We start from the raw sequence: 57,671 nt of genomic DNA, 5'->3' as shown, positions 1-57,671 counted from the left end.
TTTGAAGTGGTGAACAGTCCTCTAATATATAAGGCGATTACAAATAGAGCGGGGATGTAATAAACTGGTAAACAAGTTTCGTTACATCCCCTTCCTTGTTATTCCTTCAAACGGAATATATTCAAAATCAATGCCTATACTACATCCATTTTCAACGCTTGAAGTACTGAAACTACAATAGAATTAAGCTTATTTTCCGCTGTATCAGTTCTGGAGGTAAATATCAGTGGCACGTTGGCACCAGACACTACCCCCGCTGCTGTATATCCAGAAAAATATCTCAGTGATTTATCTAATATATTGCCTGCTGCCAAATCGGGCATGACTAATACATCCGCACGTCCGGCAACTTCGCTTTTTATCCCTTTATGCTGTACTGCTTCAAGAGAAACAGCATTGTCAAAACCTAACGGTCCGTCCACAAAACAGCCTTTAATCTGCCCGCGCATATTGGCAATTGTCAACATAGCTGCATCAACAGTGGACTGTATATTCGGATTAACTTGTTCAAGCGGCGCCACAATTGCAACTTTCGGTTTTTCAATTTCCAACTGATGACACAACTTTACGGCATTTTGAACAATCTGTACTTTCATACTGTAATCAGGAGCTACATTAATGGCACAGTCAGTGATCAACATCAGTCGATTTTCTTGTCTATAATGGAAGATAGTTGATTGACTAATGATTGCCTTATCACTAATCATCCCCATATTTTTATTTAGAACCGCTTTCATAAAGGTAGCTGTCTGCAATAAACCTTTCATTGGCATATCTGCTTTTTTATCGGCAACAAGGTGAGTGACTATCCGGGCAGCCTTGGCATCATCCTTTTCTTCAATGATTTCCCAAGCAGTTGCGTCTTCCCCAAGTTCGGCTAAAAAATTTCGTATCCTTTCTCCATCCCCAACCAGGATGGACTCAAGAATTCCTTCACGCTTGGCAGCAACAACAGAGGACAGTGCATCTAAGTCATGAGCTGCCGCTACCGCAGCTTTTTTGGAAATATTGTTAGCTTTAAGCCATTTTAAAATCTCACTAAAATCAGTAAACCCCATCTTTCCTCCTCCTATACTGATACAGTTTTAAGTGGCTCATTACCTTTAAGAACTTCCAGTGCCCCAAGAGCTAAGGCATCCATTTCATTCTCACCGGGGTAAAAGATAACTGGTGCTACAAACCCAATTCTCTCTTTCATCCTCGCCGTAATTTTTTTCGAATTGGCAATCCCCCCAGTAATAATAACGGCATCGACATTACCTTCCAGTACAGCCCCCATGGCCGCTATTTCCTTGCAGGTCTGATAGATCATTCCTTCCAAGCACAGAGCGAAATAACTGTCTTCAGCCGCTTTCTCTTCAACCGTCCGCACATCATTCTCCCTAAGGTAAGCGGTTAAACCACCTTCTCCATTGAGCATTTTTTTAATTTCTTTATGGCTGTATTCTCCCGAAAAACACAAATTGACCAAAGAGCCTACCGGCAGACCGCCTGTCCGATTAGTAGAAAATGGACCATCACCATCAATGCCATTTGTGGCATCAATCATTTTACCCTTGCGATGTGCTGCAACTGTAATGCCACCGCCCATATGAGCAACAATGAGATTTAAATCCTCATATTTTTTACCGGTATCATGGGCAAAACGCTTGCCTGTCGCCCGATGGTTCAAGGCATGAAACCGACTCTCACGCGGTAGCTCCGGATGTCCGGACAAACGTGCTTCTTCAATAAATTCATCCGTTACAGGCGGATCAACTACCACCGGAAGAACATTAGTTCCTTCCGCCATCTTGTAAGCAATTTTGCTGCCGACATCGCAAGCATGTCTCCCATACAAACCTGAGGCCTGTTGTTCCAACATGTTTTCGTCGATTTTATATACTCCCCCTTCCAGAGGCTTGGTGTGCCCGCCACGAGCAGCAACTACATTGAGCTCAGTAAAATTCAAACCATTGTCCTTGAGAAATTTTTCAATTGCAGCGCGGCGGTAACCATCTTGTTCCAATACATCACCAAACACCGACAGTTCTTGTACCGAATGGTCAAGCGACGTTTTCAATTTGCATTCTTCGTTGACATAGTAGGCCAGTTTACTTGAGGTCGATCCGAAATTGATAGTCAGTATTTTATATTGTTTCATATTAAACCAACCCCTTAATACTTTTTAAGTATTAGAATCAAGTAATCGAGGGCATTCCTGATTCTGTGGCGATATCTGGATACCATTTAGCCAAACCTCTTAAACACTCTTGGCAGCCTACAAATCCAACAGCTACCGATTCTACCTAATAAACCTTAAGATTTTCGCAATTCTTAGCAGACTATTTGCTTCTTCTGAAATGACTTCACCATCCTTTCCTAAAACTCTCGTAATGCATTCATGACTGCCAGGGAACAATGTTGATTTTCTTAAATCAACTGTGTGAAATTCACGTGTGAAAAAAAGTCCATTTCTGGCAGTATACATTCATTATCATCTGTGGCATTCTCTCTTAGGCAATACTTAAGTAAAAACGTAAAGGCGGCAACCATCTGAAAGATATTCGACGCTTTAATCCTAAATCCTTTAAATTTTCTAAATATTTAAACAAATAAAGAACCGTTAAAATTCAACCCTTCCCTTTCTAATACGGTTGAGCCATGTCCATTTTTCCATGTGCTTTTCTTATTATTTTTTAAGCAATTACCTTTCTTCATTAAATAGTAAATAACTTCAGCCTACATTGGTGATATTAACAAGAAGACTATTGGAAAGGAAAGGGATGGGGTAGTGCTTCATTATCTAATTAAAAAATCAAAGTTTCTAATGTTACTAAGCCAAAATGCCCTTGAACGTAATAAACAAGAACCTTCACAAGATGATCAAAATACCCCCGCTAACCTTTCTCAAAGCCTTAAAACGAACCTGGACCTTATCAAAGGCGTTATAGGAAACAATTATGATGTTGTAATACGAGAATTCTCTTTTGACAGGCAACGGCAAGTCAGTGCGTCCTTAATATATCTAAGTGGAATGACAGATCCGACGATTATTAATGAGAGTATCCTAAAGCCTTTAATGTTTGAATCACGTCTTTCAAGTGATTCAGCACCAAAACTTGACGATATCGAGATGATTAGAACAACTATGCTTTCGGTGGGAGAAGTCAGTAAATCTGCTAATATCGATGAAATAGTCGATAGCTGCCTATCAGGTTCGACTATTCTGTTGGTCAATAATTGTCACGAGGCTTTAATGATCATGACCGCGGACTGGAAGTCCCGCAGTGTCGATGAACCTAAAACCGAATCTGTTGTCCGGGGACCGCGCGAAGGCTTTACAGAAAACTTACTGACAAATACTACCTTATTAAGGCGTAAAATTAAGAATTCGGATTTGACAATAGAATCCATAAAAATCGGTCAGCGTACTAAAACAAGTGTTAATATTGCCTATATAAAAGGCCTCGCTAATCCCTTGCTCATTGAGGAAATTAAACGAAGGTTAAATGATATCAAAACCGACTCAATTTTGGAGTCCGGTTACATAGAACAATTTATTGAAGATGCCCCTTTTTCCATATTTTCTACCGTGGCAAATACAGAAAAGCCCGATTCAGCAGCTGCCAAAATCCTGGAGGGGCGCGCAGCCATTCTAACAGATGGCAGTCCATTTACCCTCACAATTCCAATGCTTCTGATTGAAAGCTTTCAGTGCTCTGATGATTATTATTCCAGGCCTTATTTTGTAAGCTTTATACGAATGATTAGATATTTAGCTTACGCAATTAGTATCTTGGCCCCTGCAACTTATGTAGCCTTAACAACTTTTCATCAAGAATTGATTCCTACCGCACTGTTGTTTAGTATGGCGGCAGCGCAGGAAGGAGTACCTTTCCCAGCATTGGTAGAAGCCATGGGTATGGGCGTCGTTTTTGAGATCTTAAGAGAGGCTGGTGTAAGATTACCAAGGCCTGTTGGCCAAGCAGTAAGCATTGTAGGGGCTTTGGTTATTGGACAATCCGCTGTGACCGCAGGACTAATTGGAGCACCTATGGTAATTGTAGTTGCCCTGACTGCCGTAGCAAGTTTTGTGGTTCCAGCCCAAACGGATTCCGGAGGAATATTGCGTATATTCTTTGTTGTCTTAGCTGGTTTTTTAGGAGGCTTCGGAATTATGATTGGTCTTATAGGTCTCTTGATTCATTTAGCTTCCTTAAGATCCTTTGGTACTCCTTATTTGTCCCCTCTCGCTCCCCTTAGTGTGAGTGATTTAAAAGATTCCTTTATAAGAGCACCACTATGGGCAATGATAACCCGTCCTAGAACGATCGGTTGGCATGATCTTAAACGTCAGGAATTCCGTTTGAAACCCAGTCCTCCCTTAGAAGAAGATACTCAGTCAAAATAATTCTTTTAGATAGAGGTTATTTATGAAAGGGCTTATCAAGATTATCGTCACACCGCTAATAATTATAATTCTCACTCTAGGCACAACAGGTTGTTGGAATCGTCGTGAATTGCCTGTTTTAGGAATTGTCATGGGAGTGGGCATAGACAAAGCCATGGACAGTGATAAATTAGAAATTACAGCGCAAATAATAAAAACCTCCGAGCTCAAATCGAGCTCTCCTGAGGAAGGCGGCGCTGGAGGCGGCAGCAGCAGTAGTGCCGGTGCTTATTGGAATGTCAAGAACTCAGGAGAGAGCATGTTTTCAACAATTAGAGGCTTTACGCATAGAACAAGCCGTAAATTGTATTTTCCACATAATCAAATCATCATCTTTGGTCAATCTCTTGCCAAACAGGGAATTCAAGAATGCCTTGATTTCCTTCTTAGAGACCAGGAAACCCGTTTAGAGGTATTAATGTTGGTCGCAGAAGATAAGTCAAGTGATATCTTAAGTGTAAAGTCACACCTAGAAAAAATTCCTTCGGTGGGTATTTCAGAATTAATGGACTCACAAGCTGCAAACTCACAGACAATTGTTATTCGTCTAAATCAGTTTGTTACTCGCTTAATGAGTCCGACGACTGCGTCGATTGCTCCAATCATTAGTGTTCAAGGAAAAGCAGATAATACGGAATTGGCTGTTTCGGGCACAGCAGTTTTTAAACGAGATAAATTAATTGGTCAAATGAACAAAGAGGAGACTCGAGGCCTGTTATGGGTCATTAATGAAATAAAGAGTGGCATTATTGATATTGAATCTCCAGACCAAGAAGGTAGAGTTAGTTTAGAAATCATAAATGCCAAAAGTAAAATCACCTCAGAAATAATCGATCACAAGCCCTACATAAAAATCGATGTTAAAGAAGAGGGGAATATTGGCGATCAATCCTGTACAGCAAGTTTAGTATCCCCTGACGCGGTTGCAGCATTAGAAGAGAAAAAAAATGAGGCTATAAAAGATGAAATAGAATCTGCACTAAGCAAGGCCAAAAAACTTAATGCAGATGTCTTCGGCTTTGGAGATATTCTACATAAGAAACACCCCAAAGAGTGGCAGGAGATAAAAGACGACTGGGATAAAATTTTTCCCAATCTTGAAGTAGAAATCCTTGTTGAGGCTAAATTACGCAGATCCGGTAACTTGGGATCACCTGCCGCACCACCAGAAAAGGAGTAAGAACTTTAGATGAGACTTGAAAGAGGAGAAATATCTAGTTCCCAATTGATGTTTTTGATAAGCTGTTTTATACAGGGCGGGCTCTACCCATCATCGCTTGCCTATTCAATTTCCAAACATGATACCTGGCTAGCTTTGATAGCAGCCTTTATCATTGGAGTATTTATAGTACTGATTTACATTGCACTTGCAAACAAATTTCCGGGCAAAAACATCATTGAAATCAATGATCTTATTTACGGACCCTACTTTGGTAAGTTGGTTTCCTTGCAATATATCTATTTCTTTATAATTTCATTATCCGGATATTTTTGGTTTATCGGTGATTTTGTGCTGACGTTTATTATGCCTGAAACTCCGATCATCGTAATTATGACCATGTTTGCTTTCATCTGCGCTTGGGCGGTACGCAAAGGGATCGAGGTTATCGCCAGATTGTGTGTAATTTTCGTCTTTCTTCCGGGGATAATTATCCTCTTAACCTTTGCCCTCTTGCTGAAAAACATGGAGTTTACTAATTTCTTACCCGTTTTTGAAGTTCCGCTAGAGGATTTTATTCAAAGCACTAATATAATAATGCATATTTCGGTATGCGAAGTACTAGCCTTTTTAATGGTGATTCCTTATATGAACAAGCCCAAACAAGCAAGAAGGTCCGTTCTATTAGGAATTATTGGTGGCGGATTGATACTGCTAACTGGTACGATACGCAACATAGCTGCACTGGGACCCCTTAGTGAAATAGTAACATCCCCTTCTTTACTAGCAGTAAGCTTAATCAATATTGGAAAAATTATTTCTCGGTTAGAAGTTTTAGTCTCAATGGCCCAAATACTTTTACTGTTTATTATTACCAGTGTTTTTTATTATGCTGCTGTTTTGAGCGTAGCTCAAATCACAAAGTTGCAATCATACCTGCCGGTAGTTATCCCTATTGGCATCATAGGTATATTTTTATCTCTCATATCCTATGATTCCAGAATGCAATTTAGCTATTCAACGATGTATATTACTCCCCTCTTAAGTATGCATATTTATATAGCCATACCTTTGATATCCTTAATTGTAGCTAAGCTGCGAAAATTACCCCAAAGAAACGAAAGGAACTAATCCAGATGATATTTTTGTTAGTATGTGTTTTCATAGGAGTTATCCTCTTTGAGGTCCCAAGTCTGATTAGGAAGAAACATTGGCGAGAATTAATAGTATTTTTGATTCTCTTATCAATCGCCTTTGTAATGGCTTTCTCGGAAACTATCGGCGTGAAGATCCCTAGTCCTGCCAAAGGAATGGATCATCTTATGGAGGACATCTTGCATTTAAATTATCATTAATCATCCGACTGCAAGCACAAAAATCTTTTCGGATATTCATAAATCCGCAACTGATTCCAAGTATCTTAATATCGTTCATAGAATACTAAAAATAGGGATAGAATTAAAAAGCATTAAGGAAATATATGCTTGTGCACAACGGTATAAATGTACAATGTAGCCTTTTTCGGTTAAACTATATATCATACATAATGTTTTAATTAAGTACGGAAAGGGTGACCATGCTGATAAATTTCGTCCTTACTTTCTCAATTTACGCTTTTGCAGGCTGGGTTATGGAAACCCTTTACCGCTCCATTACCCAACGCAGACTGGTGAACCCGGGATTTCTTGCCGGTCCTTTTCTTCCGATTTATGGATTTTTTTCAATAATGGTAATATGGACTTCCGGTCTCTTAGGTAACGTCAATTGGCTATGGCAATTTGCTTGGTTTGTCTTTTTGAGTACCTTGCTAGAGTATTTCGCCGGTTGGTATTTCGAACGTTTCTTTCATCTGCAACTTTGGGACTATCACTCTGTTTCCTTTAATCTCCACGGACGGATAGCGCTTCCCTTCAGCTTGCTCTGGGGCGTCTTAGGTCTTTTATTTTATCAAATCATCAACCCTGCGGTTCAAGTCCAAATGCAGTTAATACCCTCTCCCCTCCGTGCTGTTTTTGCTGTCATCCTGACAGCCTATGTCATCTGGGATCTTATTCACTCTACTCTATTGCTTCGTCGCTTGGAACACTTTGTGTCTGTATTCCAAGAACGATATGAGCGTTTGGAACTTCCAACGTTCTATATAGCTTGTTCCCCATTTTACCGACTCCTGCATACCTATCCTAAAATGCGTCATACTGTCCATGAAAAAATGACTTTACTGTATGCCAAGCAAGAGGCCCTGGAGCACTTTTTGAAACAACAGCGTAAGAAATTCTATAATCCCGATGGGGAAAACGACTCTCACTCACTTGACTAGGAAGGTGAAATCATTGAATTTATCCGAGCATGTCGAGGACATTTTAAACCACGAAGAGTATCTGCAGTTGGCCTTATTTACCCATCATCGGCCCTTTACTACTCTTGAACACTCGCTCCGAGTTGCCCAGATAGCCTATAACTGGTCCATACGCCTTGAAAAGAAAGTTAATTTGGATACCTATGCAATTACTCGCGGTGCCCTCCTTCACGACTTTTTCCTGTATGATTGGCATAAGCTCAGGCCGGACGGGTCCCGTTGGCATGGCTTTCGTCATCCCCGCATTGCTTGTCAGAATGCAGAACGTTGTTTCGAACTCAGCGAAAAGGAAAGAGACATTATTTTAAGTCATATGTGGCCGCTCACTCTCCGCTTGCCACGCAGCAAGGAAGCCTTTCTAGTCATGTTTGCTGATAAGATGGCCTCAATTCAAGAATTCCGTTTTAAATTTAAGCGACATCTCCCTCCCTCTGAACGGTATACGTCTCTTCACCTTGTAAAACACGGTAAACTCGTGAAGCTAAAGACTTCGGTTGCTAAACCCCATAACATTAATCCCCAGTGACCTAATGTCTTGAGGACATCATAGAAGGTGAATAATCCATAATCTAACCGCCTGAGGATTACTACGAAGGACGAAGGATTTAGTGCCACAGAGGTGAAACTCGTCGGCTAAAGCTGAATCGTGACTTTCGTGACGCAGGTGGAGACTATCATCAGCGAAGTAGAATAAGAAACACCCACTTGAAGTGGGCGTCTTAGAATTAATAAAAGAACGGCATGCGTTGTTATAGCATGTCGTTTCTTAAGGAAGGTGACCCCTTGACCAAAAAACATTTTTCTTTCTTCACCTTAGTGGTCTCCCTAACTTTTGTAATTATTCTTTATCCCAAACTCCAAAACCCCGCTGATTTACAATTATTTGTCACCCAGTGGGAATGGCTCAGCATATTCGTAGACTTGTTAATTATTGCACTTCTGGCACTTTTTCCAGTTGTACCCTTTGCCTTAGTCGCCGGGGTAAACACCCTGGTCTTCGGATGGTTTAGTGGTTTTCTTCTTTCCCTTGGTGGGAGTTTATTAGGTGCCTCAGCAGGTTTCTTCCTTGCCCGTACCCTAGGCCAAGAATGGGCTCAGCCAAAGATAGGCAAGTTGGGGAAATGGGCTGCTCTGATCGAGGGAAACAGCTTTTCGATTATCCTTATCTCACGAATGATTCCGATTCTTCCCTCAGCAGCAGTCAACTACGCCGCTGGGTTATCCTTGATGACCTTTCCTACGTTTTTAACTGCCTCACTTATTGGTAAAATCCCAATGATTGTTTGGGAATCTTGGATAGGACATGATTTTTGGCAACTGACTGAAAACCCCAGTCGCTTCTTGCTTGCCTTATTGATAGGTGCTCTGCTCTTTGGATCGGTAGGCGTCTATGGTTATTATTCAATAAAGCGTTGCAAAGATCTTTCACAATAAACCTAGTACCGAGCAAACGCTTTAGCAATCATTTGATAACCTGCCGCACTGGGGTGTGCATGATCCTGTCCGATAAACAACGATTCTTTCCCTTTGATCTCACGATCTAAATTCACAACGATAAATTCATAATGTTTAGCCCACATGACAATCATAGCATTAGCATTGTCAATAATTCCTTGAACTTGTGCGTCGTAATAGGCGTAGGGTCCTGCTGGCAGGGGGTTATAAAGAGTGGCTACTTTTACCGTTGCTACCGGATTAAGAAGACGTATCTCTTGTCCGATTTGCATAAGAGTTTTGCTCATATTGCCTTGAATAATGGGTAACTGAGATACTTTTATTGGTTGATTGGGATTTCCAATCAGACGAAGCAAATCATTGGAACCTATAGTGAGTGTAATTAAGAAAGCCTGGGCTAGTGAATGTCGGAGCCTTTGATTAGTTTTTAACAGATTAAGCAAACCGCTGGTTGTTAAACCATTTATCCCAAAATTAAGCATACTTAAATCAGGGTTATGCCTTCTTAGGAAACTGGCATATACATTTGGAAAGGAAAAGGGACTTTCCACTCCATACCCTGCAGTAATTGAATCACCCAATGCCAAATACAGCTTCATTATCCTCACCGCTTTCAATACTCAATCGAATTATTATAAGGTATGTATACTTTTACTTCTCTGTCACGATCAGGAGAATAAACCGCCAAAATTTATGGGAAGATAATGAAAAGTATTGAATGGTGTGGATTTTATGAAAAAAATCTGGGAACTTATTAAAAAAGGAAATGCCTCCTCTTTATACGCAGTACTCGGCAACCTATTCCTGGTCATTTTTAAAGGAATAGCCGCTTTCTTAAGCGGCAGCGGTGCTATGTTCGCAGAAGCAATGCACACAGGTGCAGATGCAGTTAACCAATTTTTTGTTTTTATCGGCAGTATTCTTGCAGAACGAAAACCAACACTCCGTTTTCCGTCTGGCTTCGGACGCGTGATCAATGTTTTCTGCATGGGCGCTGTGATCGTCATCACTCTCATGGCCTATGAAACGATACTAGAAGGTATTCATTTGATCCAACATCCCGCATCCATCGGGAGCATATGGCTTATTATTTTAAGTTTGGGTGCCTCTATAGTCATTGACGGATACGTCTTACTTAAGGCTATGCACGAGATTGTGAAAGAAACTCAGACGAAAGGAAAGGGCCTTAGCCTCTCGGTAGCACTCAAAAATGTAAACCGCGCCTCTCCTGCAACTCGCCTCGTCTTTTACGAAGACCTCGTCGCCACATCCGGGGCAATTCTGGCCTTAGCAGCAATCCTAATAACCCGCTTTACTCAGATAAAGGTCTTTGATGGCATCGCTGCCATCATCATTGGACTTATGATGGGGGGAGTTGCCTTTCGAGTTGGATATGACAATATGGTCGGACTTATCGGCGTGTCTGCTCCCAAGGAAGTTGAAGACAACGTATCAAAAATTATCTTGTCTGTACCCGAAGTGACAGATATTAATAAAATGCGTATTCTTCAAGAGGGGCGATTCTATCATGTTGAAAGCTACATCGAACTGCTCCCAGGATTAACCTTGGCAGAGGCTGATGGTATTAAATCAAGAATTCGTGATCAACTGTTAGCGTTTAAGGATGTTACAGATGTCACCTTGGGGATCATTGAGGATACAGGAGTACAAGATTGGCCTAAAATCGTTTAGATATTTTGACTTGCGACTATTCGCCAGAATATAATAAATTATGAGAGATGCCTCGGTAAAAGAGGTATCTCTCATAATGTTTAAGCCTATTAATAATTATTTATGGGGCCGTAATGAAACTTGAGATTTTTGTATACTAATGGAGTCTCATTTCATCCTCGTAATTGTAAAACGAATCCCCTGTCCGATCATCATTCAATTTTGGTATTTCACCTTCCCTCTGAGTCTCTAATTGCTTGTCACTGCCTTTGGGTAAAACTGCGCGATCCGTAAGGAATATCATAGTTGCCGACGAAACAAAGCCATAGACTAGATTATCAATTAAAGTAGTCATATGCGTGCTTGTCCAGTAGGCTCTTGATCTAAATACATTGTATCTCAACCCAAAAGAGTAAAGAAGTTCCCAAGTAAAGGTTCCATATATCGCTCCTTTAAATAGGTGATTATCTTTACCTGTTTTCTTTAATACAGTAAATAAGGGTATACCAATAATTGAACCCGTTATAAGGTGTAATATTTGACCTAACATTCGATTTTCCTTGAAAAGCAACCTGGAAGGTCTCATTAAAATTGATCCGGCAAACTCTGCATAAGTTTTTTCGCTTATTCCTGTTTTCTTGAACATCAAATTGCTTAAATCCATGGCAATCGTCCCCATTAGCCCGCTGATAAACCCAATAGGTATTGAATCTCTCATTTTCTTCCCTGAACTTATAAATTCAGAAACCCTATCAAGGCTATGTAATAACTTCATATTTAAAATCTCCTTTCAATGATATAGCTTAGTTTTTCTTAATAAAGAAAAACTATTTGAAAGGAAACAGGCAAATATATACCAAAATTACCAAACAGAGGTATTATAATTTGACACGTTGGTCTCGTTAACCTTAAAAAGGTATTAAAAAACTTTTTCGTTACTTATCCTTTACTAAAAAAATGATGTATATCATAACCTGGAAGTCATGCCTGCTCTAATTGTTAAAATCCCGTTGAAAAATTGCAGCAGATTCTCTTTCAAGCAAGCTATTGATATCCTTAATATGAACAGTGTTTCCACGATCCCTTTGAACGTATCTCCATCTAATCTGAAATAATTCTCCCAAATACTAAAAGCAACTACTTTGACCTAGATGTGTATAGCCTAAACACCTCATATGATTTTATACCAGACCTTAAAATTCTAATCACGGTAAATCTCATTTGCCGAATAAGTTTCATCATATATGGAATCAAAGTTTAATTATAACAAGTACACTCAAATCACGTGACGACTGCTCTCAATCTCCCAGATGATTGCGCTCGGTCAACGAAATATTCAGCCGGACCTTCCAAAAAGTATATAACGAGAAGTTATACTTTCTGCTAATATAAAAGACCTACCAATTTAAAGGCAGGTCTTTTATACGAGTTCTCAATAGTTCAAAGGGAATTGAATCTACATTATTTCACAATAAAAAAAGACGGCGCATGGCGTTCACCATACTGACTCGAGGGATGATTAACTATCTTTCCATTGTAGTAAAGAACCGTTGAGGAGCCCCCGTCTAAATTCGCAACATTATAGGCACCATTTTCGAGCATAATATCCTGGACATCCTTAAGTGTAGCACCCAGAGACCCAATCTGACGACCATCAATCACCAGCATTAAAATACTGCCCTCCTTTGTCTGTCCTATCGCTGTCCTAGGTGCAATACCCCATCCCCCATCTCCATGGGTAATAGACGGTTTACCATCGACGACAAGGAAGGGGCTGAATGTTACGGCATCCCTTATATCCATCTGTTTGATTTGATTCAAAGTATAATGACCAAGGACCAAAACATCGTCCCGATTTAACCCGATGATATTGAATGATGAGACTGGGTCTTTATGGAGTATATGTCCGTCCGAGATGAGGATGCCCAGAGGTTGTCCGCCGTTGCCTTTACCTTCTGGATCATTAAATGCGCCTCCATTAATAACTGCACTTGCTCCATTTTCTTTGGCGATATCTTCGGCTTTTGCTCCCATCTCACCGAGATAACTCGTTGCTGCCACTTCGACTCGTCCGGGATCCTTAATTTTAAGCAGATAACCCTTAAAACCCTTTTGGCTGATATCAATAAGTTCCATTCCAGTATTTTTGTCAGTTCCTGGAGTTTCAATATTTGAAGGATCTGAGTTGCCCAGATCAGCAACCTTGTTGTTATCCATTATCTTTTGAATCTCTGCCTCGCTGAACAAGTAGGTGGCCAGGTATTGATGATTCAATGTGGTCATAGCGCTAGTCACCCATAATTCACGAAGCATCACAAAAGGTTGGATAGGTGCATACAAAAACCCTAAAAAGCACAAGCCAAAGATTATAAAGAGACTGAGCATCCCCGTTAATAACTGCCTTAACCGCTTTTTCCTCCTGCTGTAATAGTAGATCCCTGCAGGATTCCTATCAAGCCTCTGCTGCCATGTCGGGTCTGAAGATTTAGGAATTCCAGTATTACTCATTTTACCTCCATCTCCTAGGGATAATCTTGATTCACTAAATAACTATATTTTACACCATATTCTCTGATAAAGGTTAAACTAAATTATAGAAAGGTAACTGATTAAAATAACTCTTAATAAACGACCGAATTTTTATCGCTCGTTTAAATATTATTACCCCTTATTCTATAACCTCAACCTCTGGATAAAGCGTTGATAGCGAAACTACAATGGATGCCCCACACAGATCCTGAAGTTAAGACATAATATCTCATACTTGTTATATTCAGCGAAGGAAAATTTCCAAATAACCCATAGCAAATCCTACTAATTATTTGTTGACAACAACTAATTTTATATGGTAATATATAGTTTTTGTCAAGTATCCCTTCCTGTGGTATACTTAAACAAGTAACTTGGGAGGTGTATTTATGTTTCAAATTGGAGACAAGGTTCTTTATCCAATGCAAGGTGTAGGTATCATTGAAGCCATTGAAGAGAAAGAGGTATTAGGAAAAAAGAAGCTTTACTATACATTGAATATGCCTCAAATCAATATGCAAGTTATGATTCCAACAGAAAAAGCCTCAGCTCTTGGTATTCGTCAGATAGTGGAGCCTGATATCTTAGAAAATGTTCTTACGGATTTTCACCTTGGAAATACAGATCCAATTATCTATGAAGACAAACGCTATTGCAGGGATCTTAATAAAAGCAAAATAAAAACTGGCGATATTTATAAAGGAACTGAAATCATACGAGATTTAATGCGGAAAAGTCAAAAGAGCAAGCTTGGATCCGAAGACACAAATATGTTAAACAGTGCCCGTCGGATGTTTATCAGTGAGGTAATGCAAGTCAAAGGAATTGCTCAAGAACAAGCTGACCATTTACTAGATGAAATCCTTTTAATCCAATTAACGTAAGGTTATAGTTCCATAGCAGTGCAACTGCAAAGAAAATCCAGCTAAAAGCTGGATTTTTATCTGCATAAATTTATTATTGAGGCTTGTTAGCCGGCGCAATTGAAGAAGATATAGGAACGACTTTCTTTTCGGCCTTCTTCTTCTTTTTCTCCTTGTTCTTAGGACTTTTATCTCCCAAAGTAACTACCTCCAATCACTCATTAACTTAAGTATACTCTGTTACTGATATAACCGCCATCAGCCGTACACGCTAAAAAAGACCATAGACCGCTTTTTAAGCGGTCTATGGGTCCCTTACACAACTCTACCTCATTATTACCAGTAGGAGAAGCATATTCCAACCATATCCGGCCGGTGTTCTAAATAATTGGATAATCAACTAAAATAAAATGTCATTTGACATGCATGATTTTACTTAACAGTGTTCCCAAATTCTATACGAAGATATTGTTAATCGACACAGGTTAATGGCCCACGACCCTCAGAAACAGCAACGATTTTTTAGGATCATTTATTCCCCTGTATAGAAGTTAATCAAGCATCCTTTTAGAATTATCTCCCTTTCATCTTTGGATAAATTCCTTAAGGATAATTCAACTTCTTGTATCCCCTTGGAACTTATCACCTGCGCAGGAATATTTTCATCCCCATTCAGTATTCTTTGTTTAATATTAGGAATAAAAAGTAAATCATCAACATGAAAGATCATTTCAGGATTACTTTCGATGGTAAAAGGTAACATGCCCCAGTTAACCAAATTACTTCTATAACGTTTTGTCGCGTATTCCTTAGCTATATTGGCCCAGCCACCTAAAACCTTCTGACTTGATGCAGCCTGCTCCCTAGCTGATCCGTCCCCCGGTTTTACTGCATAGATGGTAGTTCCGATCCCAATCCTCTTCAACACATCCTCAATATCTGTAAAGTGTTGATTAGAATTAGTTATTAATTCCTGGCAGATTTCTCTTAGATGCATTGAAATTGAATCACTCTTACCAGAAACAAGGCTTTGTCGTTCGATTTCTAAGGCTTGGACTTCTTTGGCTTTACTCACATATTCGGGATCTTTCCTTGATAATGTAAACTCAGCAAGTTTAAGGGGATTGGAACGGTAGGACGATGTTTCACCGGATGGGATTAATTCATCGGTAGTGGTGACCGGATCCATAATAACCGAAGCTACTTTTAAAACAAGGTTCTCCGGCAGAGCAATCATCCTAGGCCAGTCGGCAATATTAGGCCCGTATTTCAAATCCTTTTCCGTCTGTGGTCTACTGAAACCGTTATAGATCCTATTAGAGTATATCTTATTATCAAATTTATACGGCAAATCCGCAACTGAAAAATCGACGTCTGTTGCAGGGGTCAAATTTCCTCCGTTAATTGCAGTTGCAGCAATTGATCGAGCATCCATCAGAGCCACCGAGGAGATCTGTCCATCTCCAGGTTTAGAGCCTTCTCTGTTGAGGAAGTTTCGGGTAGTATGTCTTATACTGAAACTTCCATTAGCTGGTACATCCCCAGCTCCAAAACAGGGTCCACAAAAGGCCGTTTTAATAACAGCACCGGCGGTCATCATTTTGGCCGCTGCACCATTCCTTACCAATTCAAGATAGATCGGTTGACTAGACGGATAGACTCCTAATGACAAGCTCCCATCGCCAATAAAATGGTTGTCTACAATGGATGAAACATCAACCAAGTTCTCATAAGTTCCCCCTGCACACCCTGCCACGATGGCCTGATCGACCTTCAATTTCCCGTCAACAATATGCTCCGTAAGATTGAACTTAATCGCTGGATTTTCAATTTGTTTTCTGCCTTCTACTTCAATCATCCTCAGAATATCGTCGGTATTCCTATTCAGTTCGGCAATGGTATAAACATTACTGGGATGAAAGGGTAACGCAATCATGGGCTCAATTTTGTCTAAATCTACGATGACCGCTCCATCGTAATAGGCAATTTCTCCCGGTTCCAGCTTAGAATAACTTTCAGGTCGTCCATGAATTTCAAAGTATTCTTTTACTTTTTGATCTGTTTGCCAAATAGAACTTAAGCAAGTGGTTTCTGTCGTCATGACATCAATGCCATTCCTATAATCCACAGATAAATTAGCGATTCCAGGTCCTACAAACTCCAGTACCTTGTTCTTCGCAAAACCATTCTTAAACACCGCACCAATGATCGAAAGAGCAACATCCTGGGGCCCCACTCCATGTCGCGGTTTACCTTTAAGGTATACTGCAATGATTTCCGGAAAAGTAATGTCGTAAGTTTTCTCTAAAAGCTGTTTTACTAATTCCGGCCCGCCTTCGCCTATCCCCATCGTACCAAGAGCCCCATACCTTGTGTGGCTATCTGAACCGAGAATCATACTCCCGCAACCGGTCATCATCTCTCTCACATACTGATGGATAACAGCTTGATGGGCGGGAACATAGATTCCGCCGTATTTCTGGGCAGCCGAAAGGCCGAAAACGTGATCGTCCTCATTGATCGTTCCGCCGACAGCACAAAGACTGTTATGACAATTTGTCAGTACGTAGGGTATCGGAAACTCTGCAAGATGTCCACTGGCACGCGCGGTTTGAATAATCCCCACATAGGTAATATCGTGAGAAGCCAAGACATCAAAGCGAATCTTTAGCTTATCAACATCACCGGACGTATTTTTGTTAGTGAGAATCTTAAACGACATAGTATCTTTCCGAGCACTTTGGCGATCAAAGTTTTGATTAGTATACGGAAAATCCTCAATATTCACCTGACGACCGTCTGCACCATATAGAACTTCTTGTTCCCGTATCTCCAACAGATCTTTTCCATTGACAAGATACGTTCCATTATCAATTATACGAATCATATTGCCTCCCAAGAATAATTTTTCCGTCCTTTATTATATCACTACTTGAGATAAACCTCTTCTCACAGAAAGATTTATACAGTATACTTTCCTGTTTATGTTGCTAGAGTGTCAACCCAAGCCTTAATAACTATCATTCCCCGTAAATAGCATTAGAAAACTCGATTATTTCTTAGCCTTTTTATAAAGCTGAAAGGTTAAGGTATCCCCTTCTACAAAACTGCGGATTAGGATATAAGCCTCCGTGTTGTTTCTGAATCTAAAATCAAGGATGGGAAAGCTTACGGTTGCATCCTGTCCCGGAGGTACATAATCTACAGGCAGGGAATGACGATGTCTTTCAGTAATTTCTAAATGGGCAAGAGTGACTGCATTGTAAAGAGTAGAAGAAACTTGGCAGATTCCACCCCCGAGTCCTGGGGTGAAGGCGTCTCCCACTATGACCATTGCCTCTTTATAACCTGCTTCAGCCGTTCGTTCACCCACACTCTCATTGAATGCGAAACGTTCTCCGGGTGCCAATAGTTTTCCATCCAGAGCCTTTACAGCAAGGCGAATGTTCTTGGTACGATTGACCTGGTTTGAATCAAAGTGAGTAGAGTATTGGGCGATTGGGACTGACACCGCTTCTTTGACAGTAAGAGTAAGTTTAATCATTTGACTATATTCTTCTACGGCTCCCTCATAAACACTTGACCCTACTTTGCTCGTATCGCCGAACTTCGGATTCCACTGAACAGGCACCTCAATAGCATCGCTGTTGTAAAGCTTAGCCTGAACAGTTGCAGGTAGAGAATACTCTTCATTTCGAGTAACTATTGCAGTAATATCCGCTATTGAATAAATACTAGTTTCTTTCGCTTTTCCCCACATCAAGTCTCTTGAACTTTTAACGATCTCATCCGTCACCACTCTGCTTCCCCCAAAGGAAACCAAACTTGGATTTAAAATATTTGCATAAAGTTTAGCAAAGTAACTGGCTGTTGAATTCGGTAATGTCGGTACTGAAGGATCTATAAATATAATAGGATCTCCTGTTTTGGCTGCCACAACACTGCCTGCCAAAGCATCTGCAAAACTGTAACCTGTGGCCAGATATATTGTTGAAGGATTAGGTGCAAAGGTCTCTGCAATGATCACATTCGTATCAAACTGAGATTGTCCAGTTAACCGTTCAACACCAGCCTGAGGTAACAAACTAATAATTTGGGATTTTATATTATCAGATATTACTCCTTCTCCCCCAGTTATGTATACTTTGGAAGGCTTCTTTTCCAGCAAATAGTTCTTCATTTCTTGAGGAAAGGCATCCTGAGGAGATAACAAAATCGGCCAGCCTTTGTTAGCTGCAAAACTGGAAATACTTAAAGCATCAGAAAATTGTTCTCCGGAGGATATCACTGCAGTGGATACCCCTGTATCTTGGAGTGAACCGGCTATCTTATAAGATGTATCATACCTGTCCATACCAGCAATTCTAATAACATTTTCGATTCCAAGATCATTAAGTTCGCTCTCGAATTCCGTGCTTATTATTCCTGTACCGCCTATGATATAAACCCTTCCGGTTGCATCAAGATGTTGAGTGATATAATTAAAAGCATCCTTTGAGTTATCAACCGATGAATCCACTAATAGTATAGGCGCTTCCTTTTCATGGGCTAGGACACTTGCCGATAAAGCATCTGCAAAATCGTTTCCTGTTGAAAGGATTACATTCTTAACCTTTCCGATACAATAATACTCAGCGATGACCTTGGAGGTCTCAAATCTCGTTTGTCCGTACAGCCTATTAGTGCTGACTATTTGAGGCGAGTCAGCAGCCGGACTTAAATTATTATTAGCAGCAATCGCTGGAGTTCCTGCAAAAATGCAACTACACAGGAAGATTAAGATTAAGACCATTATCTTTTTGTTCATCTGATGTTACACTCCTTCAATTTATATCTGGATAATTATCTCATCTTGAAGAAGTGAAGTATGTCGTAATGAGCATTGTACTAACGTACTATTTAATAACAAAAGTGTCCCATTTATACGAATAGCGTAGCTATATTATCGAATAAAAAAAATTTATAAGAGATGATACTAATTATGTTGGATTTTAATATAATCCCTAACCAAATTACTTAATTATAATAAATAAGAATCCATGCCGGATGACAAAGTTTCATAATTCTTATAATCAAATATCTGTTATTATGGGAGACGAATATGCCAGGTAAGGTGTATTCATCTCCCTAATTTTTCATACACGGTGTAAGCGTCTTCAATGGCGTATTGCGCGGACTCATGATTACCCTTGGCTCCAGCCGTCACAAGTATATATTCCTTGCCATCCTTCTGGGCAAGGCTTGCCAGACATAGTCCGGCTTCATTGGTGTATCCGGTCTTGCCGCCCAAAAATCTCCCACCCTCAATCACTGGATTTGCCAGATTTTTAAACATTGTGCTATAAAAGCTAATCCCGCCGAAATGTACATTTGTCGGTGGGGTGGAGTAGCGTGAAGCTGTAAAGACTTTTTTGAATGTGTTGTTTTTTAGCGCATAGCTCAGAAGTATGGACAAATCCTTGACGGTCGTGTAGTGCTTACCGTCGTGAAGTCCTGTTGTATTGGTAAAATGCGTATTGCTCATACCGAGCTCTGCTGCTTTTTGATTCATTATCTCAACGAACTCTTTTTCTGATCCCGCAATATGTTCAGCAAGGCCAATACAGCATTCCGCTCCGCTTGGAAGCATTACGCCGTAAAGCAAATCAATTGCCCGAACTCTTTCATTCGCTGTAAATCCTGCCATTGAAGCATCTGCTTTGTATAATTCCCGGAATATGGAATCGGGAAGAACTATAGATTTCTGTAAATCCGGTAACTTTTCAATTGCAACGATTGCTGTCATAATTTTGGTCAAAGATGCCGGAAAAACTTTTTGCTTAGAGTTTTTCTCCAGCAAAACTTTCTGATTATCTAAGCGAACCAGAATCGCATTGGAACTGTGCAGATTGTCTGAGGATATAAAATCAGCAGAATCAAATATTGTTGATACGGGAACTGATCCAGCTTTATCACCGTCAATTTTTCCGAACAATGATTGACCATTAAGAGTAATGTTAGATTTTAAAGCAATAACAATAACACCTATCATTAACAGAAGGGTCCACTTTGATTTTCTTTTAGTTTTTCGCATTATAAAAAGCTCCTTATTCTGTGCTGTTTCTATTTAAGCACTGAACAAGGAACCATGTTGGAATTTCCTCTTATGAACTTCTTAAGAATTACTTATGACGGAAGCTTTACCGTAAAAATAGTATGATCCAAGTTACTTTCTGCCGAGATCGTTCCACCATGAGCCGCGACAATTTCTTTGGCGATCGCCAGGCCCAACCCTGCCCCACCTGTGTTTGTAGAACGGGCAGAGTCTAGGCGGTAAAATTTTTCAAAAATGGTATCCAGCTTATGAGGAGAAATCAGATCTCCCTGGTTAGTGAAAGTTAGTATGGCATTTTCCCCTTGTTGATCGGCCATGATTTCAATAACACTGTTTTTATAACTATAGGCAATTGCGTTTTTAAGAATATTGTTGAAGACGCGGACAAGCTTATCTGCGTCTCCCACAAGGATGAGATCATCGGGGACATGAATAGCAACCTGTTTGCCCTGTGGGGTGAGCATGGGGTAAAATTCGTCAGCCATCTGCTCAAGCATAAAAGCGAGTTTTATTTTGCTTTTATTCAAAACGATAGACTGGAGATTAAACCTTGTAATTTCAAAAAACTCATTGATTAATTCTTCCAACCTGTAAGCTTTCTGTAAACCTATCCCAAGGTATTTGGCTTTTTGCTCTGCCGGCATATCCGGTGCTTCATCCAACAGACTCAGGTAACCGATAACTGAAGCAAGCGGTGTTTTTAAATCATGTGCTAAATAAGTAATCAGATCATTTTTCCGCTGCATTTCCGTTTGCACAAGCTGCTCGTTCTTTTGGGAGTTCGCTTTTATCTTGATCAGCTGTTTTTCAATTTCAGAATATTTTTCCGGCAAGGTTAAATCATAACTATTTGACTTGATGAAGGAATTAATTGAGTCTGTAATAAAGCTGATGTCTTTTTTGCTTCTATAACGAGCATAAAAATATGCTGAGACACAAGTGCAAAACGCTAAAAATATTAACAGAGCAGAAAATACAACAATCAAAATTTCTTTAATTTCATACCAGCTTCTAAAAATAACCCCTATCTTTTCGTTACTTTGATGTCTTGCTTCAATATAAAATCTATTAGAAAACCATTCATAAAATACTCCATTAAATACTTGGTCCACCAGCCACACCGTAACAATACATAACAAGACAACCCCCAGGAAGATAAGCGAAGCTTTTAAAGCACCCGTTCTGTTATCTTTCAATTTTATAGCCGACCCCCCACACTGTTTTTATGTATTTTGGATGCTCTGCGGAATCGTGCATCTTTTCCCGCAAATGCCGGATGTGTACCATCACTGTGTTATTGCTGTTAATAAAATACCTCTCCCCCCAAACTTCGTGAAATAACTCTTCAGAACTGACTACGCGACCTCGATTGGAACCCAGCACCCACAGAATAGAAAACTCCGTGGGAGTAAGAGCCATCGGCTTTTCATTTAAAGTACATACATGTTTATCCTTATTTAATACCAAACCCGAAAATTCAATCAGTTTTTCCTCGCGGAATGGTTCGGAAGCATTATATTTGGTAAACCTGCGCAGCTGCGCCTTAACACGAGCAACAAGTTCCAAAGGCCGAAATGGTTTTGTCATGTAATCGTCCGCACCCAGTGTCAGTCCGGTAATCTTATCGATTTCTTCTTCTTTTGCCGTCAGCATGATTACAGGAAAATTGTGCTTTTCCCTGATTTTCTGGCAGAGGGTAAAACCATCAATGTCCGGCATCATGACATCAAGTATTGCAAGCTCCAGTTGTTCTGACATAATGCACTTTAAGGCATCTTGGCCGTTATAAAATTTGCAGACTTTAAAACCTTCATTTTTTAGATAAACTTCAATTAGATCCGCTATGGACTGTTCATCGTCTACAACTAAAATACTGACGCCCATAAGTACCAACCTCTTCTTCCTGCTTGTAAATAAAAACACCCATCATAATATCATGTTACCGAGAAATATAGAATTTTATCATAGTATTTCCCTTATTAAAACCTTAAGATTTTCTTAATATATTAAATTTGAAGAACGCAGAAAGTCGGTTTTCCTAACTCTACGGAAAACCGACTACGATTACTTATTTCCCCATTTAATTAAAGATGCAATCTCCCATCCTGGCGGTTTCAACAACAACCGGAACCAAAGCCGCAACTTCTTTGTTCGTACATTTACTCTGATGAAGCCAGTCATTAATTTCATACACTTGGGCTAATCTCAAATGCTCAATTATAGTAGTTTCTAATAAACTTTTAGGACCATACCCATCGAAAGATGCTGCCATGGCAAGCCAATCCGCACTTCAGCTTAGGGTTAGCCACCGCTAAGGGAAACTGCTCCCAAAACTCCCGTTATACGTACTAAGCCCCTTCACCATGTACAGATTCAAGAAGACAATTCTCTTCCTTAAATCGCAGGCCTATTATTACACTTTTACAATTCTACCGCCTTCACTGCCGCACTTCCTGCATTAAGCGCAAAGACATCCCCACCGATTGATCCTTTGGTTTTTTTTACATGGCATAACGTTGTTAAATCAAACTAGACTGCAAAACTTTCATTTCGCAATTTGGGGTTGGGTGGGAGGTTCGACAGGTGCTGATTGTTTTTTGATTGCAAATATTATTAAGAAGAATACTAAGATAGCTAAATATCCTGCTGTCCCAAAATAGTATTGAAATCTCAAAGTAGTGATATGCAACGGCTCTATAATAGCGGCATAAAAGTATCCGGAAAGGAATCCACCCAGACTCATTCCTGAGACAATTATGGACATAGCCATCGGAGTCTGGCTGGGATGGATTGACGAACCGGCGAGCATATAAATCGATGACATACTAAAGGTTAAGCCAATACCTAAACACACTTCACCAATTATAAATAAGGTTACACTTTGACTAAAAGAAAAAATTATTTGGGAAACTATAAAAAAGACAAGCCCTAGATTAAGCGTCTGCCTCCCTAATCTTTGAAACACTTTACCAAATACTGCTCCGGCTGCCATTCCTCCTACAGTCATAAACATTAGAACTACGCCGGCAACAGCAGCATTGGCCTTGATGGTCAAAAGTACTGAAGACATATTTGTAAGTGATGGATAGTCTAAAATTGTAATTATCCCAAATACTATACTCCATCCTATGACTGAAGTGGGCATTTTTAGTTTTACCGCTTCAGTACCTAAAGGCATTTCTGCCTTCTGAGGCTCCGGAAGGTAAATTAAAACAATAAAAAATGTGATTATACCAAGGGCATGGGCTAGGAAACTGTAATTCCAGTCTACTGAGGCAAGAACACCGCCCAACAATTGGAGCACAATTCCTCCGATATTCATTACAACGCTATTTGTTCCCATGACACTTGCCTGCTTGTCAGGTGGCACAAGATTAAACATCAAAGCACTGTTCAGGGGCATAATAAGCCCCAGACCCAATCCGAAAAAACCTCTAGCTAACAATATATGGGTGAAATCATGCAAAAAATAAGGAATTGCCCCTGCAATGCTGAACACCAATGATGCAAAGAGCACCAATGTCCTATATTTCACAGATTTTCCTGCAACACTGCCACCTATAATCGAAACTGGAATAGATACAAGAGCAGGAATCGTGGATACCAGTAATAAAGTACTGAAACTTATATTCGGGAATGCTCCTCCTATACTTGCTATGGCAGGTGTAATGGTTCCGACACCCATAGCAATAAAACCAAAAGAAAATATGGCCAGTAATACTAATGACTGCCTTTTTTCATTCATAATATCTTCCTTTCTATAAAAGAATTATGTATAACGCAACTCAACCATAAGCCAACCCTAATTTACCTCTTTTTATATCGCCCCCTTTGCCGACTTGTCTATACATCTATATGTCTATATATTCATAATAGTATGAAATAAAAAATTGTCAAGCATAATTTTTCCTAGATATAGTAAATCCTGATTAGTTTCTCATGATCTCTGCGTCCACTAGAGATTCTTAAGACTGTCGGTAGTCGCCTTGGCTGCTTCCCTTCTATTACTAAGCCATCTTGAGAGCGTCGATTGCTGCGGTTCATACTTGGTAATGTTGCAATATACCACGGTTTGTTACGTTTAGACATAAAGAAAGGGCGACTTTCGCCGCCCTCGTTTATTGTGCTTGTTGTGTACAATTCTAACAATACTTAGCCAGTTAATTGGGTTTACTTTAATCTTCCAAGTTACTTCTGAAACGAAAGCAAAGCCTTATTTAAACTAAAGCACTCTCCAATCCTGAATCAGAAACAAAAATGACAGTATTCGGGATTATTTCTACCAAATCAAGGATTTGTTGATAAGTCTTAGGCATACCGACAATTGTTATGTCGGTATTATATGAAATAATAGCTTTTGTGAAATCTCCCTGTATGATATTAATTTCAGTGTTAACAGGCAGACGTGCTTTTTCTTTAAACAATTCCATCTGCACAGCAGCACGGGCAGCTTCCTTCTTTGCCGTGACAGTTCTTGACAAAGTCAATAATCCATCCCAGTTTCTAAATAATTGTAGTGCTGTTAATACCGCCAGATTCGTATTAGGGCTTTTGTCTCTGAGCCAAAGATTTATCTTCCGCTCTTGTCCAAAACCATATTTAGGATGAACATAAAGTAAAATAACCCCAAGTTTTAAAGGACGTACTTGATGGAGCATTTGTTCAAGTAAAATACGTTTGTTTACATCATGACTGATCGTGAAAAGAACGGCATTTGGAGGTAAAAAGGTATTAAGTAGAGTCTGCATAACAATGGGGAGATCAATAACAAAACCATTTTGGCTATCTAAATTGATTTTTTGGCTAAAAAGATGTTCTTCCTTTAAAGGTAACAAAATATTGTCCAGCTCAAGATTCAGTTGAGGTTCAATGCGGTCTGTATGTGTGTTCATCGTTAGGCAATATAGTCTTCCGGAAGGGTAGATAATACTTCTCACCAGACGAATAATGCGACGCAAATCGTCATGATTTTCGACAGGTACTAAGAGAAAAGGTTTCCACAAACGGGGATGGTAAGGTCGAGACATCGCTTTTTGTGCTGCCCATTCAGAAATAAGAGCGAAAAGACCTCCTCTGATATCTCCTGTGGTTGAGATTAGATTTCTTTTGGCAAGCGAATAATAGATCATACTAATAATAATAAAAGTAACCAGCGTAAATAGTTTACTTATAAGAAGCATCGAGAAAATACAGCCCAGGAAGCCAATGATTGGGATTAAAATAGAAATCCGCATTTGTGGTCTGAAACTAACTACGCCGGTTGCCTGTTCTATTAACACCGTCAAGTTGATCGTTCCATATGTCATTAAGAAAAATAAGGTTAGCAAGCTCGCCAACATATTTAAATTACCCACTAGCAAAACAGCTAAAGAAATAATGGCCGATAATATTATGGCATTGCGTGGTTCTCCATTTTTGGCTTTTAATGCTAAACCTTTTGAAAAGGGAACGAGTCGATCCTCTGCCAAAGCAGCTAAAGTTCTGGGGGCACCAACCAAGGTTGATAAAGCTGAAGATAGAACAGCGCCCATAATTCCAGCAATTATTAAAGTTTTTGAAAATCCTAACCGGAGTATGATCGAAGTATCTTTAAGAAGCATTTCTTCCGGAACACGATATGCAAACCAAAATGCACTTAGAACATAGACTACAAAGCCCAGCACAATAGCCGTCAGTGTACCTCTGATAATACTTGTTCTAGGATTCCTCAGTTCACCTGACATGCTCACACCTGCCAATATCCCTGTTACAGCTGGGAAAAAGATTGCAAAGGTTTCCCAGTAGGTCGCTTCTTGCATTTTCCCCCATAATAAAACAGGTCCTTCATTTATGGAAGGTCCGGCAAAAAAGGATATAAGGGAAAGGACTACTGCAAAAAGGATAAAGTATTGAACCCTAAATGCTAACTTTGCACTAAACAAGGAGATACCTGCTAAAACTAACCAGGTAATAATGCAAACAGCTAATATGTGATGCGCTGGAAAAAAGCTATGCCAAAGTTCAGCAAAGCCAATAATATAGAATGCTACTGAAAAGGCCTGAGAAAGAAAAAGAGGTATGCCGATTGCTCCACCTGCTTCAAGTCCCAAGGAACGGGAGATGATAGCATACGCTCCCCCTGCCCCAATTTCACTATTGGATACCATAGAGGCAACAGAGAGACCTGTAAAAAGTGTTATGACATGGGCTAAAACAATAATGGTAAGAGTTCCTATAAATCCGACATTTCCGACTACCCACCCCAAGCGAAGATAGAGTATTACCCCCAATATAGTTAGAATTGTAGGAATAAAAACACCTTCAATAGTTCCCAAACCTATATTTTTCGAGATATTTTTATTCATAATTCAAGTTCCTTTATTCAGTATTAGTCTTTTAATACGTTCTATTTTTCAATAATTCTGCAGTGGAGTTTTGCTAAAATCCGAACTGCATTATGTGAACCTGTTTAGTATGACCTTCCCTTACTTCTATCCATTCCGAAATAGTTTCGACAGAGATGTGGATAATCCTTTACAATATGAAAATTTGTAATTCCCTTATAATCCAACCCGTAGAAAAATACTTCACCTAACTTCTTGAGATTCAAGAGTTCTAAACAGCACATCTTTTTAAGACATGATTATACATAGAATCAAATCGTTGTATACGGTAAGGGTAAAGGTGAAACAATAATCCAAATATCTTAGAAGGAGTTCATCATGCAAAGAAACTATAAAGATATTACCTTATGGCGAGATATAACGGAAGAGCAATGGAACGATTGGAAATGGCAAATCGCTAACAGAATTACAACTGTAGAACAGTTAAAACAGGTTGTTGATCTAACTGAAGATGAAATAAGCGGTATAAATAACTGCCTTAAAACTCTACGCATGGCAATTACTCCTTATTATGCTACACTCATCAGTCAAAACAATCATGACGACCCTATCCGAAAACAAGCCATTCCAATGGCACTAGAAATGGAGGAGGCAAAGTGTGATATGGAGGACCCTCTCCATGAGGAACGCGATTCTCCAGTTAAAGGACTTACACACAGATACCCTGATAGAGTGTTATTTCTCATCACCGATCAATGTTCTGTGTACTGCCGTCATTGTACACGGAGAAGAATGGCAGGTTCGACAGATATGGCCCTGCCCAAGAAAGAACTGCAAAGAGCAATTGACTATATAAAAAAGACCCCCCAGATCAGAGATGTATTGATTTCAGGAGGGGACAGCCTACTGGCAAGTGATGATACTATTGATTATATTCTATCGAGTCTCAGAGCTATTGATCATGTGGAAATTGTCCGCTTTGGTTCTAGGACACCTGTAGTCTTACCTCAGAGGATTACAGATGATCTGTGCAATGTCCTGCGTAAATATCATCCTATTTGGCTAAATACTCATTTTAACCATCCTCAAGAAGTAACGCCGGAGACAAAAGAGGCCTGTAGAAAACTTGCAGATGCAGGAGTTCCCCTCGGCAATCAAACCGTCCTTTTAAAAGGAATTAATGACTGCCCTTATATCATCAAAAGGTTGGTACACGATTTAGTAAAAATGCGTGTGCGTCCCTACTATCTATATCAATGTGACCTATCTTCTGGCATCGATCATTTTAGAACATCTGTAAGTAAAGGCATTGAAATCATCGAACTACTGCGTGGTCATACATCTGGTTATGCTGTCCCGACCTATGTTGTGGATGCACCGGGGGGCGGAGGAAAAATCCCTGTCAGCCCGCAATACCTTATCTCCCAGTCTGCTGATAAGGTTATCCTCCGTAACTATGAAGGGGTTATATGTGCCTATACTGAGCCGGAAGATAAAACAAATGAATGTCATCATTGTGATTATTGTCAAGAATACCAAAACATGCCTATTACAGGTATTGAGAAACTTTTCCGAGAGAAAAAATTAAGTCTTGTGCCCAAATCAAATAATCGGATCGCGAGGCGTGATCAATGGGAATAGATGCAGATAGCCTAGGTAATTCATATAAAACAATTAGTCTAGATGACTTATCATTGGAAGTCTATATTGATTTCCATAATCAGAGAATAAAACTTCTTAACTATCACGGCAATACCATAAAAATAGTAAATAACTCTATAGACCTATGTAAACAGCACGGTATGGGCAAAATCATAGCTACAGTCTATAAGCAAGATGCTCAAATATTTACAGACAATGGGTTTGTGCTTGAGGGTACAATTGATGGCTATTTTAAAGGTGAAACTGGGTATTGTGTTTCATTTTTTAATGATCCCAGTAGAGGGCGAAGTCATTATATTAACGAAGAAGATCAAATTATTGAGACGGCGGAACAGTATACAAGCCTATACCGTCATGACCAATTCAGCAAGGAATTTGTCATACGCAACGCAAATCTTGAGGATGCGAGTGAGCTGGCTGTTTTATATGAAACAGTATTTGAGACCTATCCGACACCGATGAATGAGCCTGACTTTATTGCCGACATTATCAAAAGCAAGAAAGTTATTTTTAAAGTCGCTGAATTTGAAAATATCATTGTCAGTGCCGCTTCTGCGGACTTGCATCAGGAATTATTGCATGCTGAGATAACAGATTGTGCAACCTTTGAACACTTTAGAGGAAGAGGATTATTAAGCGAGTTAGTATATCATCTTGAACAAACGCTAAGTGATAGAAATTACATTTCTCTGTTTAGCTTGTCAAGAGGACTATCTCTTGGCATTAATATCGTACTTAGTAAGCATGGATACAAATTTACGGGGAGACAAATTAATAACTGTAACATTATGGGGAAGTTTGAAGATATGAATATTTGGGTTAAAACAATTTAAGGCGTGTTAGATTAAGACTGATTACCTATTATTTTTTTCGGAAAATATAAATCCTAAAAAAATCAAAATTAGTATTGACCTGTATGACAGTTATGGCCTTTCTTATGCCAACAATTTCTCTAGGAGCCGAAGTTGATCCTGCCTTGGAGAATTCTCAACGCTGGGATATGCTAACTCTTGCCATAGCACTGGCTTTCTTGAGTAAGAACGTTGTTCTATCATTATTTCTTGGAGCACTCTCAGATTATAAAACAGGTGAAATCCTTAAGGAACGGGATTTTATTGACTATGAAACAGGCAAGCTGAATTGGATTATCGGTGACCCGGAAGGCTTGCAGGTTATGATTACGCCGGAGATATACGCTGGTATTCTAATACAAACTTTAACTTTGACCTAAAGCGATGCTAAATGGACATCTCTTGGTGGGTACTGAGCGCTTGGTTAAAATGCCGTATTTTACGGCTTATATGAAAGGGCTTTCAGCGACAAAGTTTTTAAGGAGTATACCTTGCCTAGTGGTTATCATGATGACCAGTTAGTAATAGAAGATGGTAATATATTAGTGCTCACCTATAATTTCTATTCAGGTACAGTGGAAGATACTTGTGCTCCTTAAGCCCTGTACATTATCAATTTCCCAGAGTGCCCCTATGATTCCTTGGATAGATTTTAAGTTTGTCAAGTTATGGCCTAAATATCTTTAGGGCCTTCGAAGGACATTTATCGATACATAAATGACAGTTGCTGCAATTAGAGAACTCATCCAATTTGGGATGTGAATCCCAAACACAAACCTTCTCGCAAAGTGAACAACTCCCGATACACGTCTCTTTATTTCTCCGAACACAAACCTTTCTTTTTCTCCCGAGCAAGCTAAGCAACGCACCTGTTGGACATAGATAATTACACCAAAATCCTTTTTGCAGTAAGCCATCGACAATTAAAATCGCGACAATAAATATAAGACCGGTCCAATATATTGATCCAATCGTCAAATAATAAAAGAAGCGCCCGAGTTGAACGTATGGCAAGAAATGTGGAAATACTGCGATACCTAATAGTGTTAGAACGATTCCCGTTCCGAGAACTAAAAAGCGCAAATATGAATCAGTAAGTAGACTTTTTTTGATCATGGGAATTTTAAGCTTTCTCAAGACGAAACGTGTTAGCTCCTGAAGAGTATTAAATGGACAGATCCAACTACAGAATACTCTCCCGAAAATAAGAACGATAACTATGGGCAGCAGAATTGAAGACCAAAAATCTAATGAAGTAGCGTAGCTCTGTCTAGAAACTTGTATCACAGCTAACGGATCAATAACCGTAAATCCTCCGATTGTTATTGACCAGAAATACCCACTAAAACCCTCAATTAAACGATTTAGAGCATTAATATTTTCAAATATACTGCCTAAAAACGCATCTAACGCGATCATAACTGACTCTAAATATCCACCCTTCAAACTTGAGTCTAAATAACTTAATTCTTCAGAAACTGAATAAAGTTTTCCGATTGAATTTCTCGGTAAGTGGTAGACAAGCCTCTTGTAGCTTTCTATGACAGGAATTAAACAGATCAGGAGTAGCGAACCAACTTGAAGAATTCTACGCAACTGTTGTACAGTCAATTCATGACCTCCTCGAAGGATAACGCTCATAAAATGATCCTTTATTAATTCTGTCGTAGAGGTCATAAGAACGCTTATCTTCACGGCTCATTGGCATAGTAATGGCTATTGGAGGACACGCAATTTCACATAGGCCACACCCATAGCACCGAATTTTATCGATTACAGGTCTTCCTTGCTCATCAACAATAATCGCGTCTCCTTTTAATGGACAAACCTCGTAACACAGGAGACATTTTCTGTTTCTCCCATTATAAAGGATACAATTTTTTCTTGTTAATTGAGCAACCCCAAGGTTAAATCTTGGTTGAAGATCATCAATAGAGTATGCTTTCTTTGCCTCATGCGCCTGAAGTTCTGGATTTTGTGACAATGGGCGCAATGCTCCGGTTGGACAGATATTAATACAGTTCATGCATAGATTACATTGATCCTTATTCGTAAGAATCGGTGTTTCAGTTAATCCACCCTTCTGTAATCGATTGAAGGAAATAACACCTGTAGGGCACTCTTCTCCACATTTCAAACAACGAATACAGTGCGCTGAAAAATCCTGCTCATTTAGTGCACCTGGTGGCCTTTGAGGTGTATCCGCTTTTACAATATATAAAGGGGCGAGTAAGCAAATTGCAGTAATCGAGCCTGCCCTTTCCAAAAACTTTCTTCTTGAAATCTTCATAAGCTTCCTCCGTGGTAGGATCCTCTTAAACATGGCTAACGAGGGTTAAAGCGATATCTTTAACCCTCGTTTATTTATGACATCTAAGCAAATTCTGACTATCCACAGAAACTCATTATGCGGTTAACTTTTGTCCATCTGATGTTGGTTTTCTTTTCTTTGCTATGAGCGGAATGATCCAGATGAGTGCTCCCAAGACAACTGCAGGCAATCCCATGGCGAGCAGGACAAAATTTGAGGCATAGGTTTCAAGCTCCATTTTTAAGCCCAGATAATTCTCAATCGTTAACAACAACAAAACAACAGAAACTGATGCAAGAACCCACTGGTACCACTTCACACTAAGTTGTCCAGCTTTAACTTTTAAAATAACGAAGCTCAGTATAAAACCTATGACGATTCCCAAAAACAACCAAAGCATACCTTCACCCCCATTAGTTAATACAATAGTTTAATTTTAGATATTACGCCCGCCTCTACGCGTATCAATTCCCATCTCAGCTAAGTTTACATCTTTCCACCAATCTTCTGGATTCTTAAGGGGTTTTTCTGGTTGAGCTGGAAAAGTCACTCGATCCGCAGCAACAAGTACAGAATTAAACATCGTCGTGCTGGCAATAGTACCCTTAACAATTCGGTGCAGGCTTGCTTCATCATCAACTGCGTAGGGACAAACAGAGAAGCAAATCCCACAGTTCGTTCCACACTGATTCCAGTAGTTCCGGCACTTAACAGAATCTTCAAAATAAGCTCTGTGACCTGGGTTGTTCCACTGTCCTTTGATCTCCCATGAGGGATCTCTGTCCATACTTAAAGCCTTAGAAGGACACAACTCTGCACAGGTCTTGCAATCCTTACAGAAGTTCATTACTCCAAAGTTAACCGGTTTTGTCGGGGTAAGCGGTAAATCGGTTGTAAGCACAGCTAATCTTACCATCGGACCATATTCTGGAGTAATAATCCGATTGAGTCTCGAGAGTTCTCCCAAACCAGCCAAAACCCCAAATGCAGGAGCAATTCCAAAACCATTCAAAGCCGTAGCACCATAAGAGCTGTAACCTAAACTCCTAACAAATTCATGAAGCTGTGAATAGATGGTGTATAGACGAGTGTAGCTCAATGCTGTTGTCAGAGAGCCTAACATTGTTGGCCCATATTTCATGGTTTCAGTAGACATTTGTACACTATAAACAATCGCATAGCGAGCTTTTTCCGGAATCACTAACTTATCTTTGTCTTCATATCCCACCTCGATGTTTTCAAATACTATTGGTTTCTTACTCGGTGCCGGTTCTTGTCCATAAATTAACTTGCGAGTGGTTTCAGTGTTAAGTTCGACAAAACCCACAGTTGCTGCACCCATATGGCGTAATGCTGCAGTCACAATTCGTGCATTCTCCTCTGGGGTACCTTCATAACGAGGGACACCCCGTTCCTGAGGTGTTAAAGCCTTTTGAGGACCCATAAATTTAAAGTCTGGCCGCCCATATTCTACTGCTGCTTTTAAAGCCATATCTTTAGTGGTATAACCAGGGACACTTTCCTTTTCAAACTTTAATAAATTACCCTTTTGTAATTTATTCATCTCTTTATCAAACTCTGCTCCACGATACTTAGCAAGACTACCTCGAGTTGTTTCCCATTCATTAAAGCGCTTCATTGTGGACCAATCGATCTCAGTCGTAGGCTTATCGACATTTTTTACCCACCAATAACGCTTTGCGATTTCTTGTGGTTTCATCTCAGAAGCCGTTTCAGCCGCATTGGTCACTCCAGCGGCACCAAGAATACCTGTTGACGCTAGAGTAAGCCCAACGCCTCCAAAACCTAAAGCCTTTAACAATTGTCTTCTAGTTAATTGTTCTGGCATGCTTTTTTCCTCCAAACCTTTTATATTTTCATAGGCCAAAGACCTAATGAAATCGTTCTGGGGCACGTACTGTATGACATGCACTACAGGTAAATTCAAATGATTGGTGGGACCTGTGGCATGTGATACAGCTTTCCCTGTCATGGGCAGGGTTGTGGGGATTTATATCTTTCCACTCTTCCTTTACAGCAAGTTTCTCTACTAATACTTCGTAATTTCCACCATGACAGCTTAAACACAACTCATCTGATGGAATTTCAGCTGGTGCATTATCAATAATCTTTGAGTGACAGCTTTCACAATCTACATTATGCTTATGATGCACGCCATCTAAAAACTGAGAATTCTCCACTTTGGAGATTATTTCGCTTGCAGTAAATACAACTTTCTGAGACTCAAAATCTACATCCGGCAGAGCCACTTCGGTATTATTCTCAGAATATTGCTGTGTTTCTTTCGTCGCTGTATCACTTGGATTTTCCTTTGTACAGCCAATTATAAAGATGATACTCCCTGATAGGATGAGAAGTGTAAAAATAATTATTTTCTTATAGATTGCATTCAATAACTTTAACACCCCCTTAAAAATTTCTTCATCATATTCTTCTTCTATTATGTCTATTATTATATCTTATTCTCCAAATATTCGACAAACACTAGAGAACTATGCACCTATAAGCACATGGTACTATATCAATCCATAAAATATAGTACTAAAGCACACCTATGGATAAGTAGTATTTTACATATTAAAATTAAAACCCACTAGAATTGATATGCGGGTTTATCTTTAAACTTTATTCAAATATCATTAGTTGGTGGCAAAATGCCTTGAGCAAATAAGGCTGCTTCAACCCTATTCCGAAGATGCAATTTATCTAAGATATTCTGAACATGCTTTTTAACAGTACTTTCTGTAATGGACAGAATCCCTGAAATTTCTTTGTTTGTATTTCCTAGACCGATTAAATGTAAAACCTCTTCTTCTCTATTTGTAAGTCTGTCTTTCTGACTTAGTTTAGAAGAAGTATCCATGTTGAATTCCGCCAATATCTTGGTAGCCATCAACCCAGAAAGGGGCGCCTCCCCTTTCATAACCCCCTTAATCTGTCGAACGAGTTCTTCAGAGGGAGTATTCTTAAGAACATAGCCTTGCGCCCCAGCTTTAATTGCGCCAAATAAGTCATTATCTTCGTCTGAAGCTGATAGCATTACAATCCGTACCGAAGGAGTTCTCGCTTTAATGAGTTGTGTAGCTTCCACGCCATTCATGATTGGCATTTGTACATCCATTAAAATCAAATCTGGGAGAGTTTCCTCAACCTTTGATAAAGCATCTAACCCATTGCTGGCTTCGCAAATTATTTCGATATCCTTATACAATTGTAAAAGCGCACGTATCCCTTCTCGAAAAAGCTTATGATCATCAACTAACATCACTGAAATCGGCTTCAACGAAAAAACCACCTTATTTCTCGATTTTAAATAACGACAGGTATCCAGATAGAGAGTCTTGTTCCGAACCCTTTTTTGCTGTCGATAATTAATCGCCCATCAATATCCTCAGCTCGCTCTTTTATAGACGATAATCCGAAAGTGCATGAGGGTAACGCACATATATCAAAGCCTTTGCCGTCGTCCTCTATTTCAATTAATATCCCACCATTTCTTGCAACAAAACGAACCCATACATGTTCTGCCTCAGCATGTTTATGAACATTAGCTAAGGCCTCTTGAATTATCCTCTGGAGTTGTAGCTCCAGCGTACGCTCCAACGTCGGAAAATCATTCGAAGTAGAGAACTCAGTAATTATGCCCCACCTATTTGATATTTTAACCAAATATTTCTGAACGTATGTAATTAAATTTTCTCCTTTTGGAATCTTGTCACTTAGAGCATGAATAGCTTCCCTTGCTTCATCATAGGCTTCAATCGCTATGACTTGAATTTCTCGTGCTGCCTTTATAGACTCTTCCTGCATCTTGTTTTTAAGCATTTTTTCGATGAATTCACCCTTTACTCGAAAATAGCTAAAAGCTTGTACTGAGGTATCATGAATTTCACGAGCTATCCTTGTTCGTTCAATAGAGACCGCCAATTCTTTAGCTTTTTCATGGAGTAGTGCATTTTCGATTGCAACTGCCAGGTGTTCACCTAAAGATATAAGGATTTCCAGATCACTGTCATGATATTGCTGTTTCTGATTACTCCCTAAAGAGAACGTCCCGATGATGTCTCCTTTATAATTCAAAGGCAAGATCACACAGGACATTATCGGTGCATTAGTGCGCAACTCACCCGTCTCTCCCTGATAGAAATTTTTTATTCCCAAACAACGGTTATCCTTAATTACAGGCTCCCTGCTCTGTAATATTGTATGAAACGGTTCTGTCTGATCAGAAAGTATGATGACGTCACCGAGACTAAGGCAACCTTTACTCCAGCTTATGGGATATAAAGAAAGTTGATGCTCTTCTCCAAATAGACTAATTCCCATTTCATCAAACGATATCAATTTTGCCGCCTGGATAGCAAAAGTATGTAACGATTCCTTGAAATCGAGTGTATAATTGATTGTTCTAACGATTTCATTCATAGCAGAAATTCTTACTTCCTTTTGCTTGGATTCGCGATAGGCTTCTTCTAGTTGAAGATGATTTTCTTTAAGCAAAGCTTCATTATTTTTCCTTTCACTGATATCTCTGGCAAAAGTTAAAACCATTTTATTTCCATGAATCTCAAGAATTCTAGAACTCAATTCCATCGGTAAAAGACTCCCATCCTTGCAGCGATGGACTACTTCTGCGACAAAGTATCCCTGTTTAAGCAAACTTTCAATAAGCTCTGTAGATGGCTTACTTGCATCTATGTCGGTCGTCTTCATATGCAAAAGTTCCTCACGAGAATACCCTAAACGCCTGCAAGCAACATCATTCACTTCAACGAAGTTTCCAGCATATTCATGAAAGAAGATTGAATCATTTCCGCTATTAAAAATAAATTTATACTTTTCTTCGGATATTTGGTATTTCTCCCGTATATATACTTCTTCTATCTTTTTATCCAAATTAAGAAGCTCTAGAATATTACCCTTAAGATTTCTTAAAGTTCGAGTTATCATTATGTCCTCCATATTTAGTTTAATGTTATTTAGTTAGAACCTCAACTTTCGCACCCCAGTTGTGCGAATAAACCCTTGATATAACTGGGCAATTCTCTGATCCATTTGTGTCGTTGATTAAGCGATTCTTTGTTCTTGGGTTTGTTCGGTGATAGATCGAGTACAAATGCCATCCGTTGGCGCAAGGCTGTTTTTAAGTCTAGATCCATTACCTCATCTAAAAAAAGGTAAAACAATCCTCCCAGTGAGCGTTCATCGTTAGTTTGTCTACGCTCCCACTCAAGGATGAGATAACGAGTAAAGACGATCGTCGTGTGGCTAATCATCATATCGAATGACCGCCCTTGGAATTCAGTACCCAGTTTCAAGGGCGATTTAGCCACTTTGAAACTGGTCTCGATACCCCAACTCAGCCCATAAGCTCTTATAATCTCAGCATTATCTGAGGTAATATCTGTCGTTAGAATTGCCAAGCAATCTCTGCGTTTATTCCGATTCCTGAATCATCAACGATAAAAACACGGATACGCTGTGCGGAGGTGAGTTTTTCAAATCGCCCACCAATCTTAGGCTGAGTAACTGATAGAAACGTCTCAAGTTATAACGGGATTCATTAAGAAACGGATAAACTACGTCTTTACCTGGAAGAGACTCTGCTCGGGTGCCTTCTAAGCAAGTAAAGCTTGAGACCCCATAGAATTTGCGAATTCCTGTTGTTCGAAAGGGTTGACTTAACTTAAGAGAAGAAAAACCAAAGAAAGTTGAAGTAGTTAATAACCCCGTCACAGATATATCTAAACACCAATGCCTCTTTAACCCCAAAATTATAATGAAAATTGTTTATTACTAATGAACCATAGTGTCCCCATTTTTCTATGATATCATATACCTTCTGAAATAATAAGCAAATGCCAACTGTAGGTCGTTGCGCTGCTGATCAGATATGGGCTAAAACAATAATGGTAAGAGTTCCTTTAAATCCGACATTTCCGACTACCCACCCCAAGCGAAGATAGAGTACGCCAAATATAGTTAGAATAATAGTAATAATCCTTTATAAAGGTTAAAATATATTGAAATACTAATATCATTGTCATGTAGAATAACCACACTTTTGGAGGACAAAATCATAATCACCAACAGAAAACCTAACAAACTTATTACAGAGACAAGCCCGTATCTCTTGCAACACGCCTATAAGCCAGTAGGTTGGTACCCCTAGGGGACAAGAAGCATTCGATAAGGCCGTTGGAGAAAACAAGACCATTCCCCCAAGTATTGGATATTCCCATTATCACTGGTGGCATGTTTTTCTATATGTTTATATAAGAATTTACCAATATAAAGAAAAGGGCATTGGCAAAAAGAGTAAGGGGCCGTAACGAAACTTGAGATTTTTTCAAGCTGGTGGTGCGTTATCCCAAAATAGAGGACTGTACACCTTTGAAGTGGTGAACAGTCCTCTATTATATCAGGGGATTACAAATAGAGTGGGGATGTAATAAACCGGAAAACAAGTTTCGTTACATCCCCTAGGCGACTTGTGTGATCACTAGATGAGCTGAAACAGGCCTTGTTCCTCCGGCGATAGGGGTAATGGTTAGCGCCGTTGCATTGCCGGCAGGGTTTCGGACAGTGAGCAATGAATCGGCAACTGTTGTAGTCACATAAGCCATTCCCACTATTTGTGAAGTACCTGTTGCCCGCCCGACTACCGTATATGCTAGGTCGACCCCATTGAGAGTTAAAATCAACTGACCCGCCTCACTCACACTTACCTGAAACAAAACCTGATAAGTGCCGATTGCAGATAAGTTTAATTCAGTATCACTAGTTCTGGTAATAGTTGTTCCGCTGGTAGGTCCGTCTTGAGGAAAGCTTACGTCAGTACCGGGAGCAACTGTTGCTGCATTATCAGGAGGCATCAGAGCAAAAAAGTCTGCAAAGTTTAATACTGCCGATAAAGTGATCTCTTCAAGTTCTGCCGGTAAGACTCGATGGGCTGCCACTAAATTGCCTGCTGCATCCTTCCCCCAAGCAGATATTACTACTTCCGGCGAGCTGGTGGTAAATTGAAATTCAAAAGCATCAAAATCGGAAAAATATATTCTTTCCACTGCTTCACCGGGCAACACATTAATGTCCTCTAATACATAGAGCACTTTCATTGCCCCCAAAACGAAGCTGCCTTCAGTCATCACCGATTTTGTTGTGATCCCATCATTTGTAATCCTCACCACAATGGTAACGGTCGGTCTGACGCCTAACACAGCAGTATTTTCAATCAAACCGGTTGTTAATTCAGCCATTAATTTTATCCCTCCACATCGTTTAGTACCAATTGCATATCGTAATCAAACACTTTCGCCAAATATATTGTCCTTAACATAATATATGGAATTTATTGATACAAGTTAACAAAATAGAACTCTTTAAAATATTTTTATACTGATGAACGTGACTATCATGAATTCCAACTGCTTGTGTATAAAGAAAAACACAGCCAACCCTGTAAAGTCAGCTGTATAACACATACTCTCATCATATTTAGAATTAAAACAATAGTGAAAGACCTAAACAGGAAATAGAGAAGGAAAAGTGCTTACACCTGGCGACTGAATCAAACCTTCAACCAACGGGATATGGAAATCAAAGAGATAACTATCGATAAATGCCGACCTGACCCATAAAGATTACATGGAGTCCATAACAGTATTCCTAAGAACTCTGCTTAGTTCCTCCAGGGAAAAGGGCTTAGGTAAAGCAGCTTTGAATCCATACTTTTTAAAATCAGTCATAATGGCGTCGTTACAGTAGCCGCTGGAGGTTATGGCCTTGACCTGGGGATCGATTTTAATGATCTCTTCTAGGGCTTGTCTGCCACCTGCTCCACCGGGTACGGTCAGATCGATAATAACAGCATCATAGGGCTCGCCCCTCTCACTGGCTTCCCTGTAAAGAAGGATGGCTTCCTCTCCGTCTACTGCAAAGGCAGGTTCACAACCCAACTGGGTCAGCATTCCCCCGATAACTTCTCGTATGGAGGTTTGATCATCCATAACCAAAATTTTACCATACCCAGAAAGAAGGGGTTCTATTGCCTTCTTCTCTGACAGAGCCGTTCCCGGTATAGCTGGAAGGTAGACAGATACAGCTGTCCCTTGACCGGGTTCGGACTCAACCCTAATGTGACCATTGTGCCGCTTGACTATGGAATAAGAAGTAGCTAATCCTAACCCGTTACCTTGAGCCTTTGTCGTAAAGTAAGGATCAAAAATCCTGTTCAACTGATCTTTATGGATCCCAACTCCGCGATCTTCCACGGTTATCTTTAGATAGGGGCCTACGTTTAACGGCAGTCCCTCTTCCTGAGTCAAGTGTTTGTTCTCGCACCTCAAAGACACCGTTCCCCCATTAGGCATGGCTTGCTGAGCATTAATGACCAGATTGTTCACCACCTGTCTGATATGTCCGCCATCAACCTCAACCATCCATAAATCATCGGACAATTCAAGTTCATAACGCACATTGGAACCCCTCATCGCAAAAATGACAGTATCATTAAGTAATGGCTCAATGGATATCACCTCTTTAAGGGGCTTCCCCCCCTTGGCAAAGGTCAACAGCTGCAAGGTTAAATCCGTGGACTGCTGGCAAGCCTTTTCTGCCTCTTCCAATAGTTCCAGGTTTTTTTCCTGCTTCAAATTCTTCATTTTATATAATGAAATGTTACCTAATATAACCGTCAGTAGATTGTTAAAGTCGTGGGCTATCCCCCCAGCCAAAATTCCCAAAGATTCTATCCTTTGGTAATTTACTTTATTTTCCTCATTCTTCTTCCGTTCGGTAATGTCTTTGACTGAAAGAAAACAAAGGGTGTCATTTTCATCTGTCTCTTTTTCAGCTATCCCTTCAACTAAAGCACAAAAAACCGTCCCATCATTCCTCCGAAGGTTCAATTCGCATTCCTGCTTTGTATTAATTTGCCCCAACAACTTGCAGTACCGCGAAAAAATGTGTTGGTGTTCATCAAGCACAAAGCTGGTAAAGACCTTACCCAATAAATTATCCTTCTCCATTCCGAGTAAAGCAGCCCCAGTCCGGTTTACTTCCAGGATCAGGCCATTAGTCCCACAGGTAAAAAAACCCACTGGGGCAAAATCATATAATTTCCTATATTTGTCCCGGGATAATTCGTTCTCCAGACCAACACGCTGCAACTCTTCATTTTGCATTGATAATTCGATTTGATGAACCTCCAGTTCCATGTTCTCCGTTAAACCTTCTGCCGAAGTATTTCCGATAACTCTGTTCCTTTGGTTTCTCAGTGCTTCTGCTTCTTGGCGTAATTTTACACCATCCATGCAATCACCCCCCTTATTTAAACATAACTAAATCAATTCTCAGTCTTAAAGATGACTAGGATTAAATCTGCAGATGGCTTTTTGCTGTTAATCCGGTGGGCATCGAGATAAATCTTTTTATAGCCGACGCCTGGGAATTCATAATCCAAGAGGAAGCTTCGAAAAGATATCCCTTCAGCGATAATAGTGGTAAGTTTTTCCTCCAACTCGCGAGTATTCCATCGGCCTTCACTAAGTTGTGAGAGCAACGTGCCTTCCGTTTCTAAAGGTGTCACCTGGAAAACGCGGTAAAAATCCAAGTTCGCTGTTAGAACCCTAAAATCACCGTCCAGCACCAGAAGGGGGAAGCCAATGGCCTCTATAATACTAAAGGCATAATCACGTCTGTCCGTCAGCTCAATATTCAATAAATTTAGTGCCTTAAGTTTACTGATATTAACAAACGAAACTACGACACCGGCCACGGTGTTTTCGGAAGTTCGATAGGGTGTTAACCGCATCAGGTACCATACCCCATCTAAGGTTTCTACCTCCTTCTCAATAGGGCCATATGTCTCCAGAACCCTCTGGGCTTCGCAGACAATATCCGTCTTGCGGAGCTTTGTTACAAGGTGGGCCAGAGGACGACCAACATCTGAGGGAATGATGTTAACAAGCCTGGGGACTAAAGGAGTAAACCGCATAATGTTTAAATTGCTATCCAGAAATATAAAGGCGATTTCTGTGCTGTTTAAAAGATTCGTCATATCGTCATTAGAGTGGGCCAGTTCATTCAGTTTAGCTTGCAGTTCATTGTTAACGGTTACGACTTCCTCGTAGAGGGACTGCATTTCTTCTCGGGAAGTCTCCATCTCTTCATTTGAACTCTGTAATTCCTCATTAGCGGAGTGTAGTTCTTCGTTGGCCGCCGCTGTCTCCATGTAGGATAATTCAATCTCTTCGATGGTTCTGAAGAGTTGAACCTTTGTACTCTTCAGCTCATTCTCCAGTTCGTCGATCCGCGTCACAGCATTGGACGAGCCGTCACCGATGTTACTTAGCGGAGTATCAATGGGTAATGCATACACTTCCTCAAAGATCACCAGGATCAAACCCTGTAATGTTCCGGGTTCCTCAATGGGCCTAACACCAAAATTAAGCGTGACTTGTTCCTCATTGATGATCACCCTCACGCCTTCAATCGTAATTTCTTCTTTCGTTTTAGCTGCCTGACGAAGTACTGCCCTTAAGCTATACCGCATTTCCTCCTTAACCATGGTTGCGATGTTTAGACTAACTTCTCCTGTCGCTAGCTCAAAATATTTTCTACTACGCCCATTGATATAAATGATATCTCCCTTTTCATTAACGATAAAACAGGGCGGGGTATAGTTTTCTAACAACATCTTCTCTATCGAATTGATCATTCCTGATTTTTCTGATCCGACGATGCTTGTAAAATCCGCCCTTGCTTTGGCTGCCGTGATTATTGATGAATTGGGAAGAAAATTTGCCCAGAGTTTGGAAATGACATCCCGGCGTTTATATAACTTCCATTTGCTATTTAACACAGTATAAAGGTTCGTGTTGCTTCCAAAGGATTCGGAAGGGCCTAAAAAGAGTATTCCATTGGGTAGGATGCTGAAATGAAAAAGATTGGAAAGCCTCTTTTGCAAAGAATTTTCAAAGTATATTAAAAGGTTTCGGCAGCTGATCATATCCACCTTAATGAAAGGCGGGTCTTTAATAAGATCATGAGAAGCAAAAATTATGGTTTCCCGGATTTCCTTCGAAATCCGGTATCGATTTTCTTCTTGCTTAAAAAAGCGATTTAAGCGCTCAGGGTGTATATCCTCCGCGATACTTAAGGGGTATAAGCCAGTCCTTGCCGTCAAAACGGCGTCTTCGTCAATATCTGTCGCGAATATCTGTAGCGTCATATTCTTCCGGGCTTTGTACATGCATTCCTGAATTATGATTGCCAGAGAGTAAACTTCTTCCCCGCTGGAACACCCGGGGATCCATATTCGTAAGTTATATCCCTCCGGTTTATCCGCCAGTAAATCAGGAATCACTTGATTCTCCAAAACCTCGAAGGCTTCAGAGTCACGAAAAAAACGGGTTACGTTAATAAGTATCGCTTTGAAAAGAGTTTCCACCTCTGAAGCGTTTCGCTGCAAATAGCGAACATACTCCTCAATATCTTGAATATGGCAGACGCGCATTCTGCTTTCTATACGCCGGTAAATTGTGCCTTTTTTGTAAAGGGAAAAATCGTGGCTGTTGTGCATTTGGATAATGAAAAGCACTCTCTTTAGTATTTCTGAGTTCTTACTCAATTTTTCGTTCATATTCCGCGAAGCTCTTCGCTGCAACCATTTACAGTGCAAAAGAAGCTGGTCACCCATTTTCTCAATAGGAAGAATAAAATCTGCCAATTCCCAGACCGAGGCACTGCCAACGGAATCAGCACACGCTAAGCCCCCGTCCTGAACCATGACCATCCCAAACTGTGCTTTAATTTCTTTTAAGCCCAGCGCTCCATCATGACTTATGCCAGAAAGAATAATACATATGGCATTTTCGCCCTGGTCATAGGCCAGGGTGCTGAAAAAATAATCTAAAGGTTTTCGAGGATTAGAAAGGGGTTCCCTCAAATAAAAATTACCCCGTACAACTCCGGTATCTTTATCTTTCGGGCATATGAACACATGGTTAGGCATCATCTTCATATCGTCTTTCACAACTAAAACAGGCATAGATGTGTATTCCTGCAGGATCTGAACCGTCATTTCGTGACAGCCAACAATAACAAAGGCCATCCCACAGTCGTCTGGCATATTTTCGAAAAAAGCTTTAAACGCCTTTTTCCCAACATCCGAGACTCCGATGCCCACAACTGGAAAACTATCGTTCAAGCTCATGTGATTTTGCACAAATCAACCTCTGTTCGTTCCGTATTTTAATATCTATTATATATTGGACATTATTTGGATTTTACCTCTATTTTTCTTTAATTATCTTAAACACTCAAATGCCAATAAGTTGTCGCTCCCGGTTCTTAAGACCTTTCTGTGCATCGCATAAAATTACCCTGTCCAACGGATACTAAAAGAATCTTATAATGAGGTGATTGTTTTGTTTTCTTTCTTTAAAAAACTATCTGGTGAAGACGTTATTGATATTCTAGGAGCCTTCAATTTATGGAACGCCTTAAGGGCACGTTATGGAAGTATAGAAACCCTTCAGATGTATAGGAACTTTATCCATGACCGTGATTTTGATCTTATGCTTAGTCGCTTCTTAAGTACCTTTATAAAGGAATCAAAGATATTGGAAGAGAAGGCAACCCACTATTCTGTAACCTTGCCCAAGAGACCCGCAGTGGATATCCGGATTGATAAAAGGGTTGATGAGCTTACAGATAGATATATTTACAGGAGAATCTATGAAGACCTGGTTACTCAAATGGTTGTCCTTGGTCGGTGCTATAGAACTACTACAAGTAATGATCAACTCCGTGAACTTTTCAAACATGCCCTGTTAGGCCACACCTATCAATTTCAAATACTCTATAAATTTGGTAAATTAAAGAGCTGGGAGGACAATCCTCCGGCTTATAAGCCCTCCAAGCCCATTAAAACTGAGGATTTATCAATCAGTGAAGCTTTCCATCTCTGGGACCATTTAAACTTAAGATATGACCAGCTGGAATTAATCATGTTCTCCATTAGTTTCGCCCATGACACAAGCTTTATTGCTGTCTTAGATATGGGCTTAATAATTATCAAAAAGCAGATCGAGAAACTTGAGGAACTGTGTCTAAACTATAGTGTCCAAGTACCTGAAAGGCCACCCGCTGAAATGGTTCAGCGCATAGATCCGGAAGCAATGGAAGATCAATTTATGTATAGAATTCTTCTCACAGGCCTTCAGAATTCTATTGACCTGCACATGAGGGCAGTAATGGAAACGGTAAGAAATGACAGTCTGCGCAAAACATTCATCGATTTATTTAAAGACGAAATGAGGTCCTATGATAAATTCCTAAAATACGGTAAAGCGAAAGGCTGGACAAAGACACCGCCAATGTACGGAGCATTAGTATAGTGAACGACCTTATTTAAGAAACAAAGAAGACGCTTTGCTTCGTGCCTTGCGTCTTGTTAGTCCGTCTATTCAATTATTCACCCTGGGTCATGCCACGTTTATCGCCGTTAGTTCGGTGGGTTCTAGTTTAATTCACCAATGTCGGGGACGACGTCAAGCGCTTCAAGTCCGTCGCAGCAAATGAACAAGGGCAACCCCACCCACGAAAAGTGTAAAATTATAGTTTTTCAAAATGTGGCCTTTTAGAAATCCAAACACTTACTAAATAAATTACAATAAAAACAGGAAAAGAGTAAATATGCTTCCAATTCTTAGGATTATAAAATCCTAAATAAACAAAAGATGGTTCCATAATAAAAGCACTAAATGCAGCAAAGACGATTGCTCTCATAATTGGGCTAACTTTAAATGAAATCTGCAAGGAAAATATTACTGCGACAGGTAGAAGTGTAAAATCCCATGGAATAAATGCAGGAGAAAATGGAACAACATTATAGTAGTAAGACCATAAACCAAATAAAATGCCCATAACGTCAAGCCATGAAGAAATAAGGATAACAAAGAAAGCTACAAGTAATAGCCTATTGGTACTCTCTTTTCTTTTGAATTTTAGCCATACAACCCACGGAATAATCGATAGGCATACCCCAAACCACCATCGCCAGCTAAGGAAGGTGTATTTAAGCCAGAGATTAATCATTTCAATATTTGCCTGTGAAATTAAGTTATATGCATCTTCTATTCCCTTAATATATTCGTTATTCATATATATAAACGCCTCTCTCATTTACCGCTTACTTTAATATTATTAAAAATTAATTACTATTCCTTCGATCTGAAATCATGGAAAATACTTTTACCCAAGACTTAATTTACCAACACCGAGTGCGTTATGTTCCCATAATATGTCTTTAAGCATATCCAACTGATTATCATTACAGTCAATAATCATGACAACTTCCGCTACCTCAAGGTACTTCTGCCTATTATTATATTTTTTAGTTGTTATCAACTTGATCATAAAACCTATACTAAGCCCAATAAAAAAACCGATTAGTCCCCATAACACTGGACCCCATTTTAGTATGAAACCATAAATGCTGCCAAGGAGACAAAATACAGTAGCTAAAATAATAGGCACATCTAACAAACTTAAGCCATCGGCAGAATGAAGAGTGTCAAAAATTTTCTTGTCTTCGCTTCTTTTATCCACAGGAACACAAAGAATGTTTTCTTTGGCGATTCCTTTCATCTGAATTGCGGTAATAGCTACTTCTAGGTAATTTGAGTATTCAAAAGTAGAGACAATATACATCCGTTCAACCTCACTCCACCCTATCTTGCAAAGGGCATTCTGAAATTTTTATTTTGATAATGCTTCTTTAAAAACTTAGATTGTTCCCAATCATAAATTTTATTATTTTCTACTGTATTAACATAGGCTTCGTAGATGCACCAGAAATAGATGCATGGGATATTTAATAACCAGTGGGCGTCAACAACAGATTTGGCTAGTTCAAACTGTCCCAGTAAAGTGTAGTGAATTGCCGGAAGTAGTTTAGAAAGATAGGCCATTATAATAAACCAACCCATTGAAAGAAAAGCACTTGGTATCCGATGAATATAGATTTGCCCTAGTCCAGGCATCAATGCTGACCAGGCCAAAGCAATCCATGGCTTTCGCTTATCTAAATAATTAATTTCTATTGAATCAATGTTAAACATTTTAACTTCGGCATCTTCTCTTGAAGCTAAGATATATTGTAGATTGAGGTCAACCGTCGTTCGATAAGAATCCCAAACTGCAAATAAATAAGTTGGTGCATACAACATCACCCAAGTGATATCAAGCACGTTTTTTGACATCTCGAATCTGCCTGTAAAGGAATATAGAATTGCAAGGTTAATGTTTGCTTTGTAATTCAAAAACACTTCCCAATTAAACAACAAAAATCCCCTTGCGTATTTTGATAACAACAGGTGTCCTAAGCCAGGATAAGCCATAGACCACCAAGCAATTACAAAAGGGTTTCTTAAGTGGAGTTGTGTTGTACCCAAGGTGCCTAAATAAGCCACGTAGCGACGGTCGGATGACGAAGCTTTTGGTCTATCCATATCAAATTCACCTCATTTTCTATGAGTAGTATTGCTACCTATGGGTGAAAATATGTAACCTTATGTAATTACGAATTACAAAGTTCTTGAATCCGCAAACCCGTGTGTAACAATATTGTAACAATGGTGCATTCTCAGATGCACACACACCGAAATGGCGGAAGTTTTAGAAGGTGAATCATCCAACTTAAGAGGTTTTAGCGAATCCTCGCAATTAAGTGAACGCTTAAAGGCTAGTTATTACTGGGATAACGACAGCTAAAACAGTGACGTTAACTATATTTTCAAGTTTGCAATTCATTCTCAAAAACCTCGTGCCTTGATAGATAGCTCTAGCCACATAATAAATATTAGACATAGTCCAATTATAAATGTTGACAATAACCTTCATCATACAAAACTTATTGACCTCATTTTACTGATCATAATGATGCCCCATCGAATAGAGATGGGGCATTATGGCAAAATTGTTGATATTTTTTAAAAGTTTATAGTCCAAACTAATTACAAACTGGCTTGTAATCGATAACGGTGAAGGTACCGTTTTAGTCCGGAATTGTTATAGTAAGCAGTTTGCCACCAGTGGCAAGTAAAAAATATTACTAACTGTAAATACCCAAACGCTTCTTTTCCCCACGGAAACCAATCAACTGGATTATAAGCGTGTTGGAGCAGGTAGAGAGACTTTTCGTTAGTTAATCTGGACAACCCGACAAGGGTGATTGGCGCTATAGCCGTCACGCCTGTCGGGGGCTCAGCATATCCTATAGCGACTTCTTAGAAGACATACCGTAAAAGGATGGGCAGCCGGTATGTGGATGGAAATTTCGAACAGGACCCCTGAAAAATCGCGTTTAGGTTAATTTTATCAAGGAATAAAACGGCAAAATGCTGCGGGAAAGAGAGGCCAAATGGTGCACCGGTGCACCATTTGGCCTCTCTTTCCCGCCAGGGAAGTCCAAGCCTCAACCTTCGATTGTTACCGCTCACCGTATAGGTGTATTGACATGCGCCCGCGACGCCCTGGCATTAGGCTCGGCGAAAGAGTATAGGTATTTTCACTGTGGACCTGATTGATGATGGCGCTTGCCAGCGATTGAGGCCACGGAAAATGGTCTGTGTTTAAATCGTGCGCCTGCTTTTTCTTTAAGATTCTCACTTCATCTTCCAACCCGGGGTATGTAACATGAATCTGTAACAACATAAGCCTTTCAACAATCTTTAAGAAAACCCTCCTATTATCTGAAAACCAACTCCTTCTTCCTGGTATTTCCAAGTTCCAGCTATAGACAACAACGCCCTCCCTTCGTTGAAATCGACGAAGGGAGGGGCAGTTAATCTTAGTGGGTTTGAATAGAACCAATATGCATTTTTATGGATAATGTAATGCAAAGCTCTTGTATGACGATAGCAGCAAAGTGTTCTCCATCTCCTGAAAATGGTAAGTCCCAGGAACTAGTATCAAGCCAAAGAGCAAGCATCGATGTCTTTGGCAATCTTTCTTTTGTAGCAACCCAACAGTTATAACTCATAAAAGCCCCGAGCTTCAGGTTGAAAAAGGACTTTTTTCACCTCAATCTGCACTGTTCCGTTTGGTACTTTCCATTCTATGATACTACCTTCACAATAACCGAGAATAGCTGTCCCAATAGGGGATAATATAGAGATCTTATTTTGTGAAATATTGGCTTCACTTGGGTATACGAGACTAAATTCTTCTTCGGTATCTCCAACTAATAAGATAACCTTTGTATTCATCGTGATAATATCGCTAGGCAGTTGTTCAAGGCTTGTGACGTCGGCCCTATTTACTTCTGCTTCAAGGTCTTTTAGAGATTGGTTGAATTTAATATCTTCGTATTTGGCTTCTTTATCAATTATTTCCAATAATTTATGCTTGTCTGATTTGGTTATAAGTATTTTTCGAGACATTTGTAAGTGATCCTCCTACGTTAAATTATTTGATTGATAGTTTCGTAATTTGTACCCATTGATATCACTGAAATTTTTAAGTCCCAAAAGAGGAGTACCTCCCCAAAACCTCGAAGAAGTTTAGACGACTAAAACAACACGAGAGGTAGAAAATCAGTACCTATTCAGCCATGGCCTACTATGGCTGAATCATCCAATGATTCTTCTTATCCTAGGATGATTCAAAATAAGATCTAGCCTCTACAAACTCCACATTATGAAAATCACTCAGTTATACCGTATTGATTTAATTTTATAGAGACATTCATTTTCGTTAAGTTTAGTTTTGATAATATCTCCAGGTTTGTTAAGCATTAAGGATTTCCCTAACGCGGATAAATAGGATAAGTTCTCTTTTAAATTGAAAGTATCATAAGGGGAAACAACCTAAAAAAATGGCTATTCAGGTTGTTTACATTCTCCAGGTCAACTGTACTTCCAATAATCACATAGGGTAGTAGTTTATGAACTTTAGCTTTTCACGGCTTAGTTTATCAAAAATTTGCACTGTTTTATCAGTTCCTCAAACTTTTTTATATAGTAATCCAAGAAACACTTAAAATCGTCACGCAAAGTTGAAGGCTCACTATAAATTTCATTTACTATATCATTTTCACTTTCCACTATATCAACCAAACGACTTAAAATAGGCCTAAATGCATATATTGTCATTTCATTACGTGAATACATAAAAAATTATATCTCCTTTATCCAACTTTCGGTCGCGACTGAAAATCGAGTCCTCTGTAATTACATTAAATGGATGTTTCCCTTAAATAGTATAAAAGACACTTCCCCAAATTCATAAGGGAAATGCCCAAAATATATACTAATAGTATATCTCGTTTTACATCCATTGTCAATAATGGATGTAATTTACATTTAATTGCATTACTAGAATTAAAAGCTATTCAACCTATAGATATATCTACATTTAAGTGCCTTTAGAAAATAAACTTCTAAAGCTCCACGCTCTGTAAAGGGCAGGGTATTTAAAAATAGCGTATCAAGACCGCTTACGCGATATACATCGGGAGATTTCCTTATAAATCACCCAAGAATAATCGGACAAAGATCATAGAGGGTAAGCGATTAACCGACGGGGTCTCCAACTAAAGTTTACAATAGTAAAAATATAACAGATAGTGAATAAGTGAGCAGTACAAGTCGATAATCTCTCACATTGTTTGGAAACAGAAAGGATAGGCATACAGAGAGTTATGTATATAGAAGTAAATTTTCTATAGGACTTGAAGTATTTCCAGTTGCTCTGGGATATAATATCAGCAGTAAATTAATGTAAAGGTGGTGATTACCCATGACTGTTACTAAGGTAATACCCAATAGATTATCCAAGGAAAAGAGCCCATATCTACTCCAGCACAAGAACAATCCTGTAGACTGGTATCCTTGGGGAGATGAAGCTTTTGAAACTGCCAAGGCACAGAATAAGCCGATTTTCCTATCTATTGGGTATTCGTAGTTCCTGTCACTAACTCGTGCTGTCACTGGTGCCACGTTATGGAACGGGAATCCTTCGAGGACAACCAAGTTGCCGCTTTACTCAATCGCTACTTTGTCTCCATCAAAGTAGATCGTGAAGAGCGCCCGGATGTTGATCATTTGTATATGGCCTTTTGTCAAGCTCTGACCGGCTCAGGAGGATGGCCCCTTACTATTATCATGACACCCGATAAAAAGCCGTTTTTTACTGGTACATACTTTCCGAAAACAGAGCGCTACGGATACAAAGGTATGATGGAACTTTTAGAACAAGTAAGGGCTCTCTGGGCCACAGACGAGAAGAAACTACGAGGCTCGGCGGATCAAATTGTAGCCGCGGTTCATTCAGGGCGTTCACTGCCCGATAAAACCTCCACCCCTATTTCAGACCTTAAGGACAGTTCAGAGTCTTTTAAATCGTGGGGAAATGAAGTAGTCTCTAAAGCATATTCCATCCTAGCCCAAAGCTTTGACCCACGTTACGGAGGATTTGGGCAGGCTCCAAAATTCCCTACACCCCATACCCTAACCTTCCTGCTTCGCTATGCAGAGGATCATCCTCAGGACAAAGCCCTGGAAATCGTCCGTAAAACTCTCGACGGAATGGCACTTGGTGGAATATATGATCATGTCGGATTCGGATTTGCAAGGTATAGTACGGATGATAAATGGTTAGTTCCTCATTTCGAGAAAATGCTCTATGATAATTCTTTACTGGCTTTAGCTTACTTAGAGAGTTATCAAGTTTCCCATTTTCCAAAAGATGCCCAGATTGCGCAGGAAATTTTCACTTATGTACTTCGGGACATGACCTCCCCTGAGGGCGGGTTCTATTCTGCGGAAGATGCTGACGCTGAGGGGGAAGAAGGAAAATTCCACGTCTGGACTCCCCAAGAGGTTGAAGCTGTTCTCGACAGAGAGACAGCCGCTAACTATTGTGCTGTTTTCGACATAACACCTAAAGGAAACTTTGAAGGGAAGAATATTCCCAACCTTTTATTAGGAAATATTAAGAAAGTGGCTCAGGATAACTCTTTATCAGAGGAAGAGGTTCTGCAGTCCCTAGAAAATCCACGCCAAGCTCTCTTTGCAGAACGGGAAAAACGAATCCATCCTCACAAAGATGATAAGATTTTAACTGCTTGGAACGGGTTAATGATTGCTGCCTTCGCAAAAGGGGCTCAAGTTCTTGGCAATAGTACTTATCTGGAAGCTGCTGAAAAAGCTGCAACTTTCATTCTTACCCGGTTACGACGCGGCGATGGTCGCCTAATGGCACGCTACCGAGAGGGCGATACCGCCTACCTGGGTTACCTGGATGATTATGCCTTCTTAATTTGGGGCCTGCTGGAACTTTACTCTGCTAATGGCAAACCCCAGATTCTCCAAACCGCACTTCAACTTCAAGAAGAACAGGATCGTCTCTTTTTCGATGAAGAAAGCGGCGGATATTATCTCACTGGTTCAGACGCTGAAGAACTCCTCTTCCGTCCAAAAGAAAGCTATGACGGAGCGCTTCCTTCCGGTAACTCGATTACCGCACTCAACCTGCTTCGACTCGCTCGATTCACTGGCGATGAGCGCTGGGAACGAAAAGCGGAACGACAGCTTCTCGATTTTAGATTGGTTCTGGAGGAACACCCCTCAGGGTATACAGCTTTTTTGCATGCCCTTCAATTTGCCCTTCACCCTTCTCAGGAATTAATTCTGGCGGCTTCTCTCGACTCAAAAGAACTCCCGGAAATGCGCCAGCTTTTCTTTTCTACATTTCGCCCCTTCGCTTCGGTTCTCTACCAAGAGGGGAGTCTCAGTGACACTGTACCCTGGATTAAGGATTACCCCCTGGATCCAAGTCAAGTAACCGCTTATTTATGTGAAAACTTTACATGTCAAACACCTGTTCATCAGGTCGAAGAATTCAGAACACTTCTGGAAAAACTCCTAATATCTAAAAGAGGCCGTAACGAAACTTGAGATTTTTTCAAGCGTTATCCCAAAATAGAGGACTGTACACCTTTGAAGTGGTGAACAGTCCTCCAATATATAAGGGGATTACAAATAGAGTGGGGATAAACTAATATTTAGCGATTATCTACTGCAGTAATCATAAGAGAAGGATATTCTGCCAGATTATAATCAATCGGAGAATCGAGCTCCTCTTCATTCTCGTAGAATACCCTGACAAAGGGGCGATTCGGGAAAGCGGGGTTCTGTTTTACAACGTTTCCTCTTTGTCCATTACTTAAGAGAACACCTGAACCGGAGGGATAAACCGCAATATGTTTCTTGAAAATTTCTAAGGTTTGCGGACAAAAGTGGGTATCTGATTGGGAAACTATGTATTCATAGGCCGCGTTCGGCTCAAGGGCCTTGCGATAAACCCGTTTACTGGTCAGAGCTTCATATACATCGGCAACCGCCGCCAGTCTGGCGTATTCATGAATTTCGAATCCTTTAAGACCTCTCGGATAACCCGTGCCATCCCATTTTTCTTGATGTTGAAAGGCTACGTGTGCAGACAGTAACCCAAAATCATTGTTTTTGCGCAAAATGTTAAACCCGTCTGTGGTGTGCCGTTTAATCTCCTCAAATTCTTCATCTGTCAGTGGGGTTTTCTTGTTGAGAATACTCTCTGGAATTAAGATCTTACCGATGTCATGCATAAGAATTCCCATGCCAAACTCAATCAACTTCTGTTCAGAAAATCCTGATGCAATACCTAAGACAAGTCCAATTATCGTTGTATTAATCGAATGGTGAAAGGTATAATCATCATACCCTAGAATCTCTGTCAAATTTCCCAAGATGTCTGTACTAAACAATAGATCATTAATCATTTGCTGAACAGACGATCGCACATCAGCCACCACTAAGGTACTTTCCTGACCACTTTCAATATATCTGCTGACATTTTTAATAGTTTTATAAGCAGCTTCACGCGTTTGCCCGGTAATTGACATATGAAATTCTACATCTTCTAATCGATCATCCTCAATAAAAAGGACATCATACCCCATAGCTATTAGTCGTTCAATATAGGAAGCCGTCACGCCAACCCCAACCTGTAATAGAATCCTACCTGAAGAGTTGATCACAGGACGTGCTAAAACCGATCCTTCCTTAACATAGCGAGTATTTACCAAACGCATGAACTTTCACCCTATCCAAATTTGTGCCTTTCCGGTCCTAAAAGTTTTACTTCGTCAAAAATTACAAAATACCTTTTACATATAGTGATATCTCTATAAATTTTCCCTTTAGTCCCATGAGATTTCTATATCTCGACAATTAATTCTATTTTTACACAACGACCTTAGTTAATTGGAACTTTTCTACATCAACCAAACCCAAATCTGTTAGCTTTAGTTCAGGAATCACCGGTAAGGAAAGAAAGGCTAGGGTCATAAATGGATCAACCATTTCACTAATCCCCAAACTAATCGCCTTCTCATGCAACTGACTGAGTATTTGTGCAACATCTTCCGCGCCCTGAGCTGTCATAAGCCCAGCTATAGGTAAAGGAAGCTTACCAACCACCTGACTTCCATCTACAAGACAAAGCCCGCCCCCCATCTCAATACAGGTCATAATTGCAAGGTTCATCTCCTCATCGCTCATTCCCACGACAACTAGGTTATGTGAATCATGAGCAACGGTTGAAGCGATAGCCCCTTTTCTTAATCCCAGACCTTCGACAAATCCAACCCCCACATTTCCTGTTTTATGATGACGTTCAAGCACAGCAAGTTTGGCAATCCTCTGGGCGGGGTCTGCATGAATATGTCCATTACTAACTGGCAGTTCTCGAATCAAGACCGATGTCACTAGAGAATGTTCTTGCACTCCGATAACTTTAACCTGAGCATGATTCGACGATCTTGATTCTTTGTCTCGATAAACTCTGAGCTTTGCCGAGGACCAATCGCCAATATGAATACTTGCAGTAAGTCCTTCAACACTGAAGCGTGGGAATTTTGGTCGCCCTTCCCTTCCACTTTGTTTTATTCCGCGCCAATAAACTTCATTAATCTTAAACTTATTTAAATCATCCAGAATGACAAAATCCGCCTGATAGCCAGGTGCTACTGCACCTAAACCTGAGAGTCCGATTGCACGGGCCGCATTGATCGTCGCCATTTGGATTACTTGGATAGGGTCCATTCCTGCCTTAATTGCCAGACGAACCAGATGATCGATGCTTCCTTCCTGGACAAGATCCCTCGGATGACGGTCATCAGTCACCAGAAGACATTGTCCCGCATTTTGGGAGGTCACTGCAGGCAAAAGATCTAAGAGGTTTTTGGCCGCACTTCCCTCACGAAGCATCACGTGGAAACCGCGCCGCAAACGCTCTCTGGCCTCTTCAACTGTCGAGCATTCATGTTCTGTATGTATTCCCGCCAGATAATAGGCGTTCAAATCCTGAGGAGATATTCCGGGAGCATGCCCATCAAAAAAGGGCAAAGGAAGTTTCAGCTTTTCTACCATATCCGGTTCGGCTTGGATCACTCCCAAATAATCCATAACCTCCCCTAAACCTATAACTTTAGGATGACCGACAAATTCCAATAAATCCTTCGCTCCGAGACGAGCCCCTGAAGTCTCCAAATCTGTTGCCGGAACACAAGAAGGAAGTGCGACAAAGGTGTTAAACGGTAACCCTTCAACACTATCGAGGATATATCGGATTCCTTGCCCCCCAAAAACATTTGCAATTTCATGGGGGTCTACAACAGCAGTTGTTACTCCATGAGAAAGAAGAAGCGAACAAAACTCCTCCGGACAAAGATGGGAGCTTTCTATATGTACATGTCCGTCGATCAGGCCGGGGACAACATACTTACCGGCTAAATCCAGAACCCTCTCCGCTTCCTCGAACCTTCCAATACCAACAAAGTTACCTTGATGAACCCCTATATCTGTTTCATGGATTTCTCCTGAGAAGACATTAACTAACGTAGCGCGTTTTAGAACCAAGTCAATTTTAACAAGTCCCCTGGCTACATCCATTCTTTGCTTAAAGCCTAACATCTACTTCACACTCCATTCATACAGATACTGAGAAAAGCTTGGCTAACGCCAAGCCTTTCAGGGGCAAGGGGAACGGTTCGAGGGCTGGTGTTAAACAAGTCCTACCCTTTGCATAACACGATTCAAACTCCTCGTCGAGCTATCTTTAAGCTTCGGCACATCAATCGTTAACAAGCGCCGATCTTTCATCACTATCTGCCCATCCACCATTGTAAGTCGCACATCGGAGGAAACAGCCTGGTATACCAATTGTGAATAAACATCAACATGCTCAATCGGCCATGTGTGTAAGCCTTGCAGGCTAACCACCGCTAAATCCGCTTTTTTCCCAACTTCCAGACTTCCCAGATCATGTTCATGTCCGATGGCCCGAGCACCTCCCAGAGTGGCTAGTTCAAAGACCTCGCGTGCCGGCATCACCGTCGGTCCGTGTAAAGGTTTCTGAATCAGGGCCGCGTGTCGCATTTCTCGGAATCCGTCTAAGTTATTGCCGCAGGGTGCCCCGTCTGCGCTCAGGGAAACCTCTGCACCGCGTCTCATTAGTTCTGGAATCGGAGCAATCCCAGAGGCCAGCTTCAAATTTGAAGAAGGGCAATGTGATATCCTTGTCTTGGTCCGGACGAGAATTTCCTTTTCTGCCTCATCCAGCCAGATGCAATGAGCCAATATTAGTTTCGGCCCGGTTAGGCCGACTTTATCCAAATAGATGATATTGCGCATGCCTCGCGTACTCTCTACAAGTTGGATTTCCGAGCGATTTTCCGAAGCGTGTGTGTGCACAAAAGCATTTTTTTCACGGGCAATCTTTGAAACTTCTTTTAATAATGAATCGGTGCAGGAAATAACGAAGCGGGGCGTAAACGCGACTTCGAGTCGTCCATTTCCTTTACCGTGATATTTCTCAAATAAATCGACACTTTCTTGCAAAGAATCTTCCGTCTTCTCTTGCAAGGATGGTGGAATATCTCCATTGCAATCATCCATCATAACCTTCCCGCTCAGGGCTCTTAAGCCACTGAGAAGGATAGCCTCAAAAGCATGTTCAGTATGATGAACTGTCTCCATATCCACAATCGTCGTTGTACCACCTAGGAATAACTCTCCAATACCTAATAAAGCAGAATCATATAAGGATTCCTGATCATGTCCGCCTTCCAGCGGCCAAATTCGCAGTTTGAGCCAATCTAAAAGCTCTAAATCGTCAGCCTGACCTCGAAATAATGTCTGGCACAAATGAATATGAGTCTGAATCAAGCCGGGAATTATTAAATCGCCGTTGAGCTCAATTACTTGATCTGCAGGTTGTTCAATGACACCGACTGCTGTGATCTCAGACCCATCAACTAGCAGATCCCCCTGAACAATCTCACGCCCTGTATTCATTGTCACAATAGTCGCATTTTTAAAGAGAATACGCATCCCTATTCCCATCCTTTCCCTTCTTGCGAGAGGCCCTCTTCCTTCTGCCATAACGGCACATAGTATTTCGTATCGCTTGACACAACCTGACACTAAGTGGAGATTTAGACTCTTCTGAACTGATTAGCCTTGTTGATAGTACCTATAGGATAAGTGTAAATGCGCGATATTTGATGTGTGATACTCGAACATCACACATCAAACTCCGATATATGCGCATCTCCTAATAATCATATAGTTCTATTAATGGCCACCACCAATAATAAAGTGAACGATAAAGAGAACTGTGAAGACATACATTACTAGATTATTTTCCTTATGTCTTCCAGCGAGCAATTTAATGATCGTATAAGACATAAATCCAAAGGCGATACCTTGAGCAATAGAAGACGTTAACGGCATCATCACAATGGTCAAAAAAGCTGGTAAGGCCTCCGTAAAGTCATCAAACTTGATATGAATAACTTCACCCATCATCATGGTACCCACCAAAATAAGGACA

Annotated in this window: 46 protein-coding genes and 4 pseudogenes (1 of these 50 only partly in view); 16 read left to right on the top strand and 34 right to left on the bottom strand. The window is 40.2% G+C overall.

Translation table 11 applies throughout. From position 1 onward, the window contains the following. Window positions 1-134: 134 nt before the first annotated feature. Window positions 135-1,058: a bifunctional enoyl-CoA hydratase/phosphate acetyltransferase gene (locus LJE72_RS05335; protein WP_229246589.1), complete on the bottom strand. Its 924-nt coding sequence runs from the start codon at window positions 1,056-1,058 to the stop codon at window positions 135-137. An 11-nt stretch (window positions 1,059-1,069) separates the two neighbouring features. Next, window positions 1,070-2,143, bottom strand: coding sequence for a butyrate kinase (buk, locus tag LJE72_RS05330; protein WP_229246588.1), 1,074 nt, complete (start codon window positions 2,141-2,143; stop codon window positions 1,070-1,072). 630 nt (window positions 2,144-2,773) lie between these two features. Here buk and LJE72_RS05325 point away from each other — a divergent pair. The 7 genes from LJE72_RS05325 to LJE72_RS05295 all read left to right on the top strand — a co-directional run bounded on the left by LJE72_RS05325 (window position 2,774) and on the right by LJE72_RS05295 (window position 9,381). After that, on the top strand, window positions 2,774-4,393 hold the full coding sequence (locus LJE72_RS05325) for a spore germination protein (RefSeq protein ID WP_229246587.1): 1,620 nt from the start codon (window positions 2,774-2,776) through the stop codon (window positions 4,391-4,393). Window positions 4,394-4,415: 22 nt separating this feature from the next. Further along, a complete protein-coding gene (locus LJE72_RS05320; protein WP_229246586.1) occupies window positions 4,416-5,612 on the top strand; it encodes a Ger(x)C family spore germination protein in 1,197 nt (398 codons plus the stop codon). 9 nt (window positions 5,613-5,621) lie between these two features. Continuing rightward, window positions 5,622-6,722, top strand: coding sequence for a GerAB/ArcD/ProY family transporter (locus tag LJE72_RS05315; protein ID WP_229246585.1), 1,101 nt, complete (start codon window positions 5,622-5,624; stop codon window positions 6,720-6,722). Between the two features lie 5 nt (window positions 6,723-6,727). After that, window positions 6,728-6,946: a hypothetical protein gene (locus LJE72_RS05310; protein ID WP_229246584.1), complete on the top strand. Its 219-nt coding sequence runs from the start codon at window positions 6,728-6,730 to the stop codon at window positions 6,944-6,946. A gap of 275 nt (window positions 6,947-7,221) precedes the next feature. After that, window positions 7,222-7,908 (top strand): putative ABC transporter permease, encoded by a 687-nt coding sequence (locus tag LJE72_RS05305; RefSeq protein WP_229246583.1) that lies wholly within the window; start codon window positions 7,222-7,224, stop codon window positions 7,906-7,908. Window positions 7,909-7,921: 13 nt separating this feature from the next. Next, window positions 7,922-8,473, top strand: coding sequence for an HD domain-containing protein (locus tag LJE72_RS05300; protein WP_229246582.1), 552 nt, complete (start codon window positions 7,922-7,924; stop codon window positions 8,471-8,473). Between the two features lie 257 nt (window positions 8,474-8,730). Further along, window positions 8,731-9,381 carry a TVP38/TMEM64 family protein gene (locus LJE72_RS05295; RefSeq protein ID WP_229246581.1) on the top strand — a complete coding sequence of 217 codons (651 nt, stop codon included), beginning with the start codon at window positions 8,731-8,733 and terminating at the stop codon, window positions 9,379-9,381. A 2-nt stretch (window positions 9,382-9,383) separates the two neighbouring features. On the opposite strand, the gene LJE72_RS05290 is transcribed toward LJE72_RS05295, so the two are convergent. After that, window positions 9,384-10,001 (bottom strand): SGNH/GDSL hydrolase family protein, encoded by a 618-nt coding sequence (locus LJE72_RS05290; RefSeq protein WP_229246580.1) that lies wholly within the window; start codon window positions 9,999-10,001, stop codon window positions 9,384-9,386. A gap of 133 nt (window positions 10,002-10,134) precedes the next feature. On the opposite strand from LJE72_RS05290, the gene LJE72_RS05285 reads away from it, so the two are divergent. Then, window positions 10,135-11,094 (top strand): cation diffusion facilitator family transporter, encoded by a 960-nt coding sequence (locus LJE72_RS05285; protein WP_229246579.1) that lies wholly within the window; start codon window positions 10,135-10,137, stop codon window positions 11,092-11,094. A 136-nt stretch (window positions 11,095-11,230) separates the two neighbouring features. Here the strand turns inward: LJE72_RS05285 and LJE72_RS05280 are convergent, their stop codons facing one another. Both LJE72_RS05280 and LJE72_RS05275 read right to left on the bottom strand, forming a co-directional pair. Further along, window positions 11,231-11,848, bottom strand: a complete 618-nt coding sequence (locus LJE72_RS05280; RefSeq protein ID WP_229246578.1) for a DUF6789 family protein — start codon at window positions 11,846-11,848, stop codon at window positions 11,231-11,233. Window positions 11,849-12,534: 686 nt separating this feature from the next. Then, window positions 12,535-13,581: a phosphodiester glycosidase family protein gene (locus LJE72_RS05275; RefSeq protein ID WP_229246577.1), complete on the bottom strand. Its 1,047-nt coding sequence runs from the start codon at window positions 13,579-13,581 to the stop codon at window positions 12,535-12,537. Between the two features lie 410 nt (window positions 13,582-13,991). Here LJE72_RS05275 and LJE72_RS05270 point away from each other — a divergent pair, with 410 nt between their 5' ends. Then, a complete protein-coding gene (locus LJE72_RS05270) occupies window positions 13,992-14,486 on the top strand; it encodes a CarD family transcriptional regulator (protein WP_229246576.1) in 495 nt (164 codons plus the stop codon). A gap of 511 nt (window positions 14,487-14,997) precedes the next feature. Here the strand turns inward: LJE72_RS05270 and LJE72_RS05265 are convergent. The 8 genes from LJE72_RS05265 to LJE72_RS05230 all read right to left on the bottom strand — a co-directional run bounded on the left by LJE72_RS05265 (window position 14,998) and on the right by LJE72_RS05230 (window position 26,903). Further along, window positions 14,998-17,352 (bottom strand): hydratase, encoded by a 2,355-nt coding sequence (locus LJE72_RS05265; RefSeq protein ID WP_229246575.1) that lies wholly within the window; start codon window positions 17,350-17,352, stop codon window positions 14,998-15,000. Window positions 17,353-17,517: 165 nt separating this feature from the next. After that, window positions 17,518-19,272, bottom strand: a complete 1,755-nt coding sequence (locus tag LJE72_RS05260) for a cell wall-binding repeat-containing protein (RefSeq protein ID WP_229246574.1) — start codon at window positions 19,270-19,272, stop codon at window positions 17,518-17,520. Between the two features lie 312 nt (window positions 19,273-19,584). Then, window positions 19,585-20,538 (bottom strand): D-alanyl-D-alanine carboxypeptidase family protein, encoded by a 954-nt coding sequence (locus LJE72_RS05255; protein WP_229246573.1) that lies wholly within the window; start codon window positions 20,536-20,538, stop codon window positions 19,585-19,587. A 92-nt stretch (window positions 20,539-20,630) separates the two neighbouring features. Then, entirely contained in the window at window positions 20,631-21,755 is a 1,125-nt protein-coding gene (locus tag LJE72_RS05250; RefSeq protein WP_229246572.1) for a sensor histidine kinase, read from the bottom strand. Further along, window positions 21,745-22,443, bottom strand: coding sequence for a VanR-ABDEGLN family response regulator transcription factor (vanR, locus tag LJE72_RS05245; RefSeq protein ID WP_229246571.1), 699 nt, complete (start codon window positions 22,441-22,443; stop codon window positions 21,745-21,747). The genes LJE72_RS05250 and vanR overlap by 11 nt, the downstream gene beginning before the upstream one ends. Before the next feature lie 196 nt (window positions 22,444-22,639). After that, a complete protein-coding gene (locus LJE72_RS05240; protein WP_229246570.1) occupies window positions 22,640-22,831 on the bottom strand; it encodes a hypothetical protein in 192 nt (63 codons plus the stop codon). A 273-nt stretch (window positions 22,832-23,104) separates the two neighbouring features. Then, the gene (locus tag LJE72_RS05235) at window positions 23,105-24,304 is read right to left on the bottom strand and encodes an MFS transporter (protein WP_229246569.1); all 1,200 of its coding nucleotides are present in this window, start codon (window positions 24,302-24,304) and stop codon (window positions 23,105-23,107) included. A 472-nt stretch (window positions 24,305-24,776) separates the two neighbouring features. Then, window positions 24,777-26,903: an amino acid permease gene (locus LJE72_RS05230; protein ID WP_229246568.1), complete on the bottom strand. Its 2,127-nt coding sequence runs from the start codon at window positions 26,901-26,903 to the stop codon at window positions 24,777-24,779. A 357-nt stretch (window positions 26,904-27,260) separates the two neighbouring features. Here LJE72_RS05230 and kamA point away from each other — a divergent pair, with 357 nt between their 5' ends. The 4 genes and pseudogenes from kamA to LJE72_RS05210 form a co-directional block, all read left to right on the top strand. Next, window positions 27,261-28,523, top strand: coding sequence for a lysine 2,3-aminomutase (gene kamA / locus LJE72_RS05225; protein ID WP_229246567.1), 1,263 nt, complete (start codon window positions 27,261-27,263; stop codon window positions 28,521-28,523). Beyond that, the gene (gene ablB, locus LJE72_RS05220) at window positions 28,514-29,377 is read left to right on the top strand and encodes a putative beta-lysine N-acetyltransferase (RefSeq protein WP_229246566.1); all 864 of its coding nucleotides are present in this window, start codon (window positions 28,514-28,516) and stop codon (window positions 29,375-29,377) included. Before kamA ends, ablB begins: the two co-directional genes overlap by 10 nt. A gap of 104 nt (window positions 29,378-29,481) precedes the next feature. After that, window positions 29,482-29,775: a hypothetical protein gene (locus LJE72_RS05215; protein ID WP_229246565.1), complete on the top strand. Its 294-nt coding sequence runs from the start codon at window positions 29,482-29,484 to the stop codon at window positions 29,773-29,775. Continuing rightward, window positions 29,715-29,985 (top strand): annotated as a pseudogene (locus LJE72_RS05210) (aryl-sulfate sulfotransferase); the annotation flags it as partial. The gene LJE72_RS05215 and the pseudogene LJE72_RS05210, both read left to right, overlap by 61 nt. A 76-nt stretch (window positions 29,986-30,061) precedes the next feature. Here the strand turns inward: LJE72_RS05210 and LJE72_RS05205 are convergent. The 11 genes and pseudogenes from LJE72_RS05205 to LJE72_RS05150 all read right to left on the bottom strand — a co-directional run bounded on the left by LJE72_RS05205 (window position 30,062) and on the right by LJE72_RS05150 (window position 43,956). Continuing rightward, window positions 30,062-31,006, bottom strand: a complete 945-nt coding sequence (locus LJE72_RS05205; RefSeq protein ID WP_229246564.1) for a 4Fe-4S binding protein — start codon at window positions 31,004-31,006, stop codon at window positions 30,062-30,064. A gap of 1 nt (window position 31,007) precedes the next feature. Next, the gene (locus LJE72_RS05200) at window positions 31,008-31,685 is read right to left on the bottom strand and encodes a 4Fe-4S binding protein (RefSeq protein WP_229246563.1); all 678 of its coding nucleotides are present in this window, start codon (window positions 31,683-31,685) and stop codon (window positions 31,008-31,010) included. A gap of 115 nt (window positions 31,686-31,800) precedes the next feature. Then, complete coding sequence (locus LJE72_RS05195; protein ID WP_229246562.1) at window positions 31,801-32,106, bottom strand: hypothetical protein; 306 nt, start codon at window positions 32,104-32,106, stop codon at window positions 31,801-31,803. A 36-nt stretch (window positions 32,107-32,142) separates the two neighbouring features. Beyond that, window positions 32,143-33,555 (bottom strand): reductive dehalogenase, encoded by a 1,413-nt coding sequence (locus LJE72_RS05190; RefSeq protein ID WP_229246561.1) that lies wholly within the window; start codon window positions 33,553-33,555, stop codon window positions 32,143-32,145. Window positions 33,556-33,598: 43 nt separating this feature from the next. Then, the gene (locus LJE72_RS05185) at window positions 33,599-34,120 is read right to left on the bottom strand and encodes a cytochrome c3 family protein (protein ID WP_229246560.1); all 522 of its coding nucleotides are present in this window, start codon (window positions 34,118-34,120) and stop codon (window positions 33,599-33,601) included. A gap of 236 nt (window positions 34,121-34,356) precedes the next feature. Further along, window positions 34,357-35,010 (bottom strand): response regulator, encoded by a 654-nt coding sequence (locus tag LJE72_RS05180; RefSeq protein WP_229246559.1) that lies wholly within the window; start codon window positions 35,008-35,010, stop codon window positions 34,357-34,359. 26 nt (window positions 35,011-35,036) lie between these two features. Next, entirely contained in the window at window positions 35,037-36,677 is a 1,641-nt protein-coding gene (locus LJE72_RS05175) for a PAS domain S-box protein (protein WP_229246558.1), read from the bottom strand. Window positions 36,678-36,718: 41 nt separating this feature from the next. Then, a pseudogene (locus LJE72_RS05170) lies at window positions 36,719-37,469 on the bottom strand (hypothetical protein). 740 nt (window positions 37,470-38,209) lie between these two features. Beyond that, on the bottom strand, window positions 38,210-38,986 hold the full coding sequence (locus tag LJE72_RS05160; RefSeq protein ID WP_229246557.1) for a hypothetical protein: 777 nt from the start codon (window positions 38,984-38,986) through the stop codon (window positions 38,210-38,212). Window positions 38,987-39,370: 384 nt separating this feature from the next. Beyond that, window positions 39,371-41,041 (bottom strand): hybrid sensor histidine kinase/response regulator, encoded by a 1,671-nt coding sequence (locus LJE72_RS05155; protein WP_229246556.1) that lies wholly within the window; start codon window positions 41,039-41,041, stop codon window positions 39,371-39,373. Window positions 41,042-41,073: 32 nt separating this feature from the next. Continuing rightward, entirely contained in the window at window positions 41,074-43,956 is a 2,883-nt protein-coding gene (locus LJE72_RS05150) for a CheR family methyltransferase (RefSeq protein ID WP_229246555.1), read from the bottom strand. Between the two features lie 202 nt (window positions 43,957-44,158). Here LJE72_RS05150 and LJE72_RS05145 point away from each other — a divergent pair, with 202 nt between their 5' ends. Beyond that, window positions 44,159-45,130 (top strand): DUF3231 family protein, encoded by a 972-nt coding sequence (locus LJE72_RS05145; RefSeq protein WP_229246554.1) that lies wholly within the window; start codon window positions 44,159-44,161, stop codon window positions 45,128-45,130. A gap of 217 nt (window positions 45,131-45,347) precedes the next feature. Here the strand turns inward: LJE72_RS05145 and LJE72_RS05140 are convergent, their stop codons facing one another. The 6 genes and pseudogenes from LJE72_RS05140 to LJE72_RS26690 all read right to left on the bottom strand — a co-directional run. After that, window positions 45,348-45,896, bottom strand: a complete 549-nt coding sequence (locus LJE72_RS05140; RefSeq protein WP_229246553.1) for a CBO0543 family protein — start codon at window positions 45,894-45,896, stop codon at window positions 45,348-45,350. Window positions 45,897-45,986: 90 nt separating this feature from the next. Next, window positions 45,987-46,445 carry a hypothetical protein gene (locus LJE72_RS05135; RefSeq protein WP_229246552.1) on the bottom strand — a complete coding sequence of 153 codons (459 nt, stop codon included), beginning with the start codon at window positions 46,443-46,445 and terminating at the stop codon, window positions 45,987-45,989. Between the two features lie 20 nt (window positions 46,446-46,465). Beyond that, window positions 46,466-47,245: a hypothetical protein gene (locus LJE72_RS05130; RefSeq protein WP_229246551.1), complete on the bottom strand. Its 780-nt coding sequence runs from the start codon at window positions 47,243-47,245 to the stop codon at window positions 46,466-46,468. A gap of 579 nt (window positions 47,246-47,824) precedes the next feature. Continuing rightward, window positions 47,825-47,968, bottom strand: a pseudogene (locus tag LJE72_RS05125) (DUF255 domain-containing protein); the annotation flags it as partial. A gap of 798 nt (window positions 47,969-48,766) precedes the next feature. Then, the gene (locus tag LJE72_RS05120; RefSeq protein WP_229246550.1) at window positions 48,767-49,177 is read right to left on the bottom strand and encodes a GreA/GreB family elongation factor; all 411 of its coding nucleotides are present in this window, start codon (window positions 49,175-49,177) and stop codon (window positions 48,767-48,769) included. Between the two features lie 267 nt (window positions 49,178-49,444). Then, window positions 49,445-49,588, bottom strand: a pseudogene (locus LJE72_RS26690) (hypothetical protein); the annotation flags it as partial. A 946-nt stretch (window positions 49,589-50,534) separates the two neighbouring features. Between LJE72_RS26690 and LJE72_RS05115 the strand changes: the two are divergent. Together LJE72_RS05115 and LJE72_RS05110 are read left to right on the top strand one after the other, a co-directional pair. Then, entirely contained in the window at window positions 50,535-50,699 is a 165-nt protein-coding gene (locus LJE72_RS05115) for a DUF255 domain-containing protein (protein WP_229246549.1), read from the top strand. A gap of 38 nt (window positions 50,700-50,737) precedes the next feature. After that, window positions 50,738-52,693, top strand: a complete 1,956-nt coding sequence (locus tag LJE72_RS05110; protein ID WP_229246548.1) for a thioredoxin domain-containing protein — start codon at window positions 50,738-50,740, stop codon at window positions 52,691-52,693. Window positions 52,694-52,800: 107 nt separating this feature from the next. On the opposite strand, the gene LJE72_RS05105 is transcribed toward LJE72_RS05110, so the two are convergent. From LJE72_RS05105 to LJE72_RS05090, 4 genes are all read right to left on the bottom strand, one after another. Continuing rightward, window positions 52,801-53,868 (bottom strand): HD-GYP domain-containing protein, encoded by a 1,068-nt coding sequence (locus LJE72_RS05105; protein WP_229246547.1) that lies wholly within the window; start codon window positions 53,866-53,868, stop codon window positions 52,801-52,803. A gap of 151 nt (window positions 53,869-54,019) precedes the next feature. Then, complete coding sequence (gene ade / locus LJE72_RS05100; protein ID WP_229246546.1) at window positions 54,020-55,750, bottom strand: adenine deaminase; 1,731 nt, start codon at window positions 55,748-55,750, stop codon at window positions 54,020-54,022. A 90-nt stretch (window positions 55,751-55,840) separates the two neighbouring features. Further along, window positions 55,841-57,169, bottom strand: coding sequence for a 5'-deoxyadenosine deaminase (locus LJE72_RS05095; RefSeq protein WP_229246701.1), 1,329 nt, complete (start codon window positions 57,167-57,169; stop codon window positions 55,841-55,843). A 243-nt stretch (window positions 57,170-57,412) separates the two neighbouring features. Continuing rightward, window positions 57,413-57,671: the end of an NCS2 family permease gene (locus LJE72_RS05090; RefSeq protein ID WP_229246545.1), read on the bottom strand. 1,118 nt of this gene lie beyond the right edge of the window; 259 of the gene's 1,377 nt are visible here — the last part of the coding sequence; its start codon lies off the right edge, out of view; it ends in the stop codon at window positions 57,413-57,415.

The organism is Desulfosporosinus shakirovi (assembly GCF_020595055.1).
GTDB lineage: Bacteria > Bacillota > Desulfitobacteriia > Desulfitobacteriales > Desulfitobacteriaceae > Desulfosporosinus > Desulfosporosinus shakirovi.
The sequence above is the reverse complement of the archived record's forward strand: the minus strand, read 5'-3'. Positions and strand labels throughout refer to the sequence as shown.

What these genes read in the sequence shown, in the direction of transcription:
- LJE72_RS05335 (WP_229246589.1), bottom strand. Translation starts at nt 1,058, where the DNA reads ATGGGGTTTACTGATTTTAGTGAGATTTTAAAATGGCTTAAAGCTAAC.
- buk (WP_229246588.1), bottom strand. Translation starts at nt 2,143, where the DNA reads ATGAAACAATATAAAATACTGACTATCAATTTCGGATCGACCTCAAGT.
- LJE72_RS05320 (WP_229246586.1), top strand. Translation starts at nt 4,416, where the DNA reads ATGAAAGGGCTTATCAAGATTATCGTCACACCGCTAATAATTATAATT.
- LJE72_RS05315 (WP_229246585.1), top strand. Translation starts at nt 5,622, where the DNA reads ATGAGACTTGAAAGAGGAGAAATATCTAGTTCCCAATTGATGTTTTTG.
- LJE72_RS05310 (WP_229246584.1), top strand. Translation starts at nt 6,728, where the DNA reads ATGATATTTTTGTTAGTATGTGTTTTCATAGGAGTTATCCTCTTTGAG.
- LJE72_RS05305 (WP_229246583.1), top strand. Translation starts at nt 7,222, where the DNA reads ATGGAAACCCTTTACCGCTCCATTACCCAACGCAGACTGGTGAACCCG.
- LJE72_RS05290 (WP_229246580.1), bottom strand. Translation starts at nt 10,001, where the DNA reads ATGAAGCTGTATTTGGCATTGGGTGATTCAATTACTGCAGGGTATGGA.
- LJE72_RS05285 (WP_229246579.1), top strand. Translation starts at nt 10,135, where the DNA reads ATGAAAAAAATCTGGGAACTTATTAAAAAAGGAAATGCCTCCTCTTTA.
- LJE72_RS05280 (WP_229246578.1), bottom strand. Translation starts at nt 11,848, where the DNA reads ATGAAGTTATTACATAGCCTTGATAGGGTTTCTGAATTTATAAGTTCA.
- LJE72_RS05275 (WP_229246577.1), bottom strand. Translation starts at nt 13,581, where the DNA reads ATGAGTAATACTGGAATTCCTAAATCTTCAGACCCGACATGGCAGCAG.
- LJE72_RS05270 (WP_229246576.1), top strand. Translation starts at nt 13,992, where the DNA reads ATGTTTCAAATTGGAGACAAGGTTCTTTATCCAATGCAAGGTGTAGGT.
- LJE72_RS05265 (WP_229246575.1), bottom strand. Translation starts at nt 17,352, where the DNA reads ATGATTCGTATAATTGATAATGGAACGTATCTTGTCAATGGAAAAGAT.
- LJE72_RS05260 (WP_229246574.1), bottom strand. Translation starts at nt 19,272, where the DNA reads ATGAACAAAAAGATAATGGTCTTAATCTTAATCTTCCTGTGTAGTTGC.
- LJE72_RS05255 (WP_229246573.1), bottom strand. Translation starts at nt 20,538, where the DNA reads ATGCGAAAAACTAAAAGAAAATCAAAGTGGACCCTTCTGTTAATGATA.
- vanR (WP_229246571.1), bottom strand. Translation starts at nt 22,443, where the DNA reads ATGGGCGTCAGTATTTTAGTTGTAGACGATGAACAGTCCATAGCGGAT.
- LJE72_RS05240 (WP_229246570.1), bottom strand. Translation starts at nt 22,831, where the DNA reads ATGGCAGCATCTTTCGATGGGTATGGTCCTAAAAGTTTATTAGAAACT.
- LJE72_RS05235 (WP_229246569.1), bottom strand. Translation starts at nt 24,304, where the DNA reads ATGAATGAAAAAAGGCAGTCATTAGTATTACTGGCCATATTTTCTTTT.
- LJE72_RS05230 (WP_229246568.1), bottom strand. Translation starts at nt 26,903, where the DNA reads ATGAATAAAAATATCTCGAAAAATATAGGTTTGGGAACTATTGAAGGT.
- kamA (WP_229246567.1), top strand. Translation starts at nt 27,261, where the DNA reads ATGCAAAGAAACTATAAAGATATTACCTTATGGCGAGATATAACGGAA.
- ablB (WP_229246566.1), top strand. Translation starts at nt 28,514, where the DNA reads ATGGGAATAGATGCAGATAGCCTAGGTAATTCATATAAAACAATTAGT.
- LJE72_RS05215 (WP_229246565.1), top strand. Translation starts at nt 29,482, where the DNA reads ATGCCAACAATTTCTCTAGGAGCCGAAGTTGATCCTGCCTTGGAGAAT.
- LJE72_RS05200 (WP_229246563.1), bottom strand. Translation starts at nt 31,685, where the DNA reads ATGAAGATTTCAAGAAGAAAGTTTTTGGAAAGGGCAGGCTCGATTACT.
- LJE72_RS05195 (WP_229246562.1), bottom strand. Translation starts at nt 32,106, where the DNA reads ATGCTTTGGTTGTTTTTGGGAATCGTCATAGGTTTTATACTGAGCTTC.
- LJE72_RS05190 (WP_229246561.1), bottom strand. Translation starts at nt 33,555, where the DNA reads ATGCCAGAACAATTAACTAGAAGACAATTGTTAAAGGCTTTAGGTTTT.
- LJE72_RS05175 (WP_229246558.1), bottom strand. Translation starts at nt 36,677, where the DNA reads ATGATAACTCGAACTTTAAGAAATCTTAAGGGTAATATTCTAGAGCTT.
- LJE72_RS05160 (WP_229246557.1), bottom strand. Translation starts at nt 38,986, where the DNA reads ATGGCTGAATTAACAACCGGTTTGATTGAAAATACTGCTGTGTTAGGC.
- LJE72_RS05155 (WP_229246556.1), bottom strand. Translation starts at nt 41,041, where the DNA reads ATGGATGGTGTAAAATTACGCCAAGAAGCAGAAGCACTGAGAAACCAA.
- LJE72_RS05140 (WP_229246553.1), bottom strand. Translation starts at nt 45,896, where the DNA reads ATGAATAACGAATATATTAAGGGAATAGAAGATGCATATAACTTAATT.
- LJE72_RS05135 (WP_229246552.1), bottom strand. Translation starts at nt 46,445, where the DNA reads ATGTATATTGTCTCTACTTTTGAATACTCAAATTACCTAGAAGTAGCT.
- LJE72_RS05130 (WP_229246551.1), bottom strand. Translation starts at nt 47,245, where the DNA reads ATGGATAGACCAAAAGCTTCGTCATCCGACCGTCGCTACGTGGCTTAT.
- LJE72_RS05120 (WP_229246550.1), bottom strand. Translation starts at nt 49,177, where the DNA reads ATGTCTCGAAAAATACTTATAACCAAATCAGACAAGCATAAATTATTG.
- LJE72_RS05115 (WP_229246549.1), top strand. Translation starts at nt 50,535, where the DNA reads ATGACTGTTACTAAGGTAATACCCAATAGATTATCCAAGGAAAAGAGC.
- LJE72_RS05110 (WP_229246548.1), top strand. Translation starts at nt 50,738, where the DNA reads ATGGAACGGGAATCCTTCGAGGACAACCAAGTTGCCGCTTTACTCAAT.
- LJE72_RS05105 (WP_229246547.1), bottom strand. Translation starts at nt 53,868, where the DNA reads ATGCGTTTGGTAAATACTCGCTATGTTAAGGAAGGATCGGTTTTAGCA.
- ade (WP_229246546.1), bottom strand. Translation starts at nt 55,750, where the DNA reads ATGTTAGGCTTTAAGCAAAGAATGGATGTAGCCAGGGGACTTGTTAAA.
- LJE72_RS05095 (WP_229246701.1), bottom strand. Translation starts at nt 57,169, where the DNA reads ATGCGTATTCTCTTTAAAAATGCGACTATTGTGACAATGAATACAGGG.